This window comes from Pseudomonas sp. CCC4.1 (assembly GCF_035019225.1).
Classification (GTDB): Bacteria; Pseudomonadota; Gammaproteobacteria; order Pseudomonadales; family Pseudomonadaceae; genus Aquipseudomonas; species Aquipseudomonas bubulae.
Map to the genome: position 1 here is coordinate 1 of NZ_JASJWL010000023.1, position 57,671 is coordinate 57,671.

General features: G+C 61.1%; 44 protein-coding genes and 2 pseudogenes (1 of these 46 running past the window's edge). 31 read left to right on the top strand and 15 right to left on the bottom strand.

The features are described 5' to 3' along the window. The first annotated feature begins 63 nt into the window (after positions 1 to 63). The 4 genes and pseudogenes from QN377_RS11560 to QN377_RS11575 all read left to right on the top strand — a co-directional run bounded on the left by QN377_RS11560 (position 64) and on the right by QN377_RS11575 (position 7,619). Positions 64 to 1,062: an HAD family hydrolase gene (locus tag QN377_RS11560; protein WP_323567629.1), complete on the top strand. Its 999-nt coding sequence runs from the start codon at positions 64 to 66 to the stop codon at positions 1,060 to 1,062. 51 nt (positions 1,063 to 1,113) lie between these two features. Beyond that, the gene (locus QN377_RS11565; RefSeq protein WP_095000495.1) at positions 1,114 to 2,700 is read left to right on the top strand and encodes an arylsulfatase; all 1,587 of its coding nucleotides are present in this window, start codon (positions 1,114 to 1,116) and stop codon (positions 2,698 to 2,700) included. Between the two features lie 85 nt (positions 2,701 to 2,785). Next, positions 2,786 to 5,272 (top strand): annotated as a pseudogene (locus tag QN377_RS11570) (fused MFS/spermidine synthase). A gap of 24 nt (positions 5,273 to 5,296) precedes the next feature. Next, positions 5,297 to 7,619 (top strand): annotated as a pseudogene (locus QN377_RS11575) (tetratricopeptide repeat protein). Positions 7,620 to 7,625: 6 nt separating this feature from the next. On the opposite strand, the gene QN377_RS11580 reads toward QN377_RS11575, so the two are convergent. Then, positions 7,626 to 8,336, bottom strand: a complete 711-nt coding sequence (locus QN377_RS11580; protein ID WP_095018091.1) for a FadR/GntR family transcriptional regulator — start codon at positions 8,334 to 8,336, stop codon at positions 7,626 to 7,628. 321 nt (positions 8,337 to 8,657) lie between these two features. Between QN377_RS11580 and QN377_RS11585 the strand changes: the two genes are divergently transcribed. Both QN377_RS11585 and gudD read left to right on the top strand, forming a co-directional pair. Then, positions 8,658 to 9,998: an MFS transporter gene (locus QN377_RS11585; RefSeq protein ID WP_095020979.1), complete on the top strand. Its 1,341-nt coding sequence runs from the start codon at positions 8,658 to 8,660 to the stop codon at positions 9,996 to 9,998. Between the two features lie 13 nt (positions 9,999 to 10,011). Further along, the gene (gene gudD / locus QN377_RS11590) at positions 10,012 to 11,361 is read left to right on the top strand and encodes a glucarate dehydratase (protein ID WP_095020980.1); all 1,350 of its coding nucleotides are present in this window, start codon (positions 10,012 to 10,014) and stop codon (positions 11,359 to 11,361) included. 557 nt (positions 11,362 to 11,918) lie between these two features. Here the strand turns inward: gudD and QN377_RS11595 are convergent. The 7 genes from QN377_RS11595 to QN377_RS11625 form a co-directional block, all read right to left on the bottom strand. Beyond that, entirely contained in the window at positions 11,919 to 12,329 is a 411-nt protein-coding gene (locus QN377_RS11595; RefSeq protein ID WP_095000501.1) for an SRPBCC family protein, read from the bottom strand. A 29-nt stretch (positions 12,330 to 12,358) separates the two neighbouring features. Next, entirely contained in the window at positions 12,359 to 12,664 is a 306-nt protein-coding gene (locus tag QN377_RS11600) for an NIPSNAP family protein (protein ID WP_095000502.1), read from the bottom strand. Between the two features lie 65 nt (positions 12,665 to 12,729). Beyond that, positions 12,730 to 13,689, bottom strand: a complete 960-nt coding sequence (locus QN377_RS11605; RefSeq protein ID WP_095000503.1) for an isoaspartyl peptidase/L-asparaginase family protein — start codon at positions 13,687 to 13,689, stop codon at positions 12,730 to 12,732. After that, positions 13,686 to 14,462 (bottom strand): amino acid ABC transporter ATP-binding protein, encoded by a 777-nt coding sequence (locus QN377_RS11610; RefSeq protein WP_323567626.1) that lies wholly within the window; start codon positions 14,460 to 14,462, stop codon positions 13,686 to 13,688. Before QN377_RS11610 ends, QN377_RS11605 begins: the two co-directional genes overlap by 4 nt. Then, complete coding sequence (locus QN377_RS11615) at positions 14,459 to 15,556, bottom strand: amino acid ABC transporter permease (RefSeq protein WP_095000505.1); 1,098 nt, start codon at positions 15,554 to 15,556, stop codon at positions 14,459 to 14,461. The genes QN377_RS11610 and QN377_RS11615 overlap by 4 nt, the downstream gene beginning before the upstream one ends. 2 nt (positions 15,557 to 15,558) lie before the next feature. Next, entirely contained in the window at positions 15,559 to 16,713 is a 1,155-nt protein-coding gene (locus QN377_RS11620; protein ID WP_095018094.1) for an amino acid ABC transporter permease, read from the bottom strand. Between the two features lie 13 nt (positions 16,714 to 16,726). Further along, the gene (locus QN377_RS11625; RefSeq protein ID WP_322213040.1) at positions 16,727 to 17,764 is read right to left on the bottom strand and encodes an amino acid ABC transporter substrate-binding protein; all 1,038 of its coding nucleotides are present in this window, start codon (positions 17,762 to 17,764) and stop codon (positions 16,727 to 16,729) included. A gap of 154 nt (positions 17,765 to 17,918) precedes the next feature. Here QN377_RS11625 and QN377_RS11630 point away from each other — a divergent pair, with 154 nt between their 5' ends. Beyond that, positions 17,919 to 18,788 (top strand): LysR family transcriptional regulator, encoded by an 870-nt coding sequence (locus QN377_RS11630; RefSeq protein ID WP_095000508.1) that lies wholly within the window; start codon positions 17,919 to 17,921, stop codon positions 18,786 to 18,788. A gap of 326 nt (positions 18,789 to 19,114) precedes the next feature. Here the strand turns inward: QN377_RS11630 and QN377_RS11635 are convergent, their stop codons facing one another. Further along, the gene (locus tag QN377_RS11635; protein ID WP_095000509.1) at positions 19,115 to 19,894 is read right to left on the bottom strand and encodes a DNA-binding transcriptional regulator; all 780 of its coding nucleotides are present in this window, start codon (positions 19,892 to 19,894) and stop codon (positions 19,115 to 19,117) included. A 140-nt stretch (positions 19,895 to 20,034) separates the two neighbouring features. Between QN377_RS11635 and QN377_RS11640 the strand changes: the two genes are divergently transcribed. The 12 genes from QN377_RS11640 (at position 20,035) to QN377_RS11695 (ending at position 35,301) form a co-directional block, all read left to right on the top strand. Beyond that, on the top strand, positions 20,035 to 21,693 hold the full coding sequence (locus QN377_RS11640; RefSeq protein ID WP_322213042.1) for a bifunctional 3-(3-hydroxy-phenyl)propionate/3-hydroxycinnamic acid hydroxylase: 1,659 nt from the start codon (positions 20,035 to 20,037) through the stop codon (positions 21,691 to 21,693). 1 nt (position 21,694) lies between these two features. Then, entirely contained in the window at positions 21,695 to 22,648 is a 954-nt protein-coding gene (gene mhpB / locus QN377_RS11645; RefSeq protein WP_322213043.1) for a 3-carboxyethylcatechol 2,3-dioxygenase, read from the top strand. A gap of 17 nt (positions 22,649 to 22,665) precedes the next feature. Beyond that, positions 22,666 to 23,535: an alpha/beta fold hydrolase gene (locus tag QN377_RS11650; RefSeq protein ID WP_095018100.1), complete on the top strand. Its 870-nt coding sequence runs from the start codon at positions 22,666 to 22,668 to the stop codon at positions 23,533 to 23,535. A gap of 14 nt (positions 23,536 to 23,549) precedes the next feature. Then, complete coding sequence (mhpD, locus tag QN377_RS11655; RefSeq protein ID WP_322213044.1) at positions 23,550 to 24,356, top strand: 2-keto-4-pentenoate hydratase; 807 nt, start codon at positions 23,550 to 23,552, stop codon at positions 24,354 to 24,356. 32 nt (positions 24,357 to 24,388) lie between these two features. Then, positions 24,389 to 25,327 (top strand): acetaldehyde dehydrogenase (acetylating), encoded by a 939-nt coding sequence (locus QN377_RS11660; protein ID WP_095018102.1) that lies wholly within the window; start codon positions 24,389 to 24,391, stop codon positions 25,325 to 25,327. A gap of 10 nt (positions 25,328 to 25,337) precedes the next feature. Beyond that, positions 25,338 to 26,348: a 4-hydroxy-2-oxovalerate aldolase gene (dmpG, locus tag QN377_RS11665; protein ID WP_322213046.1), complete on the top strand. Its 1,011-nt coding sequence runs from the start codon at positions 25,338 to 25,340 to the stop codon at positions 26,346 to 26,348. A gap of 160 nt (positions 26,349 to 26,508) precedes the next feature. After that, entirely contained in the window at positions 26,509 to 27,702 is a 1,194-nt protein-coding gene (mhpT, locus tag QN377_RS11670) for a 3-(3-hydroxy-phenyl)propionate transporter MhpT (RefSeq protein ID WP_095020985.1), read from the top strand. Positions 27,703 to 27,764: 62 nt separating this feature from the next. Next, positions 27,765 to 29,036, top strand: coding sequence for an OprD family porin (locus QN377_RS11675; protein ID WP_322213047.1), 1,272 nt, complete (start codon positions 27,765 to 27,767; stop codon positions 29,034 to 29,036). Positions 29,037 to 29,129: 93 nt separating this feature from the next. Further along, positions 29,130 to 30,839 (top strand): amidase, encoded by a 1,710-nt coding sequence (locus QN377_RS11680; RefSeq protein WP_237148800.1) that lies wholly within the window; start codon positions 29,130 to 29,132, stop codon positions 30,837 to 30,839. Positions 30,840 to 31,615: 776 nt separating this feature from the next. Beyond that, positions 31,616 to 32,974 (top strand): 8-oxoguanine deaminase, encoded by a 1,359-nt coding sequence (locus QN377_RS11685; protein ID WP_235574581.1) that lies wholly within the window; start codon positions 31,616 to 31,618, stop codon positions 32,972 to 32,974. A 96-nt stretch (positions 32,975 to 33,070) separates the two neighbouring features. Then, on the top strand, positions 33,071 to 34,585 hold the full coding sequence (locus QN377_RS11690; RefSeq protein ID WP_235574580.1) for a nucleobase:cation symporter-2 family protein: 1,515 nt from the start codon (positions 33,071 to 33,073) through the stop codon (positions 34,583 to 34,585). Positions 34,586 to 34,926: 341 nt separating this feature from the next. Beyond that, positions 34,927 to 35,301, top strand: a complete 375-nt coding sequence (locus tag QN377_RS11695) for a hypothetical protein (RefSeq protein WP_235574579.1) — start codon at positions 34,927 to 34,929, stop codon at positions 35,299 to 35,301. Positions 35,302 to 35,342: 41 nt separating this feature from the next. On the opposite strand, the gene QN377_RS11700 is transcribed toward QN377_RS11695, so the two are convergent. Both QN377_RS11700 and QN377_RS11705 read right to left on the bottom strand, forming a co-directional pair. Beyond that, positions 35,343 to 36,554, bottom strand: coding sequence for a YeeE/YedE family protein (locus tag QN377_RS11700; RefSeq protein WP_237148801.1), 1,212 nt, complete (start codon positions 36,552 to 36,554; stop codon positions 35,343 to 35,345). A gap of 72 nt (positions 36,555 to 36,626) precedes the next feature. Then, positions 36,627 to 37,697, bottom strand: a complete 1,071-nt coding sequence (locus QN377_RS11705; RefSeq protein ID WP_248098511.1) for a GlxA family transcriptional regulator — start codon at positions 37,695 to 37,697, stop codon at positions 36,627 to 36,629. Positions 37,698 to 37,778: 81 nt separating this feature from the next. On the opposite strand from QN377_RS11705, the gene QN377_RS11710 reads away from it, so the two are divergent. Then, positions 37,779 to 38,900 carry an aryl-sulfate sulfotransferase gene (locus QN377_RS11710; protein ID WP_322213054.1) on the top strand — a complete coding sequence of 374 codons (1,122 nt, stop codon included), beginning with the start codon at positions 37,779 to 37,781 and terminating at the stop codon, positions 38,898 to 38,900. A gap of 96 nt (positions 38,901 to 38,996) precedes the next feature. Here the strand turns inward: QN377_RS11710 and rssC are convergent, their stop codons facing one another. From rssC to QN377_RS11725, 3 genes are all read right to left on the bottom strand, one after another. Further along, complete coding sequence (gene rssC / locus QN377_RS11715; protein WP_095037038.1) at positions 38,997 to 39,479, bottom strand: anti-sigma factor antagonist RssC; 483 nt, start codon at positions 39,477 to 39,479, stop codon at positions 38,997 to 38,999. Continuing rightward, on the bottom strand, positions 39,476 to 40,660 hold the full coding sequence (rssB, locus tag QN377_RS11720; RefSeq protein ID WP_322213056.1) for a two-component system response regulator RssB: 1,185 nt from the start codon (positions 40,658 to 40,660) through the stop codon (positions 39,476 to 39,478). The genes rssC and rssB overlap by 4 nt, the downstream gene beginning before the upstream one ends. 342 nt (positions 40,661 to 41,002) lie before the next feature. Further along, the gene (locus QN377_RS11725; protein WP_095037037.1) at positions 41,003 to 41,692 is read right to left on the bottom strand and encodes a VacJ family lipoprotein; all 690 of its coding nucleotides are present in this window, start codon (positions 41,690 to 41,692) and stop codon (positions 41,003 to 41,005) included. A 298-nt stretch (positions 41,693 to 41,990) separates the two neighbouring features. On the opposite strand from QN377_RS11725, the gene QN377_RS11730 reads away from it, so the two are divergent. After that, positions 41,991 to 42,254, top strand: a complete 264-nt coding sequence (locus QN377_RS11730; protein ID WP_095000540.1) for a DUF4404 family protein — start codon at positions 41,991 to 41,993, stop codon at positions 42,252 to 42,254. Between the two features lie 77 nt (positions 42,255 to 42,331). On the opposite strand, the gene QN377_RS11735 is transcribed toward QN377_RS11730, so the two are convergent. Continuing rightward, a complete protein-coding gene (locus tag QN377_RS11735) occupies positions 42,332 to 47,188 on the bottom strand; it encodes an NAD-glutamate dehydrogenase (RefSeq protein WP_323567627.1) in 4,857 nt (1,618 codons plus the stop codon). Between the two features lie 434 nt (positions 47,189 to 47,622). Here QN377_RS11735 and QN377_RS11740 point away from each other — a divergent pair, with 434 nt between their 5' ends. From QN377_RS11740 to QN377_RS11785, 10 genes are all read left to right on the top strand, one after another. Then, on the top strand, positions 47,623 to 47,979 hold the full coding sequence (locus QN377_RS11740) for a hypothetical protein (RefSeq protein WP_322213057.1): 357 nt from the start codon (positions 47,623 to 47,625) through the stop codon (positions 47,977 to 47,979). A gap of 150 nt (positions 47,980 to 48,129) precedes the next feature. Beyond that, complete coding sequence (locus QN377_RS11745; protein ID WP_322213058.1) at positions 48,130 to 48,876, top strand: amidohydrolase family protein; 747 nt, start codon at positions 48,130 to 48,132, stop codon at positions 48,874 to 48,876. 464 nt (positions 48,877 to 49,340) lie between these two features. Next, positions 49,341 to 50,300, top strand: a complete 960-nt coding sequence (locus QN377_RS11750; RefSeq protein ID WP_016780594.1) for an AAA family ATPase — start codon at positions 49,341 to 49,343, stop codon at positions 50,298 to 50,300. Between the two features lie 3 nt (positions 50,301 to 50,303). Beyond that, positions 50,304 to 51,248 carry a DUF58 domain-containing protein gene (locus QN377_RS11755; RefSeq protein ID WP_235574566.1) on the top strand — a complete coding sequence of 315 codons (945 nt, stop codon included), beginning with the start codon at positions 50,304 to 50,306 and terminating at the stop codon, positions 51,246 to 51,248. Then, positions 51,245 to 51,739: a DUF4381 domain-containing protein gene (locus QN377_RS11760; protein ID WP_322213060.1), complete on the top strand. Its 495-nt coding sequence runs from the start codon at positions 51,245 to 51,247 to the stop codon at positions 51,737 to 51,739. The genes QN377_RS11755 and QN377_RS11760 overlap by 4 nt, the downstream gene beginning before the upstream one ends. Then, positions 51,732 to 52,805, top strand: a complete 1,074-nt coding sequence (locus QN377_RS11765; RefSeq protein WP_237148807.1) for a vWA domain-containing protein — start codon at positions 51,732 to 51,734, stop codon at positions 52,803 to 52,805. Before QN377_RS11760 ends, QN377_RS11765 begins: the two co-directional genes overlap by 8 nt. Beyond that, the gene (locus QN377_RS11770; protein WP_322213061.1) at positions 52,802 to 54,544 is read left to right on the top strand and encodes a VWA domain-containing protein; all 1,743 of its coding nucleotides are present in this window, start codon (positions 52,802 to 52,804) and stop codon (positions 54,542 to 54,544) included. Before QN377_RS11765 ends, QN377_RS11770 begins: the two co-directional genes overlap by 4 nt. After that, positions 54,541 to 56,175 carry a BatD family protein gene (locus QN377_RS11775; RefSeq protein WP_322213062.1) on the top strand — a complete coding sequence of 545 codons (1,635 nt, stop codon included), beginning with the start codon at positions 54,541 to 54,543 and terminating at the stop codon, positions 56,173 to 56,175. Before QN377_RS11770 ends, QN377_RS11775 begins: the two co-directional genes overlap by 4 nt. Before the next feature lie 66 nt (positions 56,176 to 56,241). Beyond that, complete coding sequence (locus tag QN377_RS11780; protein WP_322213064.1) at positions 56,242 to 57,486, top strand: exonuclease SbcCD subunit D C-terminal domain-containing protein; 1,245 nt, start codon at positions 56,242 to 56,244, stop codon at positions 57,484 to 57,486. Continuing rightward, a protein-coding gene (locus tag QN377_RS11785; protein ID WP_322213066.1) for an AAA family ATPase crosses the window boundary here: on the top strand, positions 57,483 to 57,671 show its 5' end (the start). The gene runs 3,453 nt beyond the window's last position; 189 of the gene's 3,642 nt are visible here — the first part of the coding sequence; it begins with the start codon at positions 57,483 to 57,485; the stop codon falls past the right edge of the window. The genes QN377_RS11780 and QN377_RS11785 overlap by 4 nt, the downstream gene beginning before the upstream one ends.

Sequence of the window (57,671 nt, forward strand, 5' to 3'; positions counted from 1 at the left end):
AGATGTGTATAAGAGACAGCGAATGGCCTTCGCGAGCAGGCTCGCTCCCACTGGAGCAAAAGGATCTCGGCAAGAACGGCAGCGACTCTGCTATTCGCCCTGCCCCTGTTCGCCCTGGCTGCCGACCCGTTGCCCTCCTGGAACCAAGGGCCGGCGAAAAAAAGCATCATCGAATTTGTCGAGACGGTTACCACGCCAGACAGTAAGGGCTTTGTACAACCCGAAGCGCGTATCGCCGTGTTCGACAACGATGGCACCCTGTGGAGCGAGCAACCGGGTTATTTCGAGGAGCTGTTTGCCTTCGACGAAATCAAACGCATGCCCCCCCAACACCCGGAATGGAAAGACCAGCAACCGTTCAAGGCGGTGCTGGAAAACGACCACAAAGCCCTGGCCGAAAGCGGCATGGAGGGCCTGCTGAAAATTTTCATGACGACCCACGCAGGGCTCACCACCGATGAGTTCCGCGACAACGTCCAGCGCTGGCTAAGCAGCGCACGCCACCCCACCAGCGGCAAGCCCTACACCGAGATGGTCTACCAGCCGATGCTGGAAGTGCTGGCCTACCTGCGCAGCCAGGGATTCAAGCCCTACATCGTGTCCGGCGGCGATACCGGCTTTATGCGCGTATTTGCCGAAGAGGTCTATGGCATACCGCCAGAGCACGTGATCGGCTCCACGTTTGTCACCGAATACCAGGTCAAGGACGGCAAACCGTCAATCCTGCGCACCGCCAAAATTGCCCACAACGATGACGGCCCCGGCAAGCCGGTAAGTATCGACAGCGTGATTGGCCGCCGACCGATCCTCGCCTTCGGCAACTCCGACGGCGACCTGCAGATGCTCCAGTGGACCGCCGCCGGCGACGGCCCGCGCCTGATGGGGCTGGTGCATCACACCGACGCCAAACGCGAATGGGCCTATGACAAGGACTCGAAAATCGGCCGCCTGGACAAGGCGCTCGATCAGGCAAAACAGCAGGACTGGACTATCGTCGATATGGCGTCGCAATGGCGACGGATCTACCCGTTCGAGACCAGTGCCAACGAGCAACAGCAATAAGAAAAACAGCCGTCAGCAGTGCACCAACCAGGTCAACAAGGAGCAAGTTGCATGACTCGAACAGCCAAGTGGTTCCCCCGGCTAGCCCTCGTGGCGGCTTCGGTGATGGCGTTGTCCGCCACCGCCGTGGCCGCCGAAAAACCCAATATCCTGGTGATCTTTGGTGATGACATTGGCCAGTCCAATATCAGCGCCTACTCCATGGGTGTGGTGGGCTACAAAACCCCCAACATCGACCGGATTGCCAAAGAAGGCATGATGTTCACTGACTACTACGCAGAGAACAGCTGCACCGCCGGGCGCTCGTCGTTTATCACCGGGCAGACGCCGCTGCGCACAGGCCTGTCCAAAGTCGGCATACCGGGAGCACCGGTAGGCCTGCAAAAGCGCGATATCACCATCGCCCAGGCGCTCAAATCCCAGGGCTACGCCACTGCACAATTCGGTAAAAACCACCTGGGCGACCGCGACGAGTACTTGCCGACCAATCATGGTTTTGACGAGTTTTTCGGCAACCTCTACCACCTCAATGCCGAGGAAGAACCCGAACGCCCGTACTGGCCCAAGGATGACCCGGCTTTCGTCAAGGCCACCTCGCCCCGTGGCGTGATCCACAGTTTTGCCGACGGCAAGATTGAAGACACCGGAGCCCTGACCGCCAAGCGCATGGAAACCATCGACGACGAAACCACCGCGGCCGCGCAGGAGTTCATCGAAAAGCAGGCCAAGGCCGACAAGCCTTTTTTTGTGTGGATGAACACCACGCGCATGCACGTCTTTACCCACGTGCGCGACTCGATGAAGGGCCAGAGTGGTATGCCCGGCAACGAGTACGCCGATGGCATGCTTGAGCATGACGGCGACGTCGGCAAACTGCTGAAAACCCTCGATGACCTGAAAATCGCCGACAACACCATCGTGGTCTACACCACCGACAACGGGCCGAACCAGTTCTCCTGGCCGGACGCGGCCACCACGCCGTTCCGGAACGAGAAGAACTCCAACTGGGAAGGTGCCTTCCGTGTCCCGGCTATCGTGCGCTGGCCGGGGAAAATCAAGGCTGGCGAAGTGAGTAACGAGATGTTCTCGGGGCTGGACTGGTTCCCGACCCTGCTCGCGGTGGCTGGCGATGCCGATGTCAAAGACAAGTTGCTCAAGGGCTGGGCCCCGGTGGCAGGTGGCAACAACTTCAAGGTGCACCTGGACGGTTTCAACCAGCTGCCGTACCTGACCGGCGAACAACCCAAGGGCAATCGCAACGAGTTCTACTACTTCAACGATGACGGCATGCTGGTATCGATGCGTTTCGACAACTGGAAAGTGGTGTTCTGCGAGCAACGCGAACCGGGCGGTTTCAAGGTCTGGAGCGAACCTTTCGTATGCCTGCGGGTGCCGAAAATCTTCAACCTGCGCATGGACCCGTTCGAACGGGCTGACGTGGTCTCCGATCAGTATTACGACTGGAGCACGAAAAACGTCTACTTGAACGAACTGGCAATCATGAAGGCGGCCAACTTCCTGGAAACCTTCGTCGATTACCCGCCGAGCCAGAAGCCGCCAAGCTTCAGTATCGATCAGGTACGGGCAGCGGTAGACGCCAAGATTGCGGAAAAAATGAAAAATCAGCCAGCGCAGTAAACCTGCCCTGTGAGAGCGGGCTTGCCCGCTCCCACACGGGGTAACGATTCCTTCCCGAATTCCTTCTGCACAAGGCTCCCGCGCAATGCCGTCACCCTTACCGCCCAGCCGTACTGCATTGTCTGCCACTGCCTTGCTGCTATTTATTTCCGGTACTGCCGCCCTGATCTATCAGGTGCTGTGGATCAAACAACTGTCGCTGGTGATCGGTGTCGAGGTGTACGCCATCACCACCGGCATCAGCGCCTTCTTTGCCGGGCTGGCCCTTGGCGGGCTGCTGTTTGGCCGCTGCGCCGACCGCCTGGGCAAACCCTTGCTGTTATATGCGGGCCTTGAAGTGGGTGTGGCCGTGCTCGGCATCGGCGCCACGCTGGGGCTGGGTATGGCCGCGGCGCCATTTGCCTGGCTCGAACAACGGATCGGCCTGCCCGCCTGGTTACTGCCATTGCTGCTGGTGGGGCTGCCCGCCCTCTTGATGGGCGGCACGCTGCCAGTGCTGATACGCGCACTGGCATCCGAGCCGCAACATCTGGGCCAGGCCGGTGGCCGCCTGTATGCCGCCAATACCGGCGGGGCGATTGTCGGCACTCTGCTGACCGCTTTTCTCCTGATTGCCAGCCTCGGTGTTTTCGCCAGTGCCGTTGTAGCCGCCGCACTCAACCTGATTGCCGCCGCGGGTGCCCTGTGGTTGCAACGCGGGCAGCACACCATTGTCGCCGATCCGGTGGCGACCAGCGCGGCACACAAACCGGCCCGGCTGGCCATGGCCCTGTATGCCATCGCGGGCGGTGTGGCACTGGGCTACGAAGTGGTCTGGTCGCAATCGATCGTTCAGTTCATGAGCACCCGTACCTACGCCTTTGCCGTGGTGCTGGCCACTTACCTGACCGGACTGTTTATCGGCAGCAGCCTGATGGCGCGCCGGGTTGATCGGCTACGCGATCCCTGGGGAGTGTTTGCCTTGCTGATTGCCGGGGCCGGACTGGTTGCCCTGCTGGAAGTTGCCCTGCTCGGACGCTGGCTGATCCTGCTGCAAACCCAGGCAGAGACTGCGGCACTGGCCTTGGGTGGCAGTGTGTTGCTGGGCATGAGCGCCCGCTTCGCAGTGGCTGCACTGAGCATTGTGTTTATCCCTACGTTGCTGTTGGGCGCAGCGTTCCCGATAGCCCTGCGCCTGTGCGTCGGCCCCGGCCGGATCGGGCGGGATGTCGGTGCAGTCGTGGCGTTCAACACGCTGGGCGGGATCGTCGGCGTTGCCCTCTGCGGTTTTGTCCTGATCCCCTGGCTGGGGCTGGTACATACGCTCGGCATGCTGGCAGTCATCGCCGCTGCAGTAGGTTTGATCGCGGTACAGCAGGGGCACCGGGTCAAGAAAGGCCATCGCCAGGCAGTCGTTGCGTTCAGCCTGGCAGCGCTGCTGGTAGCCGTCTTAACGCCGGTTGAGCGCCTCGCCGAACTGCTGCCCGGAGCCCGTAACGGTGAGCTGGTGTTTTACCAGGAAGGTCGCGGCGGCACCGTCGCCGTCGTGGCCCAGGGCAAGGGTGAACGCAGCTTCCACCGCCTGTATATCCAGGGCGTATCCAACACCGGTGATGCCATGCCGTCGCTGCGCTACATGCGTATCTAGGCCCTGTTGCCGCTGTTGATCCACAACGGCGAACCACGCTCGGCGCTGGTGATCGGCTTTGGCACCGGGATCACTGCCGGGGCCCTGTTGAGTTACCCGGGACTGGAACAACGGGTGGTGGCCGAGTTATTGCCCTCGGTGGTCAAGGCTTCAACCCTGTTCAAAGGCAACTTCGCTGCGGCTTCCAACCCCGGCTTGCAGGTGCGTTTGCGCGACGGTCGCCAGGAACTTCTGCGCAGCGAGCAGCGCTATGACCTGATCACCCTCGAACCACCACCGCCCTCCGCCGCCGGCGTAGTCAATCTGTACTCGCGGGACTTCTATCAACTGGCTGCACAGCGCCTGCACCCGCAAGGGATAGTTGCGCAATGGCTGCCGTTGCCGACGCAGAATATCGACGACTCGCGTTCGCTGGTGCGCAGTTTTCTCGACGTGTTCCCTTACGCCACGCTATGGACCAGCGAGTTTCACGAAATGCTGCTGGTGGGTTCATTGCAGCCCATTGAACTGGATGCCGCGCGCATCAGCGCCCGTTTCGGGCAACCGGGTGTACGCAGCGCCCTGCAGGATGTGGGCGTCGCTTCGCCAGCGGCACTGCTGGCAACCTGGGTGACCGACCGTGAAGGGCTGGTGCGCTTTGCTGCAGATGCGCCGGCCGTCACGGACGACCAACCGCGTATCGAGTACGCTCCGTGGGTGCGCAGCAAAGAAATCAGCCGGGTGCTGCCGGCGCTGCTCGATCTGCGCCAACCGATACCTTTGCTCAACGCCGCCCCGGAGTTTGTCGAGCGCATGCACAGCCAACAGCAACGCCTGATGCAGTTTTACAGTTCCAGCCTGCATGCCTATGATGGCGACCGCGAGGCATGGAGCCGGGATATCCGTGAAGTAATTCGTGGCGATGGCGCCAACCCCTATTACCGCTGGTTTGTCGGTGAACGCTAGAGCCTTTTGGATACGGAAGTCGCAATGCCCAAAACTAAAACTATAAAAGCTGCAAACCCACCTGATTCGCGCCCCACCCTGATGAGCCGTTACCTGTTACCCGTAAGCGCAGCCGTGTTGCTGGTGGTGCTGGGCGGGTTATGGTTTTATCTCAGCCGCCCGGCGCCGGTGTATGAGCCCAAGGTGCTGGCCACGGCTGCGGTGGCCGAGCCCGTCGCCCCGGCGCAGATGGTCGACGAGCAACAGTGTCAGGGTTGTCACGACGCCCAGGTTAAGGACTGGCAAGGCTCTCATCATCAACTGGCCATGCAGGTGGCCGCGCCGCAGACCGTACTGGCCGACTTCAGCAATGCCACGTTCAAGGGCGAAGGCGAAAACAGCCGGTTTTTTCGCCAGGGCGACGAGTTCTGGGTCAATACGCCGGGGCTGGATGGCAAACCCGCCGACTTCAAGGTCGCTTACACCTTCGGCATTGCGCCGTTGCAGCAGTATTTGATCGAAGTTGGCGACGGCAGACTGCAAGCCCTGGGGGTGGCCTGGGATACCGAAAAACACCGCTGGTTCCATCTGTACCCAGGCCAGGGGGTGAGCTTCAAGAACCCGCTGCATTGGAGCAAACCGAACCAGAACGCCAACTTTATGTGCGTCGAATGTCACACCACCGGCTACAAACGTAACTTTGATGCCGCCAGCAACAGCTTCAACAGCCAATGGAACAGTCTCGGCGTCGGTTGCCAGGCCTGTCACGGCCCGGCGTCCAGCCATCTGCGTGCTGTCACGGAAAACAACCCGTTGCCCCACAGCGGCTTTGACGTCGACCTTAAAAGCAAGGACGCCACGGTAGAACTCGAAACCTGCGCCCGCTGCCATGCCCGCCGCGCCCCGCTGGGCGATGGCTTTACCGTGGGCAAGCGGCTGATGGACGACTACCTGCCCAGCGTACTGACCCGCGAGCTGTACGCACTGGACGGCAAGATCAAGGACGAGGTGTTCGAACACGGCTCGTTCCTGCAAAGCAAGATGTTCGACAAGGGCGTGCGTTGCAGCAACTGCCACAACCCCCACAGCACCGAACTCAAGGCAGCGGGCAATGCACTGTGCCTGCAATGCCACAACACGGCCGGCAAAGCAGCCATTGCCGGGATTGATGGCAAGGGCCTGCAAGCGAAGAACTATGACGCCATCGACCACCATCGCCATGCCGAAGGCCAACCGGGCTCGCAATGTGTGGATTGCCATATGCCCGGCAAGTTCTACATGGGCAACGACTATCGCCATGACCACAGCTTCAGCATCCCCAACCCGGTGCGGGCCAAAGCCCTGGGCACAACGGATGCCTGCCTGGGCTGCCATCAGGGCAAGGCCGGTGACAGGGTGACGGAGCAGTTCAAGCTCTGGACCGCCCACGATGCACCGCAAGCAGCCCGGTACGATGAAAGCCTGTGGCTGATCCGCGGCGGCCGGCCGGGTGCTGCGCAGGCGCTCTACGAGCAATTGCGGCGCAGCAACCTGCCAGCGATTCAACGCGCCACGTTGTTGGCTGAACTGGCCAACTACCCCAGCGAATCCGCACTGCAACTGGCCAGCAAGGACCTCAACCACCCTGCCCCGCAAGTGCGTGAAAGCGCGGTGCGGGCAGTGAGCGCTTTCTTGCCTCCGGCAGAGCGGGTCGCGTTGCTCAGCCCATTGTTGAGTGACAGCGTGCGTGCAGTGCGCATCATCGCCGCGCGCAACTTGCAGGGCGCTGCGCGCAATGGCCTGGGCACGAATCAAGTGGCGTGGGACAAGGCCATCGGTGAATACGAAAGCGTGCAGCTGAGCCTGGCCGAACGGGCCGAGTCCAACCTCAACCTGGCCATGCTGTATCAGGCCAGCGGGCGCAATGCCGAGGTCGAGGCCAGACTGCGCGCCGCCCTGCTGCGCGACCCGGACTTCTACCCGGCGCTGGTCACTCTGGCCCAATGGGTGGAGGCCAGTGGGCGCAGTGCCGAGGCCTCGACCCTGCTCAACGACGCGATCAAGGCACAACCACAGGCAGCGTTGTTGCAACACAGTCTGGGGCTGGCATTGATTCGCGGTGGCCAGCCCGAACAAGCGATGAAAGCTTTGCAGCAGGCCGTAAAACTGGAACCGGACAACAGCCAGTACCGCTATGTGCTGGCGGTGGCCCTGCACCAGAGCGGTCAGCTCGAACAGGCCTGCGCGCAAATGGAAGAACTGCTCAAGCGCCAGCCGGCGTTTCGCGATGCCCGATTGGCGTTGATCCAGTTCTACCTCGGAGCCCAAAGCGCAGGTGGTGCTGCAAGCCTGGAAACAGATCAATCCTGAGGATATGGCGTTGAAGTGACAGCCCTCACCCCCCCGCCATGCGCTCCAGGCTGTTGCTCAAATGCAGCAGCATGGCGGCGCGGGCGGCGTCGGGGTCCTGACGGCGGATCGCGCGCAAGATCGCCTCATGTTCCAGCACAGCCATTTGCCCCAACTGCTTGAGATCGGCATCACCGCGCTCTTCACTATTGATCCGGGTACGCGGAATCACCGAACGCCCCAACTGGGCAATGATATCGGTGAAATAAGCGTTGCCCGTGGCCTGAGCGATCAACTGGTGGAAACGCAGGTCCGGCTCGACGCTGCTGTCGTTGTTGGCCAGTGAGCTTTGATGGTCATCCAGCGCCTGGCGCATCTGCAGCAGTTGCTCCTCCGTGCGCCGCCTCGCGGCCAGCGCCGCAGCCTGGGTCTCCAGGCCCAGGCGCAATTCGACGATACCGCGCACGCTGGCTGCGGTATCACGGCTCAGGTGGATACCCTGGCGCGGATCGCGCTCAAGCACGAAGGTACCAATGCCGTGACGGGTTTCGACCAGCCCGGATGCCTGCAATTTTGAAATCGCTTCACGCACCACCGTGCGGCTTACACCGTGCTCGCGCACGATGGCCGACTCGGAAGGCAACTTCTCGCCGGGCGCCAGTTGGCCCAGCAAAATTCGCTGGGTCAGCTCGGCCACGATGTCGTGGGCCAGGCCCGGTGAACGCTTGCGCAGCGGCGCACTCTGGGGGTCATGCATGGGGCAAATCCATTCGTACAAGACCGCTTGATACTAGCACCCCAACATGTATGACAAGCTATATAAATCTCAGAAAACCTTGGGTTTTGAACGAGTTCTGCCCCCCAGGCAGATACGTTTCCGAACCTGACCTCTGGCTTTAAAATGCTCTAAACAGCGATAAAACCTCATAAAAGGTATCTAAAGCTGCATCTTTTATAACTTTTTCGTTTGTTTCATGGCATTGCTAGGGAAAAAACCAACTCGTATGATGTCTGGCAACTGCAGGGCCATCTGCAGCACACACAACCCGCATAAAAATAATCAGTGGGGCTTTGAATTGTGAACACTTCCAGCAATCCGTCTGCTGCGTACGCCAACGACCCCGTCCTGGCGCGTGCGATCCAAAAAGTGAAGAGGCATGTACTGCCACTTTTCGTCATCATGTTTATCGTCAACTACATCGACCGGGTAAACATCGGCTTTGTGCGCAGCCACATGGAGCACGATCTGGGCATTGGTGCCGCCGCCTATGGTTTCGGTGCCGGGCTGTTTTTCATTGGCTACGCACTGTTTGAAGTGCCGTCCAATATGCTGCTGCAAAAAGTTGGCGCCCGCATCTGGCTCACCCGAATCATGTTCACCTGGGGTATCACCGCCACCCTGATGGCCTTTATCCAGAACGAAACCCACTTCTATATCCTGCGTTTTCTGCTTGGCGTCGCCGAAGCGGGCTTCTTCCCGGGCGTGATCTATTACTTCACCCGCTGGCTGCCGGGCGCCGAACGCGGCAAGGCGATTGCCATCTTCCTCAGCGGCTCGGCACTGGCCTCGCTGATCTCGGGACCACTGAGCGGCCTGCTGCTGCAAATCACCGGCATGGGACTGCACGGCTGGCAGTGGATGTACATCATCGAAGGTATGGCCTCGGTGGTGCTATGCGTGTTTGTGTGGTTCTGGCTGGACTCAAAACCCCATGACGCCAAATGGCTCAGCCTTGCAGAGCAAGATGCGCTGGTTAACGAAATTGACCGCGAACAGCGTGAACGCGATGCCGCCAACACCGTCAAGCCGACCCTGGGCATGCTGCTCAAGGACCGCCAGATCATGCTGTTCTGCGCGATTTACTTCTGTATCCAGCTGACCATTTACGCGGCCACGTTCTGGCTACCGAGCATCATCAAAAAAATGGGTGACCTGAGCGATATCCAGGTGGGCTTCTACAACTCGATCCCGTGGCTGATTTCAATCATTGCCATGTATGCCTTTGCCTCGCTGGCCAGCAAATTCAGGTTCCAGCAGGCCTGGGTGGCGGCCGCCCTGGTGATTGCCGCCATCGGCATGTTTATGTCCACCACCGGCGGGCCGATCTTTGCGTTTATCGCCATCTGCTTTGCCGCCATCGGCTTCAAGTCGGCCTCGGCGCTGTTCTGGCCCATTCCCCAAGGCTACCTGGATGCACGTATCGCGGCGGCAGTCATTGCCTTGATCAATTCCATCGGCAACCTCGGCGGCTTCGTCGCCCCCACCACCTTCGGGTTTCTGGAACAAACCACAGGCTCGATCCAGGGCGGGCTCTATGGCCTGGCCGGCACGTCGATCATTGCGGCACTCATTGTGTTCTTTGCCAAAACCAAACCCACACCCACGGCCGTGACCCCCACCGCCCTGCAAACTGCCTGACAAGGACCAGACCATGAATGCCGACCATCAACACCACGCCAGCCAAGCTCCGATCGTGACCAGCCTGCAGGTGATCCCGGTGGCGGGCCATGACAGCATGCTGCTCAACCTGAGCGGCGCCCACGGCCCCTTCTTTACCCGCAATATCGTTATCCTCAAGGACAGCAGCGGCAATACCGGCGTGGGTGAAGTGCCCGGTGGCGAACGCATCCGCGAAACCCTGGAAGACGCCCGTAGCCTGGTGATTGGCCAGCCCATCGGCAATTACCAGGCTGTCCTCAACGCCATGCGCAGCACCTTCGCCGCACGGGATTCGGCGGGGCGCGGCCTGCAAACCTTCGACCTGCGCATCACCATCCACGCCGTGACGGCAATGGAAGCCGCCCTGCTCGACTTGCTCGGTCAATTTCTGCACGTGCCGGTAGCCGCCTTGCTCGGTGAAGGCCAGCAACGGGATTCCGTGAAGATGCTCGGCTATCTGTTCTATATTGGCGACCGTCAACACACCGATCTGGCCTACCGCAGCGAAGCGGATGGCGATGACTGGACACGCCTGCGCCATGAACAAGCCCTTACCCCACAGGCCATCGTGCGCTTGGCGGAAGCGGCACAGGCCCGTTACGGCTTCAACGACTTCAAGCTCAAGGGCGGCGTGCTGCGCGGCGGCGAAGAAATCGAAGCGGTCACTGCACTGGCCGAGCGTTTCCCCGATGCCCGCATCACTCTGGACCCTAATGGAGCCTGGTCTCTCAAGGAAGCCATCGCCCTGTGTCGCGACCAGCATCGGGTACTGGCCTATGCCGAAGACCCTTGCGGCGCCGAAAACGGCTATTCGGGGCGCGAAGTCATGGCCGAGTTCCGCCGCGCCACCGGCCTGCGCACCGCCACCAACATGATTGCCACCGACTGGCGCGAAATGGGCCATGCGATTCAATCGCAGGCCGTGGACATCCCATTGGCCGACCCGCACTTCTGGACCCTGCAGGGCTCGGTACGCGTTGCGCAGATGTGCCACGAATGGGGCCTGACCTGGGGCTCGCATTCCAACAACCACTTCGACATTTCCCTGGCCATGTTCACCCAGGTTGCGGCTGCAGCGCCGGGGGATATTACCGCCATTGATACCCACTGGATCTGGCAGGACGGCCAGCGCCTGACCCGTGAACCGCTGAAAATTGTCGACGGCCATATCAAGGTTCCGACAAAGCCTGGCTTGGGCGTGGACATCGACATGGACGCCGTGGCCAAGGCTCACGAACTGTACAAAGGCATGGGCCTGGGTGCCCGGGATGACAGCGTGGCCATGCAGTACATGATTCCCGGCTGGAAATACGACAACAAAAAACCCTGCCTGGTGCGCTGAGTCGCTTATTAGAGCGTGGCAACTGCCACAAGGCGCCAGCGATTGGCGCCTTTTTATTGCCCGAAAATTGGATCCAATATCAAATTTCAGGCAAAAAAAAGCCCAAGTAGCTGATGGAAACTTGGGGCTTAAAAATGCATAAACCGTGGTAGGTGAACGCAGGGCGATCTTACCCTATCGTAACAATCAGTAACAAGTGATTCTGCACATTTTATTTCAAGGCAATACTGACCTAAGTCATTAAATAGCCACACTTTTTAAGATTTAGTTGATTTGAAATGGCCATCACGGCACGGATAACGGGTATTTTCAACCCACTTTTGCGCTTGCATTTAATGTGGGAACTGGGCTCGAGCGATTCAGGCGACGCGGTTCAGTTGGTAGACCGCATCGATACCTTCGCGAGCAGGCTCGCTCCCACAATAATGATCAGGCAAACCTCATTTATGTGAGCACAACATGCCGTGTGGGAGCTGGCTTGCCTGCGATTCAGGCGCTGCGGTGTGCCCGTCGAACCGCGTCGATACCATCGCGGGCAAGCCCGCTCCCACAACAAATCAGCCTGCGAAATTGCCGCTCAGCGCCGCCAGCCCACCCTGATAGACCCCGGTAAACAGCTCTTCGGCAGCTTCAGTGCTTACACCTGCCGGGGTGAACTGCCCCGACCAGGTCACACGGGCGCCGTCGCCCAGCGCTTCAACGCGCAAGGTCGCCAGGTAGTCGGTCACCGGAAACGGCGCCTCGACAATGGAGTAGCTGTAGGTCTTGCCGGCATTGTCGAATGTTTGCAGGCGCTCAACGATCACCGTGCCATCCACGGTCTGCAGATGGCGCAAGCGCCCGCCTTCGCCAGCTTCGCTGACGGCAACCAGGGGCAACCAGTCCGGCAGCGAGTTGAAACCACCGATCAATTGCCAGACCTGATCGGGTGAAGCGGGAATATCAATAAATGCGGATGCAGTTGCCATAGGGGCATGCCTCTTTGAAGAAGTGGGGGTTAGTCGAAAACCGGCCTGAAAAAGCTGCGCTCGTAACTCAGGATACAGCGATTATCTTCAGCCAGTTTGAACGCGGCAATGCATTCGGCATCCGTTTTTGAGCGTTCGCGGTAGTCTTCATAGGCTGCGAGGCTGGGGAAGGTAAACATGGCCAGAGCAATGTTATTGGCACCTTCCGAGGGCAGGAAGTAACCGTGATGCTGGCCGCCAAATTTGGCTACCAGCGGGATCCAGACTTTGGCATAGGCCTCGAATTCGGCCAGTTGGTAAGGGTCAATCACGTAACGCAGGTAGCAGGTGATCATCGATGCATTCCACGGGGCGAAAGGAGATCGAGACTAATCTCCAGCCGCCCCGCGGGTCAATTCACTCAAAGTCGATGCAGGCAGTCGTCCTCGGCATAAATGGCGGTGTGCAGGCCGCCGTCAGTATCCAGCCAGGCGCGGTACATGCCCGGCGTATTAAAGCTCAGCACGGTCTCGCCGCCCGGTGTCACGGCGACCACGCCGCCGTTACCACCGAGCTCCTTGAGCTCGCCCTGTACAACTTGCTCGCAGGCGTCTGCCAGGCTCGAACCCACCAGGCGAATGCGCGATGCAATATTGTGGGCCACCACGGTGCGCATAAAGAACTCGCCGTGGCCGGTCGCCGAAATCGCCGCGCTGCGGTCATCCGCCCAGGTGCCGGAGCCAATCAGTGGCGAGTCACCCACCCGGCCGTAGCGTTTGTTGGTGATGCCCCCGGTGGAGGTGGCTGCTGCTACATGGCCGTGACGGTCCAGGGCGACAGCCCCCACAGTGCCGAATTTTTTCTCCACACCTCCCGGCTCCAGCAACACCGTCTCCGGTTGCTGCTGTTGCGCAGCCCACTGGCGACGACGCAAAGGCGTGTCGTACCAGTCATTGCTGACATGTTCGAGACCCGCCTGTTCGGACAGGAACAAGTCCGCCCCGGCACCGGCCAGCAGCACATGCTCGCTATGCTCCAGCACCGCCCGCGCACCGCATATCGGGTTGCGCACATGATGCACGCCGGCTACGGCTCCGGCTTCCAAGTTGGCCCCGTTCATGATCGCGGCGTCCAGTTCGTGGTCACCGCTGTGGGTAAACACCGCGCCTTTGCCGGCGTTGAACCAGGGGCACTCTTCAAGCTCAACCACACTGGCTTGTACCGCATCCAGACTGCTGCCGCCCTTTTCCAGGACATCGACACCCGCCTTGAGCGCCTGCAGCAGTGCTGCGTGGATCGCCTGTTCGTCTTCGCGGGTCAAAACACCGGGCATCAGCACACCGGCACCGCCATGCAAGGCCATCGCAATGGATTGGGTCATTGGGCATGCACTCCGTGATTGATGATCTGGCTCAAAAAACGTTGGGTTCGAGGTGATTCAGGGGCTGAGAAAAACCGCTCCGGGGGGGCCTCTTCAATGATTTCACCCTGATCCATAAAGACAATGCGGTCGGCTACCTTGCGTGCAAAACCCATTTCGTGGGTCACGCAGATCATGGTCATGCCTTCCTGGGCCAGGCCGGTCATGACGTCCAGCACTTCCGCGATCATTTCCGGGTCCAGGGCCGAGGTCGGCTCGTCAAACAGCATGACCTTGGGTTGCATGCACAGCGCCCGGGCTATGGCGATTCGTTGCTGCTGACCACCGGATAACTGCGACGGAAACTTGTTGGCGTGGTCGCGCATCTTGACCTTGTCCAGCAAGCCCAGCGCTCGTTCAATGGCCTCAGCCTCGGGCACGCCCAGGTTGGAAGTCTGCGGTAACGTGCAGTTTTTCAGCACCGTGAGGTGCGGGAACAGGTTGAAGTGCTGGAAGCACATGCCCACCTGGCGGCGGATGCGCTCAAGCCCCTTGAGGTCGCCGTCAAGTTCCTCGCCCAGCACGACAACCAGGCCCTGCTGGTGTTGTTCCAGCTGGTTGATGCAGCGGATCAGAGTTGACTTGCCGGAGCCCGAAGGCCCGCAGATCACTACTTTTTCCCCGGCATGGACATTCAGCGAGATGTTTTTCAGCACATGGGCATTGCCGAACCACTTGTTCAATTGTTCGATGCGTACCATTGCGGCGGCATCAGCCTTGGGTTTGCTGATCATGAGCGGCTTTGCTCCATACGTTGTTCAAGGTGTCGGGCATAGCGCGACAGTGCAAAACAGATGACGAAGAAGTAGATCGCCAGGAAGACGTAGATTTCGTGGCCGTACTCAACCCATTCCGGGGCGACGGCGGTGCTCATGGCGATACCGACGATGTCCAGTACGCCGACGATCATCACCAGCGTGGTCTCTTTGAACAGGCCGATAAACTGCGTGAGCAAGGGCGCAATGGATTGCTTGAGCACTTGCGGCAAAATGATCTGGCCCATGGTTTTCCAGTAACCAAAACCCAGCGCCATGGCCGCCTCGTATTGGCCCTTGGGCAGGTTCTGCAAACCCCCGCGCAGGGTTTCAGCCATATAGGCGGCGGTAAACAGGATCAGCACCAGTTGCACCCGCAAGAGGATGTCGAAGGCCGAATCCGGCGGCAGGAACAGCTGAATCATCAGCGAAGCCATAAACAGCAGCGAAATCACCGGCACCGAGCGCACCAGCTCGATATAGAGCACGCAAAGCATGCGCACCACCGGCAGTTTCGAACGTCGGCCCAGCGCCAGCAAAATCCCCAGCGGCAGCGCGAAAATCATCCCGGCGGTGCCCAGAAATACTGTCACCAGCATCCCGGCGAACTTGGTCGAAGACACCTCGGGCAAACCGGCACCGCCCTTGAGCAGCCACCACATCACGATCGGCAGCAACGCCAGATACGCCAGCAGCAGGCGACGGTCCAGGCGCTTGAAAAACAGCAAGACAAACGCCGCCCCTGCCAGCACCAGTGCCAGGCTTACCCGCCACTGTTCGGCTTGCGGATAGAAGCCGTACACAAACAGGTTCCAGCGTTGGGTAATCGGCAACCAGCAGGCGCCGCCGGGGTTGCAGTCTTTGGCACTGCTGCCGATGAAGGTGGCATCGAATACCAGCCAGTTCAGCGCAGCAGGAATGCACCAGCACAGCAGCGCCAGCACGCCCAGGGTCAGCAGGCTGTGGCCCACGCTGGGGAACAACTGGCTGCGGCTCCAGGCTGCGGCGCGCTGTACCCAGGGCAAGCGCGGCGGTGCCAGCGGGACTGCCAGTGCCTGATTCATTGCGGTCATGTTCAGTGCCCCCTCTGGCCGATACGGTGGTTGTAGATGTTCATCCCCAGGGAGATCACCAGGCTGATCAGGCAGTAAGTGCCCATCACCAGCGCGATGCATTCAATGGCCTGGCCGGTCTGGTTCAGGGTTGTTCCGCCGGTGGACGACACCAGTTCCATAAAACCGATGACCACCCCCAGTGAAGAGTTCTTGACGATATTCAGGTACGTGTTGGTGATCTGCGGGATCATCGGGTAGATGGCCTGGGGTACGATCAACTGGCGCATTGTGGAACCGGATTTGAAGCCGAGCGCCCTGGCCGCTTCGTACTGGCCGCGGTGTACCGACTCAATCGCGCCACGCACAATCTCGGCGATATAACTGGCGCTGTAGAACGACAAGGCCAGGCATAACGCAAGCATCTCCGGCACCAGGGTGATTCCGCCCTTGAAACCGAAACCGCGCTGCACCGGTACTTCCCATTGCACATGGGCATCACTCAAGGCATACACCAGCACGGGCAGCAGCACCGCCCCGGCCAACAGCGCGGGCCAGCGTCTGCAGGCAAAACCGCGCCACGGCCCGCGGGCTTCCTTCAAGCGGCAAAACACATAAGCCAGCAACGTGCCCAGCAGCATGAGGAAAAGCCCCCAGCCGACCACACTGCCCTGTTCGAGCCAGGGCAGTGTGAGGCCGTTGTTGTTCAGAAACACCACGCCAAACAGCGAGGCCGAGTGCTTGACCCCCGGCAGCGCCAGCACCAGGCCGTACCACCAGACCAGATGCACCACCAGCGGCACATTGCGCAAAAATTCGATGCAGGTGCCGCTCAGGCGCTTGATCAGCCAGTTGTCCGAGACGCGCGCCATGCCCAGCGCACCTCCCAGCAGGGTCGCCAGCACAATGCTCAGCACCGACACCAGCAGCGTGTTGAGCAAGCCCACCAGATAGGCGCGGGCATAGGTCGCATCCGGGGTGTAATCAATCAGCGAGAAGCTGATGTCATAGCCTGCGCGCTGGGATAGAAAACCGAATCCCGAGGCGATATTGAGGTTCTTCAAGTTCAGCGCGGCGTTGCTGGAGAGCAGATAAAACACCGCGGCAACCAGAGCCAGTACCAGCCCCTGCTGCAGCACGCTCGACAGGCGCAGATTGGGCGAACGATGGGTCGACATCACAGAAATCCCCTCAGCGAATCGGCGGCGCGTACATCAGGCCATGGTCTTTCCAGCTGCGGTTGAGGCCGCGCGGGATGTTCAATGCCGTCTGCTGGCCGAGGTTACGGTCGTAGATTTGTGCGTAGTTGCCGACTTGCTTGAGGGCGCGATAGGCCCAGTCACTGTCCAGGCCAAAGGACTTGCCGATGGTGCCTTCGGTGCCCAGCAAACGGGCGATATCGGTGGATGCGCTCTTGTTGCCACGCAACTCGTCGACGTTATCCGAGGTCACGCCCAGTTCTTCGCCGGTCATCAGGGCATAGGCGGTCCAGGTCACAATATTGCGCCAGACCGTATCACCCTGTGCGACAAAGGCCCCCAACGGCTCCTTGGAAATCACCTCGGGCAGCAACGCATAGTCCTTGGGGTTGTTCATCAGCGCCAAACGCGCCGCCAGCCCCGAAGAGTCATTGGAAATGGCGTTACAGCGCCCGCGCTGGAAGGCAGCGTAGAGTTCGGGGCTTTTTTCGATGACCACGGTTTTGTAAGTCAGGCCACGGCGGCCAAAATAGTCCTCCAGGTTTTGCTCGGAGGTGGTGCCCGGTGACAGGCAGAAAGTGGCACCGTCCAGGTCGGTGAGTTTCTCGATGCCGTCGGCTGCGTGGGTCATAAAGCCCTGGCCGTCGTAGAACCAGACCGTGGTGAAGTCCACGCCCAGGTTGGCTATGCGTTCAGCGGTCCAGGAAGCGGCACGGGACAGAATATCGATCTCCCCGGAAGCCAGGGCAGTAAAGCGGTTTTTGGCGGTGGTGGTCAGGTACTCGACCTTGTCCGCATCCCCCAGCACCGCAGCGGCCACAGCGCGGCACAGGTCTACGTCCATACCGGTCCAGCGGCCCTTGTCATCGATCAGCGAAAACCCCGGTTTGTCACCTGCGACCCCGCAGCGCACGCTGCCATGGGCCTTGACCTTGTCCAGCACACCTGCCTGGGCAGCCTGGGCACCGGTCAACAGCAGGGACAACAGCGGAGCCCCCAGCAAAAGCTTGGCCCTATTCAATTTGTGCATATCATTGCCCTTTTAAAATTCTTCTTGTTATGTCTGTCAACCACAATCCAACGGCAGGTGGCGGTTTAGGTGCACAATAAAGACGGCGGCATGGCGCGGATAGCGGCAATTGATCCACTATGCTGGACGGGCTATCGAATATTGGAATAAGTCTATGAACATTGACTGGTACGAAGATTTTCTCGCCCTGGCCGATACCGGCAAGTTCACGGCCGCGGCCAGCATGCGCAACTCATCGCAATCGGCGCTGAGCCGACGCATTCAATTGCTGGAAGCCCACCTGGGCGCGACCCTGATCGACCGCGAGCGCAACCCGGTGCGCCTGACCGCTGCTGGCGAAGCGCTGCTGCCCAATGCCGTTGAGCTGGTACGCATGGCCCGCGACTGCGAGCAAAGCGTCAAGGTGCTCAACCGGCCGCTGACCTTTGCCTCGCTGCATACTCTGGCGTGCAACTTTTTCCCGGGCTGGATCAGCCAGTTGAACAGCCCGCAGGCGCCGCTGTTCACCCGTATCGACACGGGCTATCGGAGCACCGACGACTACTACATGGCGCTGATGTCCGGGCGCTGCGACTTCATCCTGTTCTATCGCGACACCAAGACCGCACCCTACTCGCGCCAGAGCGAGTTCGAGGTCAAGTCCCTGGGTCATGACGAGCTGTACTGGGTGGCCACTCCGCAACTGGCGGCGCATTGCACCCAGACCGACGAACCGATCCCGCTGCTCAGCTATTCGCGCAGTGCGCAATTGCATGAACTGTCGCGTACCCAGATCAACCGTCACCCCCAGCCTCAGCGTTTGCTGCAGGTATTCGAGGCCACGGTGTCCGAGGCACTCAAACCGATGGTCGCCAGTGGCCAGGGGGTGGCGTGCATGCCCCACAGCATGGTGGCGCCGCTGATTGAGCGCGGTGAACTGGTGCGCGTGTACCCGGACATGGAGTCCGACCATCTGGAAGTGATCCTGGTGCGCTGGCGGGACAACCGCAACCCCCAGGCAGAAGCGCTCTGGCAGCGCCTTTAGCCACACGCACCCCCTTTGTGGGAGCGGGCTTGCTCGCGATGGCAGCACCGCAGTTTACCTGCCGCACCGAGGCGTCTGCATCGCAGGCAAGCCAGCTCCCACAGGTTTGGCACTGTTCACACTCCCAGAGCCTTCACGCTGTTGGCGCAACAACCGTGAGCCAGGAGCAAGCCCCTTTGTGGGAGCGGGCTTGCTCGCGATGGCAGCACCGCAGTTTGCCTGCCGCACCGTGCGTCTGCATCGAAGGCAAACCTGCTCTCACAGGTTTGGCACTGTTCACATGGCCTGTGCCTTAACCCCGTGAAAATCATATGAGCCTGAGAAGGCTATTGAACCAACCCGACCTGAATCTTTTCCACCACCTCCTGCATCGCCGGTAAGAACCGCCGTGCAGCTTCCTCGACCGGCATGGCCTTGGCGATATACACCAGGTTCAGGCAACCCATCACCCGCTCCTCATGCATCACCGGGATCGCAATCGCCGCGATCTTGCGCTCTTCTCCCCAGTGCGCGTTGTTTTCGCCATAGCCCTTGCTGCGTGTGTGCTCCACCAGTCGCTCGACGAATCGGCGATCCGCCGCCAACGCCGACTGCGAGTCGTCCCGACTGATCATCAACTCGATCAATTCTTCCCGCTCGGCCGGCGGGCAAAACGCAAAGTATGCCCGCCCGGTCGCGGTCATCAGCAAGGGTAAGCGGCGCCCCACCATCGAACGGTGAAACGACAGGCGACTGAAACGGTGAGTGGTTTCGCGAATCACCATCGCGTCGCCATCCAGGGTGCACAGGTCGGTGGGCCAGGCCACTTGCTGGAGCAATTGACCCAGCAAGGGCGCAGCAATCGAAGAAATCCACTGTTCATCGCGAAAGCCTTCGCTCAGCTCACGCACCTTCAGGGTCAACCGGTAGCTGTCATCCGATTCACTGCGGCGCACGTAGCCTTCGGCCTGCAATGTCTCCAGTAAACGACGCACGGTAGTACGGTGCAAACCGCTCTGCTCGGCCAACTGAGCCGTACTGGCGCCCCCGTCAAAACGGTTGAGACCGTTGATCAGTAACAACCCGCGCATTAGGCCCCGCACGGCCTTGTATTCGGTTTCGCTCATGTGTTTCCCATTATTTTTATCGGTAAATCAACGATGTGCACTGAGTGCACCCTAGCAAGGGTTCTCGTTGTTCACCAGCTTCGCGATTTCCATACTGCGCCCAACAAGAAATCCAAAAAAAGCGCTGTACGGAGATACCCATGAGTTCTGCACCCACTGCTTCCACCTTGGACCTGAGCACCGATATCGCCATTGTCGGAGCGGGTCCTGTCGGGCTGATGATCGCCAATTACCTGGGCCAATGTGGTGTAAACGTCACCTTGGTGGAAAAGCTCGACAGCCTGATCGACTACCCGCGCGCCATTGGCCTGGACGACGAAAGCCTGCGCACATTCCAGGCCGTCGGCCTTGCCGATAACGTGCTGCCGCACACCACGCCCTGGCATGCGATGCGCTTCATGACGCCCAAAGGTCGCTGCTTTGCAGACATCCAGCCCAAGACCGATGAGTTTGGCTGGTCCCGCCGTAACGCCTTTATTCAGCCGCTGGCTGATCGCGTGCTGTTCGAAGGCCTGCAACGCTTTGACAACGTCAAGGTACTGTTCGGTCGCGAACTCGAAGGCTTCGAGCAAAGCGACAGCGGTGTGCAACTCACACTGAAAAACGCCGAGGGTCGCAGCGAACGCCTGCAGGCCAAGTACCTGATTGGCTGCGATGGCGGCAACAGCCTGGTGCGGCGCAGCCTTGGCATCAGTTTTGAAGGCAAGACTGCGCCCAATCAGTGGATCGTCGTGGATATCGCCAACGACCCCCTGAGCACACCCCATGTGTACCTGTGCTGCGACCCGGTGCGCCCCTACGTGTCCGCCGCCCTGCCCCACGGGGTGCGTCGCTTTGAGTTTATGGTAATGCCCGGTGAGACCGAGGCCGAGCTGAGCAAGCCCGAAAACATGCGCAAGCTGCTGGCCAAAGTGCTGCCGGACCCGGATCGCATCGAGCTGATTCGCAGCCGCGTCTATACCCACAACGCCCGCCTCGCAGGCCGCTTCCGTCAGGGCCGGGTACTGCTGGCCGGGGATGCCGCGCATATCATGCCAGTCTGGCAGGGCCAGGGTTACAACAGCGGCATGCGCGATGCCTCCAACCTGGCCTGGAAACTGTCACTGGTGATCAAGGGCCTGGCCAATGACCGCCTGCTCGACAGCTATGAGCTGGAGCGCCGGGATCACGCCAAGGCCATGATCGACCTCTCGGTACTGGCCGGCCACGTACTGGCCCCCCCCAAGCGCTGGCAGGGCACCCTGCGCGATGGCGTGTCGTGGCTGCTCAACTATGTGCCGCCGGTCAAACGCTATTTCGTCGAGATGCGCTTCAAGCCCATGCCGCAATACAGCCGTGGCGCTCTGATCGTGCCGAGCGAAAAAGGCTCGCCGGTGGGCAAGATGTTCATTCAGCCCAAGGTACTGACCGACGCCGGTGCGACCGTGCTCCTCGATGAAGTGATCGGCGAGAATTTCGCCTTTATCGCCTGGGGCTGCGACCCGACCTGGGGCCTTACGACGGCGCAGATTGCTCAATGGAAAACCCTGGGCACGCGGTTTATTCAAGTGCTGCCGGATGTCCAGCTCAGGGCCCCGAGCGACGCCGGCAACGACGTGATTCGGGTCGGCGACAGCACTGGCCGCCTGCGCGAGTGGTTCGCCCGCGGCTCATCGTCCATTGCCCTGCTGCGCCCTGATCGCTTCCTCGCCGGGCTGGCCACACCGCAAACCCTAGGCAAGGCCTGCAATGAACTGGCCCAGGTGCTCAACGCGCAACCACACATTCAGGTGACACCAGCCGTCAGCAAGGTGGCTTGAGATGAGCGCCTATTTGCACTGTTTGTCACACACGCCGCTGGTGGGCTACGTCGACCCGGCCCCCGAAGTGCTGGCCGAAGTGGACTGCATGATCCGCAATGCCCGCGAACGCATCGCCCGCTTCAATCCGCAACTGATCGTGCTCCTGGGGCCCGATCACTACAACGGCTTTTTCTACGACGTCATGCCGCCTTTTTGCATTGGCATGGCCGCCGATGCCATCGGCGATTTCGACACCACAGCCGGCCCCCTCGACGTACCCAAAGCCCTGGCCGAAGCCTGCGCCCAAGCCGTCATGGAGGCTGGTATCGACACCGCCGTGTCCTACCGAATGCAAGTCGATCATGCCTTTGCCCAACCCCTGGAACTGTTGCTGGGCGGGTTGCGCACCTGCCCGGTGATTCCGGTCTTCATCAATTCGGTAGCCGTGCCCCTGCCCGGTTTCAAGCGGGCACGACTGCTGGGCGAGGCCATCGGCCAGTGGGCCAGATCACTGGACCTGCGCGTGCTGTTCCTGGCGTCCGGAGGCCTGTCCCATCAGCCTCCGGTGCCAGAACTGGCCAAGGTCGATGCCCGCATGGCCGACCGCTTGATGGGCAGCGGCCGCCAGTTGCCCGCCGATGAACGCGCCGCACGCCAGCAGCGGGTCATCCAGGCCGCCCGGCACTTCGTCGAGGACCAGAACAGCCTGCACCCGCTCAACCCGGTCTGGGACCAGCAGTTTCTCGACACGCTGGAGCAGGGCCGCTTGAGCGACCTCGATGCACTGGGCAATGACGCGCTGTCGGCGCTCGCCGGTAAATCGACCCACGAGGTGAAAACCTGGGTCGCCGCATTCGCCGCATTATCCGCCTTTGGCCCCTACCAAACCGAAGGCCGCTACTACCGCCCGATTCCCGAATGGATTGCAGGCTTCGGCGCCCTTGGCGCGCAGCCGCTGACCCACCCCCTTTGAATTCAAGGATCACTGCCATGACTGCCACTGCCAGCGTATTCACTGAAGCCTCGACCAGCCGCTTTGCCCGTATCAAGGAAGGCGACCTGGACCTGCAATTGCACTACAACGACGTCGGCCAGGGTGCCGAGACCGTGGTCATGCTCCACGGCTCCGGGCCCGGCGCCAGCGGCTGGGCCAACTTCAACCGCAACATCGAACCGCTGGTGACTGCCGGTTACCGGGTGATCCTGCTCGATTGCCCGGGCTGGAGCAAAAGCGACCCGGTGGTGAGCGAAGGCTCACGCTCCAACCTCAATGCGTCGGCGCTCAAGGGTCTGCTCGATGTGCTGGACCTTGACCGCGTGCACATCATCGGCAACTCGATGGGCGCCCACAGCACCGTGGCCTTCGCTCTGGAAAACCCCGGGCGCATCGGCAAACTGATCCTCATGGGCGGCGGCACCGGCGGCCCGAGCGCATTTGTGCCCCAGCCCACCGAAGGCATCAAGCTGATCGGTGCGCTGTACCGCGAGCCGACCATCGAGAACCTGAAAAAGATGATGAGCGTCTTCGTTTTCGACACCAGCAGCCTGACCGAAGAACTGTTCCAGACCCGTCTGGATAACCTTCTGGCGCGCCGCGACCACCTGGAAAACTTCGTAAAAAGCAGCACCATCAATCCCAAACAGTTTCCCGACTTCAGCCATCGCCTGCACGAAATCAGCGCCGAAACCCTGCTGGTCTGGGGGCGCGAAGACCGCTTTGTGCCGATGGATACCGGCTTGCGCCTGCTGGCAGGGCTGCCCAACGCGCAGCTGCACGTGTTCAACCGCTGCGGCCACTGGGCGCAATGGGAACACGCCGACACCTTCAACCGCATGGTGCTGGACTTCCTGACCCACTGATAACCGAGACCGCCATGAACCCGACTCTCGAAACACTGGCCCAACTGGCCGCCGACCTGCGCCACGCCGAAACCCACAGCAGTGCCATCGCCCCCCTGCGCGAGCTGATCGGTGAGGACAACGCGACAGCCGCCTACACCATCCAGCAGATCAATGTCGCCCACGGCGTCGCCAATGGACGCCGGGTGGTGGGCCGAAAAATCGGCCTGACCAACCCCAAGGTGCAAGCGCAGCTGGGCGTGGACCAACCGGACTTCGGCACTCTGTTCGCCGACATGTGCTACGGCGACAACCAGACCGTACCCATCGATCGCGTGTTGCAGCCCAAGATCGAGGCTGAAATCGCCTTGATCCTCAAACATGACCTGCCCCACTCCGACACCACCTTCGACGAGGTCATGGCCGCCACCGGCTGGGTGATGCCGGCTCTGGAAATCGTCGGCAGCCGCGTGCAGCAGTGGAACATCCGCTTTGTCGACACGGTGGCCGATAACGCCTCCAGCGGCTGCTACGTACTCGGCGGCCCGGCCCGCAGCCTTGATGGGCTGGACTTGCGCAATGCGGGCATGTGCATGACCCGCAATGGTGAAGAAGTTTCCAGTGGCAGCGGCGCGCAATGCCTGGGCCATCCGCTCAATGCGGCCGTATGGCTGGCTTGCACCATGGCGCGCCTGGGCAATCCGCTGCAAGCGGGCGACATCATCCTGACCGGCGCACTGGGGCCGATGGTGGCCGTGGCCGCCGGTGATCGTTTCGACGCGCATATCGAAGGCATCGGCAGTGTCGGTGTGGACTTCTCGCAACACGGCAGCGCCGAGTAATCGGCGACTTGCGTGCAACTGAGGCAACAATAATGAACAAGAAACTCAAGGTCGCCATCATCGGCTCCGGCAATATCGGCACCGACCTGATGATTAAAATCCTGCGCAATGCCCGGCACCTGGAAATGGGCGCAATGGTTGGCATCGACCCGGCCTCCGACGGTCTGGCCCGTGCTGCGCGCATGGGTGTTGCAATCACCCACGAAGGCGTTGAAGGCCTTACGCGCATGGACGTGTTCAAGGACATCGACTTCGTGTTCGATGCCACATCGGCCGGTGCCCATGTCAAGAACGACGCTTTTCTGCGCGCGATCAAACCCGGCATCCGCCTGATTGACCTCACCCCGGCGGCCATCGGCCCGTACTGTGTACCGGTGGTCAATCTGGAGCAGAACCTGGACCAGTTGAACGTCAACATGGTGACCTGCGGCGGCCAGGCAACCATTCCGATGGTCGCCGCCGTGTCCCGTGTGGCCAAGGTTCATTACGCCGAAATCGTCGCTTCGATTGCCAGTAAATCTGCCGGCCCCGGCACCCGCGCCAATATCGACGAGTTCACCGAAACCACCTCCAGGGCCATCGAAGTGATTGGCGGTGCAACCAAGGGCAAGGCGATCATCGTGATGAACCCTGCCGAGCCGCCGCTGATCATGCGCGACACCGTTTTTGTACTCAGCGAAGCCGCAGACCAGGCACTGGTCGAGGCGTCTGTCGTCGAAATGGCGGCAGCCGTACAAGCCTATGTGCCGGGCTATCGCCTCAAGCAACGCGTGCAGTTTGACGTAATCCCTGAAGACAGGCCGCTGACCATTCCCGGACTGGGCAGATATTCCGGGCTCAAGACTTCGGTGTTTCTGGAAGTCGAAGGCGCCGCCCACTACCTGCCGGCCTACGCCGGAAATCTCGACATCATGACCTCTGCAGCCTTGGCCACCGCTGAGCGCATGGCGCTGTCGATGCTCAACGTCTGAGGGGAAAACCATGAACGATAAAAAGATCTATATCAGCGACGTCACCCTGCGTGACGGCAGCCATGCCGTGCGCCACCAGTACTCGTTGCAGAACGTGCAGGATATCGCCCGCGCCCTGGACAAGGCCCGCGTCGACGCCATCGAGGTGGCCCACGGCGATGGTCTGCAAGGTTCGAGTTTTAACTACGGTTTCGCCTCCCATACCGATCTGGAATGGATCGAAGCGGCGGCGGACGTGATCAGCCACGCAAAAATCACCACCCTGCTGTTGCCCGGCATCGGCACGGTGCATGACCTCAAGGCTGCGTACAACGCCGGGGCCCGGGTCGTGCGCATCGCCACGCACTGCACCGAAGCCGATGTGTCGAAACAGCACATCGAGTACGCCCGGGAACTGGGCATGGACACTGTCGGCTTTTTGATGATGAGCCACATGATCCCTGCCGATCAGTTGGCGGCCCAGGCCAAACTGATGGAGAGCTACGGCGCGACCTGCGTGTACATGGCCGACTCGGGCGGAGCGATGAACATGCAGGACATTCGTGATCGCTTCCGTGCGTTCAAGGCCGTGCTCAAGCCTGAAACCGAAACCGGCATGCATGCCCACCACAACCTGTCGCTGGGCGTAGCCAACTCGATTACGGCGGTTGAAGAAGGCTGCGACCGGATCGATGCCAGCCTCGCGGGCATGGGGGCCGGGGCCGGCAATGCCCCGCTGGAAGTGTTTATCGCCGCCGCCGAGCGTCTGGGCTGGAACCACGGCACAGACCTTTACACGCTGATGGATGCCGCGGATGACATTGTCCGACCGTTGCAGGATCGCCCGGTGCGGGTCGACCGCGAGACCTTGGCGCTGGGTTATGCCGGGGTGTATTCGAGCTTCTTGCGCCACGCCGAAATCGCTGCGGCCAAGTACGGCCTCAAGACCCTTGACATCCTGGTCGAACTGGGCAAGCGGCGGATGGTGGGCGGCCAGGGAGACATGATCGTCGACGTGGCGCTGGACCTGCTCAAACGCTAAGGCCTTCCTTACCCCCCCTTATAGGAGCGGGCTTGCTCGCGATGCAGGCAACGCGGTTTACCTGACGAACCGCATTGATCCAATCGCGAGCAAGCCTGCTCCCACAGAAACAGGGGTTAACGCTGCTTCATCCATAACAACAATAAAACGGGTACAGCCCATGACTTCACTCAATCTGCAAATGGCCCGCACCATCGGCCTGTGTTTTCTCGTTGCCCTCATGGAAGGCCTCGATCTACAGGCCGCAGGGATCGCTGCTCAAGGCATGGCTGCCGCGTTCGAACTGGATAAATTACATATGAGCTGGGTGTTCAGCGCCGGAATTTTCGGCCTGTTGCCCGGTGCGTTCGCCGGTGGGTGGCTGGCTGACCGCATTGGCCGCAAACGGGTGCTGATGGCCTCGGTGGGGCTGTTCGGGGTGTTCTCCCTTGCCACCGCATTGGCCTGGGACATTAACAGCCTGCTGGTCGCACGCTGCCTCACCGGCGTTGGCCTCGGTGCCGCCCTGCCCAACCTGATCGCCCTCACCAGCGAAGTGGCTGGCCCGCGCCTGCGCGGCACGGCGGTAAGCCTCATGTATTGCGGCGTGCCTTTGGGCGCCGCGCTGGCCGCCCTGATCGGCATCGCCGACCTGGCCGGTGGCTGGCAAGTGGTGTTCTACGTCGGTGGCGTGGTGCCGCTGTTGATCGTGCCACTGCTGGGGCTCTACCTTCCCGAGTCGCAGCAGTTTCGCAACGTTCAGGGCGAGGCGCCCATCGGTGTGGTTCAGGGTTTATTTCGCGAGGGCGCGGCACTGCCGACTACGCTTATCTGGGTTAGCTATTTCTTTACCCTGATGGTGGTCTACATCCTGATCAACTGGCTGCCCAGCCTGGTGATCGGCCAGGGGTTCACCGGGCGCCAGGCCAGCTGGGTGATGCTTGCCCTGCAAATTGGCGCAGCAGCCGGCACCCTGTTTCTGGGCTGGGTCATGGACCGCCTGCCCGCCTGGGCGCTGTCGGCACTGATCTATGTGGGCATCCTGGTGTCACTGACCGCCCTTGGGTTGGCGAGCCATCTGCCGGGCATGCTGGCGGCGGGCTTTATTGCCGGTTTTTTTGCCACCGGAGGTCAATGCGTGCTCTACGCCCTGGCACCGCATTTCTATCGCCCCTCGATACGCGCCACGGGCGTGGGCAGCGCAGTGGCCATCGGTCGCCTCGGTGCCATGAGCGGCCCCTTGGTGGCCGGCAAGATGCTCGCGCTGGGCACCGGCACCGCCGGGGTGATGCTGGCGTCGGCGCCAGGCATCGTGATTGCGGCCGTGGCCATGTTTTACCTATCGGTGCGGCGCAACGCAGCATCACCCGACTGACTACCTGCGCGCCGAAAGGCGCGCAGTGCTCCACCCCCCATAACAATAAAAGTGAACCTGCCATGCTCAAGACTGTTCTTCGGGCGCTCAGCGCCTGCACCTGGGTTTTATCCATGACCACGGCTGTGGCCAGCGGTTTTGTCGATGACAGCCACGCTGACCTGGTGATGCGCAACTATTACTTCGATCGTAACTACGTCAATGCAACCCCGCAGGCTGCGGCCCGAGAGTGGGCACAGGGTTTTATCCTCAACCTGCGTTCGGGCTACACCGAAGGGCCGGTGGGCTTTGGCCTGGACGCGCAAGGCTTGCTCGGTGTGCGCCTGGATTCCTCACGCGCCCGCACCGGCACCGGCCTGCTGCCGTATGACGCCAACACCCGCGAGCCTGCCGATGAGTACTCGGAACTGGGGCTGACCGCCAAGGTTCGCGCCTCGCAAACCGAGCTGCAAGTGGGCACCATCAGCACCTTTTTGCCGATCGCATTCGCCAGCCCTACCCGCCTGCTGCCGCAAACGTTTCGCGGCGCGTATCTGAAGTCCCAGGAAATTGATCAACTCACGCTGCACGTCGGCTGGCTGGACCGCATCAACCTGCGTGACTCAACCGACTACCAGAAAATGTCGGTCGGCTCGCCCAATGGCCGCTTTAATGGTACGGCCGAGTCCAACCGCTTTATGTTTATCGGCGGTGACTATGCCTGGTCAGCGCAACTGACTCTCAAGTACTACCACGCCGAACTCGCGCAGCTGTACCGCAAGGACTTTTACGGCTTTGTCGATAATCGCAAGCTGGGCCCCGGCAGCCTGAAAAGCGATTTTCGCCTGTTTGTCACCGACGAAGACGGTGCGGCCAAAGCCGGGACGGTGGACAACCGCAATGCCGCACTGATGCTGACCTACAGCCTGGGCGCCCATAAATTCGGTGCCGGTTATATGCAACTGACTGGCAAGACTGGCATGCCGTATCTGTTTGGCACCGAACCGCTGGTGATCACTGAAGGCACCCTCAGTTCCGAGTTCCTCAACCCCAAGGAACGCAGCTGGCAGGTGCGCTATGACTACAACTTTGCCGGGATGGGCGCGCCGGGCCTCAACGGCATGCTGCGCTACGTGAGTGGCGACAATATCGAGCTGGCCAGGTTTGGCGGCTCGAACCTGAGTGAGAGCGAAAAAGACATCGAGCTCTGGTATGTCCTGCAAAGCGGCCCGCTCAAGGATCTGTCGTTGCGCCTGCGCAACGCCTGGTACCGCAACGACTTCACCGCCCAGGCCAGCCACCGCGATGACAACGAGCTGCGGCTCAATATCGATTACACCTGGAAATGGTGGTGACTATTTGCGACCACAGATGCGACATGGGCTGGCTGTACAGGCAGGAGTTTCGCTAAGCTCTGCGGTTTCCCATTGTCCTCAAGCGGTAAGCCCATGATTGAAGTCACCGAGGTGTCCATAGCCCAACTGCGCGCCGCGCTCGAATCCGGCCAGACCACGGCGGTAGAACTGGTACAGGCTTATCTGGCGCGGATCGACGCCTACGACACGGCTGACACCCCCACCGCCCTCAATGCCGTGGTGGTGCGCAACCCCCAGGTGCTGAGCGAGGCGCAGGCCTCCGACGAGCGCCGGGCCAAGGGCCAGACCCTCGGCCCGCTGGACGGCATCCCCTATACCGCCAAGGACAGTTACCTGGTCAAGGGCCTGACCGCCGCGTCGGGCAGCCCGGCCTTCAAGGACCTGGTGGCGTACCGCGATGCGTTCACCATTGAACGCCTGCGCGGTGCCGGTGCCATCTGCCTGGGCAAGACCAACATGCCACCCATGGCCAACGGCGGCATGCAGCGCGGGGTCTATGGCCGCGCCGAAAGCCCGTACAACGCTGACTACCTCACGGCCCCCTTCGCTTCCGGCTCGTCCAACGGCGCAGGCACGGCCACGGCGGCCAGCTTCTCGGCCTTCGGCCTGGCGGAAGAAACCTGGTCGAGCGGGCGCGGCCCGGCTTCAAACAATGGTTTGTGTGCCTACACCCCTTCACGGGGTGTGATCTCGGTGCGCGGCAACTGGCCGCTGACGCCGACCATGGACGTGGTGGTGCCCTTTGCCCGCACCATGGCCGACCTGCTCGAAGTGCTCGATGTGGTAGTCGCGCAAGATACTGATACCCGTGGAGACCTGTGGCGCCTGCAGCCCTGGGTACCGATCCCGAGCGTGGCTTCGGTGCGTCCGGCCTCCTATGCACAACTCAATGCCGGCAGCGAAGCGCTGGCCGGCAAACGCTTTGGCGTACCGCGCATGTATATCAATGCCGACCCCGAGGCCGGCACATCCGAAGCACCGGGCATCGGCGGCCCGACCGGGCAGCGCATCATCACCCGCGCCTCGGTGATCGACCTGTGGCAAGCCGCGCGCAAGGCCATCGAAGCCCAGGGCGGCGAAGTGATTGAAGTGGACTTCCCGCTGGTCTCCAACTGCGAAGGCGATCGCCCCGGCGCGCCAACCGTGTTTACCCGCGGACTGGTGTCCAAAGCGTTTATGCATGACGAGCTTTGGGAGTTGTCCGCATGGGCGTTCGATGATTTTCTGCGCGCCAACGGTGACCCGAAACTCAACCGGTTGGCCGACGTTGATGGACCGCTGATTTTTCCTCACGACCCGGGCACCCTGCCCAACCGTGAAGACGAACTGGCGGCAGGCATGGATGAATACGTGCGCATGGCCCAGCGCGGCATTACCCCGTGGGATCAGATCAGTACCGTGCCCGACGGTCTGCGCGGCCTTGAAAAAACCCGGCGCATCGACCTGGAAGACTGGATGGACCGCCTGGGCCTGGATGCCGTGCTGTTCCCGACCGTGGCCGATGTGGCCCCGGCAGATGCGGATGTGAACCCGGCGTCGGCAGATATCGCCTGGAGCAATGGCGTGTGGGTGGCTAACGGCAATCTCGCCATCCGCCATCTGGGCGTACCTACCGTGACCGTGCCCATGGGCGTGATGGCCGATATCGGCATGCCGGTGGGGCTGACATTTGCTGGTCGCGCCTATGACGATTCGGCGTTGCTGCGCTTTGCTTCGGCATTTGAGGCAACCGGCAGCAAACGCATGATCCCGCCGCGCACACCGCCATTGTCGGGTCGTTAACAGGAGGATCTCGTCAGCGGTCGTAAATCCGCTACACGCGCTATGCCTGATAAACCGTGGAAGCTGATTTTACGACTGCTTCGCAGCCGATCGCAGCCTCGCAAGGCTCGTCAGCTGCTACGGACTTCGTCACCCATCCCGGGTGTACCGCGTGTAGCCGTTGACGAGTAGAACGAGGCTACGATCGAGATGGTGCGCCACTGCGACGAAGCGGTCGCAAAACCGGTACACGCGGTAAGCCTGATTAACCGTGGAAGCTGATCTTACGGCTGCTACGCAGCCGATCGCAGCCTCGCACGGCTCGTCAGCGGCTACGGATTTCGTCACCCATCCCGAGCGTACCGCGTGGATTGCAGGCTCGCTCCCACATAACCCGCCCTGTACACACCTGTAACCACCCGCTCCTGCTCGACTCTCCAGACTCCAGCAAATCCTCACCCTGACCAGACCCCGGTCACAATCGACAACATCACTGCATTTTTAGTTGTATACAATAATAACCAATTCTGGTTACATCATTGCGCGCCTACGACACCGGCAATCGCCGCTGCGTATTGCCACGGTCAACCACCATGCAGCTTGCACAGCCGCTTCAATCCACCGCGCCTTACCGGCGCATGTCATCGCACATTCACTGCGCCCATGGGTGTGCCAGTGAACCGAGCACCCCTGCCCGGCCATGCTGCATCCGGCTGCCAGGGCTTGGCTCAAGCCGAAAACCTATGCCTGCAACCGCATTACGTTGAAAGCAAACTCCAAACGGAAGAGGAATACCCATGGCAAAGACTTTACTGGTCAAAAACGCCGAACTTCTGGTCACAATGGATGGTGAACGCAGGGAAATCAGGCGCGGTGGCCTGTTTATCGAAGACAACCTGATCAAGCAGGTCGGCCCCAGCGAATCCCTGCCGCAACAGGCCGACGTGATTCTGGACATGACCGGCAAGGTGGTTATCCCGGGCCTGGTCAACACCCACCACCATATGTACCAGAGCCTCACCCGCGTTGTGCCGGCAGCCCAGGACGGCGAGCTGTTCAACTGGCTCAACAATTTGTATCCAATCTGGGCACGACTGACGCCGGAAATGATCGCGGTTTCGACCCAAACAGCGATGGCCGAGCTGATTCTTTCCGGCTGCACAACCTCCAGCGACCATCTGTATATCTACCCCAACGGCTGCAAGCTGGACGACAGCATCCATGCCGCTGCAGAGATCGGCATGCGCTTTCACGCCGCACGCGGCAGCATGAGTGTGGGCCGTAGCCAGGGCGGTTTGCCGCCCGACTCGGTGGTTGAGAAAGAAAGCCATATTCTCAAAGAGTCCCAGCGTCTGATCGAGGACTACCACGACCCCCGCCATGGCTCGATGCTGCGCATGGTCGTGGCGCCCTGCTCACCCTTCTCGGTCAGCCGCGACCTGATGCGCGAAGCCGCAGTGCTCGCCCGCCAGTACGGGGTATCGCTGCACACCCACCTGGCCGAGAACGTCAGTGACATCGCCTACAGCCGCGAGAAGTTCGGCATGACCCCTGCCGAGTACGCCGAAGACCTGGGCTGGGTCGGCCCCGATGTCTGGCACGCCCATTGCGTACAACTCGATCAGCACGGCATCGAGCTGTTCGCCCGCACCGGCACCGGGGTTGCCCACTGCCCGTGTTCGAACATGCGCCTGGCTTCGGGAATCGCGCCGATTCGCAGGATGCGCGACCACGGCGTGCCGGTGGGGCTGGGGGTAGACGGTTCGGCGTCCAACGATGGCGCCAGCATGATCGGAGAAGTACGCCAGGCCCTGCTGTTGCAGCGGGTCGGGTTTGGCCCCGATGCGATGTCCGCTCGCGAGGCACTGGAAATTGCCACATTAGGGGGCGCCAAAGTGCTTAACCGCAATGACATTGGTGCACTGGCACCTGGCATGGTGGCGGATTTTGTCGCTTTCGATCTGGGCCATCTGGCCTATGCCGGGGCCCATCACGATCCGCTGGCAGCCCTGGTGTTCTGTACCCCGACCCAGGTCCATACCAGCGTAATCAATGGTCGCGTGGTGGTCAAAGATGGCCAGCTCACCACCGTCGACCTGCCACGGGTGCTGGAACGCCACAACCGCCTGGCCCACCAGTTGGTCAGCGGCGAATAACCCCTTCAGGCCGTTGAGCTCACAACCGGGCTCAACGGATGCAACTGAGAACGTGCTGTTAGACGCATCTAAAATAACAAAAGCGAGCGACTCACCATGACTTCTTCCGCTTCCCCTCGTCCAGAAGACGAAAACCTCGGTATTGGCGCCAACCTGGCTTACGGCCTGCAGCATGTGCTGACGATGTACGGGGGCATCATTGCGGTGCCCCTGATCATCGGTCAGGCGGCCGGCCTTTCCTCTGCCGACGTTGGCCTGTTGATCGCCGCTTCACTGTTCGCCGGTGGCCTGGCCACACTGCTGCAAACACTGGGCATTCCGTTTTTCGGCTGTCGCCTGCCATTGGTGCAGGGGGTGTCCTTCGCCGGTGTCTCCACCATGGTCGCCATCATTGGCGGCGACGGCAGTGGCGGCCTGCCGGTGGTGTTCGGGGCGGTGATCGTGGCTTCGGTGATCGGCCTGTTGATTACGCCGCTGTTTTCCAGCATCACCAAGTACTTTCCACCACTGGTGACGGGCATCGTCATCACCACCATCGGTCTGACCCTGATGCCGGTCACGGCACGCTGGGCCATGGGCGGCAACAGTCAGTCAGCGGACTTCGGCAGCATGGCCAATATTGGCCTGGCGGCAGTCACCCTGGTGCTGGTGTTGCTGCTCAGCAAACTGGGCAGCGCCAGTATCTCGCGCCTGTCGATTCTGCTGGCAATCGTTTTCGGCACACTGGTGGCCACCGCCGTTGGCATGACCGACTTCTCCCGGGTGCTTGAAGGCCCGCTGGTCGCACTGCCCGAAGTGCTGCACTTCGGCATGCCCGAGTTCCGCCTCGCGGCCATTCTGTCGATGCTGATCGTGATTATCGTGACCATGGTCGAAACCTCCGCCGACATCCTGGCCGTGGGCGAGATCATCGAAACCAAGGTCGACGCCAAACGCCTTGGCAACGGCCTGCGCGCCGACATGATTTCCAGTGCCCTGGCGCCGCTGTTTGGCTCCTTCACCCAGAGTGCCTTTGCACAGAACGTCGGCCTGGTCGCCGTAACCGGTATCAAGAGTCGCTATGTAGTGGCCACCGGCGGCCTGATCCTGGTAACCCTGGGGCTGCTGCCAGTGATGGGCCGCCTGGTCGCCGCCGTGCCCACTGCCGTACTTGGCGGGGCTGGCCTGGTGCTGTTTGGCACCGTCGCAGCCAGCGGCATCCGCACCCTGGCCCAGGTGGATTATCGCAACAACATGAACCTGATCATCGTCGCCACCTCGATCGGTTTCGGCATGATCCCCATTGCAGCGCCCAACTTCTACCAGCACTTCCCGACCTGGTTCGAGACCATCTTCCACTCCGGCATCAGCTCGGCCGCAATCATGGCCATCCTGCTTAACCTGCTGTTCAACCATCTGCGGGCCGGCAACTCCGACCAGCAGTCGGTATTCGTCGCCGCCAGCGACCGCATCCTGCGCTCGCGGGATATCAGCTGCCTCAACGATGGTGATGTGTTTCGCGACGGCAAGCTGTTCGACTGCAATGGCAAGGAAGTGCCGGTAGTGGAGTCCGACGAGCACCCTGAACAGGCTCCGGTCTTGCGCAAAAAGAGCTTCGAGCAAGAGCACTAAACCGCCATAAATCCCGCAATGTTGTTCACTTAAGGGATTTCTAACGCTGTGGGAGCGGGCTTGCTCGCGATGGTCGTAAACGATGACGCGTATTTACTGAGTAAATGCGTCGCTCTGAAGACCATCGCGAGCAAGCCCGCTCCCACAATTGAGTAGCGTTGCTCTTAAGTGAACAGCATTGCGATACATGCCGACGGCTGGATGCAAGCAACCGGCCATCGAACTTTTCCCTGATTATCTGTCTATGTGAATACGCCAATCTGCCCGACAAGCGCGAGCCTCCAGGCATTGCGCTGCAGATAGCTACACATTCGAATGATATTCAGAGGTTATCTTCGCTCATGAAATTCCACGCCCCACGGATGGTGCTTTTGAGCCTGTTCGCGTTTGCGGCAATGGGCTCGGCATCTGCCACACCGATAAAGACCTCGCCCGCGGTTTTTGCCACTCAACCTGCAACCGTTGAGGCAACGGCGCCCATGGCAGCCAACCCCTGGCCAACGTTGGCCGGCCAACCACCAGCGGCCCTGCTTGCCCGTGACGATCACAAGCGGTATGACAACCGCTGGCATGCCCGCAGAGACGATCGACACAGAGAAAACTGGCGTCGCGATCAATGGCGCCGCGAGCAAGCCCGCCGCGAAGCCGAGCGCCGTCGCCATGACAGGGCCATGCACCAGCGCTACGACAACCATCACCGCGACTATCGTCGCTGATCAAAAGGGGCTGCTGCACACAGCAGCCCCTGTATGGGAATTCAGCAGCCGCTCAATGCCACCTGTGGCCGCTCGCCGGTAAAGAACAGCGGTCGCAGGCGCACGCCCACAGTGTTGCCGATAAACGCCGCCACCAGCCATACCCAGCCATGCAGGCTGCCCGAGGCAATACCGCTGAAATACGCGCCAATATTGCAGCCGTAGGCCAGACGCGAACCATAACCCAGCAGCAGGCCACCGATCACGGCCGCCAGCAGGGAGCGTGGCGGAATTTTCAGGCTGGGAGCAAAACGTCCGGCCAGGCCTGCTGCCAACAGCGCACCGAGAACGATGCCAATATCCATGACGCTGGTTATGTCTTCCCACACCGGCGCAGCCAAGGCCTTGGCGTTGCCCGGCATCTGCCAGAAGGCCCAACTGCCGACATCAACCCCCAGCCCGCTTGCCGCCTTGGCGCCCCACAGTGCGAACGCCGAAGTAATGCCCCACGGTCGCCCGGCCAGGGCCAGCGTGGCGTAGTTGAGCAGCGCCAGAGCAATCGCCCCCCACACCAGTGGCCACGGCCCGCGCAAGAAGCGACGCAGGCCCTGATGTTCACTGGTCACGCCAGCTTCGAGGGTACCGTGGCGGGACTTTTCCAGGCGCACGGTCAGTGCGGCGATCAGCGCGAACACCGCCAGGCTCAGCAGCAAGGCGGGAACCACGCCGAAGCTTTTGACGATGGAGGTCGCCGGGAACGCAGGCAAAGCAAACCACCAGTCAACATGCTGGGTGGCGATCAATGATCCGCAGATAAAGAACAACAGGGTCACCAGCATGCGCGCATTGCCGCCGCCGACGGTAAACAGCGTACCCGATGCACAGCCACCGCCCAGTTGCATGCCGATGCCGAAAATAAACGCACCGAACAGCACCGACACGCCGATTGGCGCCACCAAGCCGACCACTGGCTGGCCAAACAGGCTGCCGGCTCCCAGCGCGGGGAAAAACAGCACCACGGCCACGGCCAGCATCACCATTTGCGCGCGCAAGCCGGCGCCACGACGATCCTTGATAAACACCCGCCAGGCCGAGGTAAAGCCGAATGCGGCGTGATAAAGGGTCAGGCCCAGCGCCGCGCCGACGATCAGCAACAGCACCTGACGCGCACCGACATTGTTTTGCAGGAAAACAGCGCCCTGCAGCAACAAGATAAAGGCCAACAGCGGCGCAAGCGGCTTGCGCGCAGGGGTTAAGGAAACAGAACTGCTCATGGAAATCCCGATACGTAAGATTTAGCTCGACTGCGAGTGGGACGAGTATACCGCCGGGCGGCGCTGGAGCGTTCAGCCTTGCCGCACAGCACCTGTGCTCTGGTTTCGGTAATCGTGCGGGCTGATGCCCAATTGCTTGTGAAACGCTCGTCGCATGCGCTCTTCCCGACCGAAACCTGCGGTTTCGGCAATCCGTTTGATCGGCTCGCAGGTGGTTTTCAGCAACTGGCAGGCGGCATCAAGGCGCAATAGCTCCACCGCCTGGGCAGGCGTCTGGCCGGTAGTCGCTACATAGGCGCGGGCAAAATGGCGCGGGCTCATGCCAAATTGTTCCGCCAGTCTCTCCACACGCAGATCGCTTTGCAGGTTGGCCGCAATCCACCCATGCAGGCGCACCAGACGCACGTCCGGGTCAGTACCCAGGGCTCGGGACTGGGCATTGAGCGAAGCACTGAGCTGGGGTTGCCTGGCCGAGCGCCAGAGGAACACGGTGAAATATCGCGCCAGCTCAAGCGCGGCATGGGGGCCGAGATCCTGTTCGACCAGGCCCAGCGCCAGGTCGATACCGGCAGCGGCACCCGCGCACGTCCAGAGATTGCCATCGTGCAAATACAGCCCTTCGGTCTGGCACTGCAGCGCCGGGTAGCGGGCTTGCAGTTGCTCGGCAAATTTCCAGTGGGTCACCACCTTGCGACCCTCGAGCAGCCCGGCTGCGGCCAGGGCGAATGTACCTGTACCTATGGAGCACAGCCTGCGTATAGACGCGGCGCGACTGCGTAACCAGCCGCAGACATGGGCGCTGGCTTCGAGGGCTGACACCCCCGGCCCGCCAGCCACTATCAGGGTGTCGATAACCGGCGCCTGCCGGTCGAGTTGTTCAAGGGACAGCGTATTGACGCTGATCCCGGAAACCGAGGTGATCTGGCCTCCTGCCGGTGATACGAGCACCAGCCGATAAGGCGGATGGCTGGCAAAATTGCCACCTAACAGCCGGGGTATGGCGGCGAACACCTCCAGCGGCCCCGCCGCGTTGAGCAGCAATAGCTCATCGAATGCCAGTACCACCACCGTGCGCAACCGGGTGTCCGGTATGGCAGCAAAAGAGGGGTGTTTGGCATGGAGCGCCACGGGTTGCCTCGACATACTCGATTCCACGCAGACGGGGAGCACGACAATGCTCCCCTGTTGCGCACAATGCCAGTGGAACCTTGATGGAATCTGACCATGTCAAAACTGCACAGCACTACCCTGAAGCGCCACAAGACCGGCCTGGTCGGTGTCGATCATGCCCGCAGCGCCGGTGGCTACACGCTGTTCGCTCCGCAAACGGCAGATGGCAATGTATTCCTGATCGACCTGGACGGCGAAATCGTCCACCGCTGGAAGCTGCCTCAACGCCCCGGCCGCGACGCCGTGATACTGCGCAACGGCAACCTGGGTTACAACGGCAACCACCCCGACTCGCCGGACCTGTTTGCGGGCTGGTCGGTCTGGCATGGCGGTGCTTTCAGCGAGGTCACCGCTGAAGGAGAAGTGGTGTGGGAACACACTGACCTGATGCACCATCACGATGCCCAATGGCTGGACAACGGCCATCTGCTCTACACCACCGTTGAACCGTTGAGCCCGCAGCTGGCCAGGCGCGTGGTGGGGGGTATTCCAGGCAGCGAGGCACCCGGCGGGGTGATCTATGCCGATGTGGTCAAGGAAGTCGACCGCCAGGGCCATGTTGTGTGGGAGTGGCGCAGCTGGGAGCACCTGCGCCCTGAAGACTACCCGCTGCATGCTGCGTTTGAGCGCTACCACTGGCCCATGACCAACCCCGTATCGCCGGGCCGCGACGGCAAGATTATCCTCAGCCTGCGCAGCGTCTCGGCGGTGATAGCCATTTCGCGCAGTAGCAGCAAGGTGCTGTGGCGCCTGGGCCATGATCTGGTTGCGCAACAGCACTGCCCGAGCGAACTGGAAAACGGCAACGTGCTGGTATTCGACAACGGTATCTTTCGTCCGCATACCAGCATGCCGCACTCGCGCATCCTGGAAATAGAGCCACTGAGCCAGCAGATCGTGTGGCAGTACGCCGATACCCCGGGTTATGCCTTTTTCACCCCGTTCATGGGCGGCGCGCAACGGCTGCACAACGGCAATACCCTGGTGACCGAGGCCAATTTTGGCCGCTTGTTTGAAGTCACCCCGACGGGAGAAGTGGTCTGGGAATATATCAACCCTTACTTCGCCCCGTATCCGGATGCAGCATCCAGAGCCTATCTGCCGGGTGAAAACAACGCGATCTTCCGCGCGCACCGTTATCAGCGCCGGGAAATACCAGGGTTGGTTGCAAGATAAAAAGCGAAAAGCCCCTCACCACGTCTCTCCCTCCGGGAGAGGCGTGGTGAGGGGCTTTTGATCTTTGACATCCATGCGGGACAAGCCCGCTGGAAATCAGTGCCGCTCGAGTGCATTCACCAGATCATGGAAAGCTTCACGGTTGGAGTCGTTGAGCCCCATCAGAATCTTGTGCGCTTCCAGCACTTTTACCCGCACCACCTCTTCGGTCTGATCCTGCGAAGGCAGGTCAGTCAGACAATCCGGGCACGGGATCGGCTTGCCGATGATGTTGAATACCTGATCGAAGCCCATCGACTCAAGCAGACGGGTAATGTCTTCATGGGTGGTAACCACGGTCGGCAACAGGCCTGTTTTTTGCCGCGACAGGATCGACAGCTTCGCCAGCAAACCCAGGGTGGTGCTGTCGATGCTGCGGGTTTCGGTGAGGTCAATCACGATGGCGTTGAAATTCAGCGCCGTGAAAATCCTCTCGATCGTCGCATCCAGGGCCGAACACAACGTCAGACGCACTTCACCCACAAACTTCAGGACAAAAGTGCCATCCTGTTCGGCGAACTGAATTCTACCGGTACTCATTTAAGATTCCTGCTCAACACCAACAAGGCGATATCATCCGGCATCTCCCCTAGCGTAGCTAATCCAAACACTTTGCGCAGACCATCCAGGCTGCCGCCTGCTGCTTTAACCAGTTGCGGTAAAGCAGCTTCCTTCTCTTTGAGCGTCGGCTCGGTCAAAAGATCCAGGATGCCGTCCGACATCAGGGTAAGGCTGAAGGCTTCAGGCAATTTCAAAACCTGGTCTTCATAGGTGGCTTCGTTGAACAGGCCAACGGGCAAACCCCGCCCTTCCAGATAACGGACACTGTCTGGAGTGTAGAGCACCGGCAGTGGCAAGTGCCCGCCAATGCTGTAGGTCAGCTCTCCGGTTTCTTCATTGATCACACCGCCCACCATGGTGACGTGCTTGCCCAGCTTGCAGTTGATCAGGCCGCGGTTGATGTGCCCAAGCACTTCGGAAGGCTTGAACTCCGGCAAGGTACCATTGCGCCGGGACTCGAACAGCAGGCGCGTGGTCATGAACTTGAGCAGCACCGTGACAAAAGCCGAAGAGGCACCGTGCCCGGAAACATCGGCCAGATAGAACGTTACCCGACGCTCGTCAACCCGGAAGTAGTCGACAAAATCGCCGGACAAGTACAGGGACGGGATGATTTTGTGGGCAAAATTGAACTCATCAGTGGTCCAGGGGCTGACCGGCAGCATGTTCATCTGCACCTGCCGGCCGGCGTTCTGGTCTTCCTGCAACAAATGCAGGCTGGCTTCCAGTTCCCGGTTGGCCGACTCCAGCCTGTCCCTGTAGCGCTGGTTCTCAAGCTGCAGCCGCGCACGGTCCAGGGCACGGTGAACCGAATGCTCCAGCACAGCAAGGTCTTCCAGCGGCTTGATCAGGTAGTCGGCAGCGCCAAGACGCAAGGCCTCGACCACATCACTCATCACCCCGGCACCCGAAATGACGATCACCGGCGTTTGCGCCGACCGCTGGGCGACCTGGCGAATCAGCTCCAGACCACTCATTTGCGGCATGCGCAGGTCACAGATGATCAGATCTGGCTGCTCTTGCTCGAATATCTGAAGGCCTTGCAGGGCACTATTGGCCTGAAGGACGCTGAAGCCGCTGTCTTCCAGGTAGGCCGCCAGACTTGCGCGTACTACTTGGTCGTCATCAATGATCAGCAGCGTGGCACTGGTTTTTTGCATGTGGGCAAACGGCGCCAGAATTAGGTTGTCGTTGAAGCTCGCAAACGTCGGGCTCAACAACTGAAATGGCTTGTGAGCATCCCTGATAAAAATCGACCCTATTGTTCGATCCTGCAAAGGTGCCCGTGTAAGGCGCAGACGGTACTCCCATCCGCGGGGGGTTTCAAGCTCAGGCCGATGGCGGCTTGAGGCGTTCGTCACGTTAAATTACCGGGGGTTATAAGAACCACGTTTACGGCAACTAAAACCTAGGTAATAAAGCCCGCAAAGCCGATTGATTCTCATCTGCAGGCAAGCAAAAAACGGCCATCAGGGCCGTTTTTTGCGCATCAGTCAGACGACTTAGAAATCGTCCACAACCTGCCCGTCTTTGACCTTGAATTCACGGCTTTGCAGATACGCATTGCGGATAAAGATGTATTTATCCCCCGTGATCAGTTTTTCGGCCGACAGCAGATTGGCGCGGGCATCGATGATTTTCATCCCGGCAACGGTATTGCGTGCCGAGACGTCATGCATGTAACGGTAAGGTTCGGCATAGGAGTCCGGGTAGATGCCCAGGGCGTCTCGCACGGTGCTTGGCCCCAACAGCGGCAATACCAGGTAAGGACCGCTGCTCAGCCCCCAGTAGCCAAGGGTCTGGCCAAAGTCTTCGTCATTGCGCTGCAGGCCCATCTTGGTGCCCACATCAAAGAAGCCGCCAACACCGACAATGGTGTTCATCAACAAACGCGCAGTATCCACACCCGCAGCGTGTGGCTTGACCTGCAGCACGTTGTTGGCGAGGTTGCGCACGTCACCGACGTTTCGATACATGTTGTGGATGCCATCCTCCAGAAACTGCGGAGTGATGAACTGATAGCCCTGGGCTATCGGTTTCAAGGCATAGGTATCGAGGGTGTCGTTGAATTTGAACACAACCCGGTTAAACCCTTCCCACGGGTCATCTTCGGTGGCGGCATTGGCCGCCAAAGGCATCATGGCCACACCGGCACAGACAAACAATGGAGCGAGACGAACAGTCCAGCGCATAGCAAAACTCCCTGAAGTTACTCAACACTTGGGCGCTATGCCCTGAGTCAGAACACCAGTATAACGGCAAATGTCTTTTAGGCAGCCCCCAAGCAATCGCCTAAACAGACTTGTATAAAAGATAGACGTTCCCACCGCTGCCGATTCTTTTAAAACCACCCGCCCCCACGACAAAAAACACGCACCGGGGATTTTGATAGAGATCATGCACTTCGCCCGCGAGTGGATTAATCTAGAGACAGATCTTTTGCTCACTTCGAAGGTCTACACCAGAGCCTATCAATAAAGGATGAATGCTATGCCTGCCCGCGATCTGCAAGAACAACTCAATACCTTGCGCGAGCAACTGGAACAGAACCCGCCGCTCACCCAGGAAGAGCGTGAACATTTGAACCAGCTCGCCACACAAATCCAGGCTCAGATCGACATCGAAAAAGCGACCAACGATTCCAGCCTTGCCGACAGCGTCAACCTCGCTGTAGAGCGCTTTGAGGTCGATCATCCCACTCTCGCCGTCACCCTGCGCAGCATTGTGCAAACCTTGGGCAATATCGGCATCTGATTTGCGGTAACCCCCAGAAACAAAAAAGCCCCGACTCATTGCACATGAGCCGGGGCTTTGTTTTGCAACTCAGGCTGTCAGAGCCCTGATTGACCGCTCAACGCCAGGTCCAGCAGTTCGCGGTTGGCCACCGCGTACATCGCATAGTCGTTGCCGGTGGCGGCACGCAGGTCCACCAGCATCGCGCGCCAGCGCTCAACCATGGTGTGGTTCTGCTCAAGCCACAGCGCCAGCCGTGCCTCGATACTCTCCCCGGCATCGGTCATCTGCAGCACCGAAATGGTAATTGCCCGCTGCTGCCAGTCGATATCGTCACGGAACGCTTCGCGGGCCAGGGCCTGCCAGTTGTTCTCCACCGGCAGGTTGCTGATCTGCTGCAAGTACCAGGTCAGGTCCAGTGCGCTGCCTACGGCAAAGTACGTCTTGGCCACGTCCGCAGCATTTTGCCCGGTAACATCCGAAGCCTCGATAATCGGCAACAGGGTATACAGGTGCGTGGTACCCGCCACCATGCGCGCCAGCAACTCCGGCACGCCAGCCTCGACGTAAGCCTGATAGCGGGTCTGCCAGCCTTCGCGGGTCGGCCCTTCCAGCAGTTCATCGAGTTTGAGCCCCAACGCCGCCAGATGCGGGCCGAAATGGGCCACATCCCGTGCAGCATCCAGCTCGTTACGACGGCTGCGCAGGAACCAGCGCGTCGCACGGCGACCCAGACGCATCAGCTCATCCATCAGCGCCAGCTGGACTTCAGCCGCCACCTGATAATCCAGCGCCTCGATCTGCCGGAACCAGTGCGGCAGGTGGAAAATATCACGCACGATGACATAGGCACCCGCCACGTTGGCAGCGCTCATACCCGTCGACTCTTTCAGACGTTCGACAAAGGTGATGCCCATATGGTTGACCAGATCATTGGCAATCTGGGTGCTGACGATTTCACGCTTCAGACGGTGGCGACGCATGGCTTCGGCAAACTTGCTGACCAGCATCGGCGGGAACGCAGTTTCCATGTCACGGGTCAGATAGTCGTCATCCGGTACCCGGGAGTTGAGCAGGGCTTCCTTGAGATCGATCTTGCTGTACGAGATCAACACCGACAGCTCGGCACGGGTCAGGCCGTGACCGGCCGCCACGCGCTCGTTGAGCTGCTCTTCGGACGGCAGGAACTCGATGGCTCGGTCCAGCTTGCCACGGGCTTCCAGATCGTTCATCAGGCGCTTGTATTCGGCAATCCGCTCATACGCCTTGCGTGCCGCCAGGGAAATGGCCTGGGTCTGCTTGTAGTTGTTGCCCAGCACCAGACCGCCCACTTCGTCGGTCATGCTGCCCAGCAACTGGTTGCGCTGCTTCTCGGTCATATCGCCGGCCTGCACCACTTCATTGAGCAGGATCTTGATATTCACTTCGTGGTCAGAGCAGTCCACGCCGCCGGCATTATCGATAAAGTCGGTGTTGGAGCCGCCGCCATTGAGGTTGAACTCGACACGGCCCAGCTGGGTCATGCCCAGGTTGCCGCCCTCGCCCACCACCTTGCAGCGCAGCTCATTGCCGTTGACACGCAATGCATCGTTGGCCTTGTCGCCGACATCGGCGTGGCTTTCGCTGCTGGCCTTGACGTAGGTACCGATACCGCCGTTCCACAGCAAGTCCACCGGTGCCTTGAGCAAGGCATTAAGCAGTTCGGTGGGGGTCAGCCTGTCAGCGTTAATCGCGAAGCGTTCTTTCATCTGCGGGGAGATGGCGATGCTTTTCGCGCTGCGCGAGAAGATCCCGCCGCCCGCCGACATGATGCCGGTGTCGTAGTCCGACCAGGCCGAACGCGGCAGGTCAAACAGGCGCTGACGCTCGGCGAAGCTATTGGCAGGCTCCGGATTCGGGTCGATAAAGATATGCAGGTGGTTGAACGCCGCGACCAGCTGCAGCTTGTCGGACATCAACAGGCCGTTGCCGAACACATCACCGGCCATATCACCGATGCCGACCACACTGATGCTGTCCTGCTGGACGTTGATTCCGCGTTCCTTGAAGTGGCGCTGCACGCCAACCCAGGCACCCTTGGCGGTAATGCCCATCTTTTTATGGTCATAACCGGCCGAGCCGCCCGAGGCAAACGCATCGCCCAGCCAGAAGCCGTAATCAATGGCAATACCGTTGGCAATATCGGAGAAGGTTGCGGTGCCCTTGTCGGCAGCCACCACCAGGTAGGGGTCATCCTCATCGTGACGGACCACGTTCAACGGCGGTACCAGCGCGCCGTCCTTGAGGTTGTCGGTGATGTCCAGCAAGCCGGAAATAAAGATCCGGTAGCAGGCAATCGCCTCGGCCTGGATCTCGTCACGACCGCCGCCCAATGGCAGGCGACGCGGCACGAAACCGCCCTTGGCACCCACCGGCACAATGACCGAGTTTTTCACTTGCTGGGCTTTTACCAGGCCCAGCACTTCGGTGCGGAAGTCTTCTTCACGGTCCGACCAGCGCAAGCCGCCACGGGCCACGTTGCCGAAGCGCAAGTGCACGCCTTCAACCCGAGGCGAGTAGACGAAGATTTCAAACTTCGGCACCGGCCTTGGCAGCTCGGGAATCAGGTGCGGGTTGAACTTGAAGCTGAAGTACGAACGGTTGTGACCGTTGCCATCAGGCTGATAGAAGTTGGTGCGCAACGTGGCTTTGATTAAGTCCAGGTAACGACGCAGGATACGGTCTTCGTTGAGCACCTGAACATCGTCCAGGGCCGTCAGGATCGCCTGTTCCAGACGCAGTTGCTTGTCTTCGAGGTCTTCCGCCGTCAGCTTGCGCGCCAGATAGAAGCGGGTCTTGAACAGCCGGGTCAACTCACGGGCGATGTCGGTGTGGTTGTTCAGGGTGCTGGCGATATAACCCAGGTCAAAACCCAGGCGAATCTGCTTCAGATAACGCGCGTAGGCACGCAGCAGCGCCACGTCGCGCCATGGCAGGCCGGCAGTCAGTACCAGGCGGTTGAAGGCATCGTTCTCGGCATCGCCGCGCACGATATGCACGAACGCATCCTGCAGCGTGTCGTTGAGTTGCTGGATATCCAGGTTCAAGCCTTCGCCAGCGGTAAAGGCGAAATCATGGATCCAGAATTCGCGACCGTTGGCGTGCCGCAAACGGTACGGGAACTCGCCCAGCACACGCAGGCCGAGGTTTTCCAGAATCGGCAGCACGTCGGACAGGGCCAGCGGCGTGTCGGCGTGGTACAGCTTGCAATGCAGTTCCTGACCGGCGCTTTGCCCCAGCGGCTGGTAGAAGCTCATTACCAGCGGGTTTTTTTCGCTCAGGCTCATCAAATGCTGCATGTCGACCACGGCCGAGTGCGCAGCAAAGCGCTCGCGGTAACCTGCCGGGAAGCCTTTCGGGAAGTCGGCCAGCACCTTGGTGCCGTTGGCCTCACCGAAGCTCTCGACCACCAGGCTGGCGTAGTCGTCCTGCCAGCTGCGGCAAGCCTGGATGACTTCTTTTTCCAGCAGCAACGGGTCGATATCGATGCGGTTTTTTGGATCAACCCGCAAAATCAGCTGCACACGGGCCAGCACCGATTCCGAGAAGAAGGTCCAGAATTCGCAATCCGAAGCCTGCAGGCGCTCCATCAGCACCTGCTGGATTTTCTGCCGCACTTCGGTGGAGTAGATATCACGCGGCACATAAGCCAGGCAGTAGCAGAAGCGGCCATACGGGTCTTTGCGCAGGAACACGCGAATCTTGTTGCGCTCCTGGATCTGCACAATCGACATCACGGTGGTGAACAGCTCATCCACCGGGGTCTGGAACAGGTCGTCACGGGGCAGCACTTCCACCACCTGGGCCAATTCCTTGCCCAGGTGCGCCTTGGCCTGGAAGCCCGAGCGACGCTCGATCTCCGCCACCTTGCGGCGGATATACGGGATCACTCGCACGCTCTCGCCATACACCGAAGAGGTGTACAGCCCCATAAAGCGGCATTCCTTGATGACCTTGCCATCGGCATCGATCTGGCGGATCGACACATAGTCCGGGTAAGCCGGGCGATGCACGCGGCTCGGGTGTGCGGCCTTGGCGAACGACAACAGGGTCGGCATGCGCAGGTAGCTGACGGCGTAATCTTCGATACGCAGATCTTCGGCAGTCAGGCCCGCTCGCAACAGTTTGGTCAGACCGAGGAAGGAGTCGGCGTCATATTCAATATGCCCGCCATCCGCCTCATCACGTACCACAAATTCTTCGTAGCCCAGGAAGGTGAAGTGGTTACCCACCAGCCATTCCAGGAAGCTTTTGACTTCGGCTTTCTCATCGGCATCGACGGCGTACTGGCAGTGGTCGGCACTGGCCAGCAGCTCCTGCACCTTGGCCTTCATCGGCTCAAAGTCAGCCACGGCGACCCGCACTTCACCCAGAACCTGCTCCAGCTCCTTGCTCAGCACATTCAATTCGGCGGCGTGGGCGCAGCGATCGATTTCCAGGTACATCAGCGACTCTTGCGAGACGCCTTCCCCCGTGCTGCCCTTGGGCAGGATTTCCAGCAGCTCGCCTTTGGCGCCGCGACGCACGCTCAACACTGTGGTTTGCAGGGTATGGATGCTGTAACCACGACGGTTCAGCTCGGTACGCACCGAGTCCACCAGAAACGGCAGGTCGTGGTGCAGTACTTCAACCGCGGTGTGGGTGGACTGCCAGCCGTGGCGTTCGTAGTCGGGGTTGAACACCCGCACTTGCGGCTGGGCCGGGTCGAAGCGCTCCAGCAGGCGCCATGCCGACAGCGTGCAGCCCGCGAGGTCGGACATGCGCCGCTGTGTAAGTTCATCCAGAGAAATGATGCCGAAGAATTGCTCAGCGAACAGCGCCACTTGTGGCAGTGCCTGTTCACTGATGTGCTGCGCCAGTGCTGCTTGCAGTTGATGCTGGAAGTCGGCTTTGCTGGCTGCGGTGAAGAACGCCATCTGTGGTACTCCGCTTGGGCTTGTTATTGAGAGAAGCGTCGCGTGTTATTCCCGCGTGAGGAGGTGAAGCTGGCCGTGACCCACGGGTCACATTCACCTGCAAGGATGGTGATCTACAAAAACGACTGCCGGCTGAACAGGCTGTGTCTTTAGAGATAACAATCACCGCGCAGCTTAACGATTGAGCTGCACGGCCTGCTTACGGTGCGGAGACATATTCGGTCATCGGGACGCAACAGCAAGCGCGACCTCTGAACAACCCTAGCATCGGGGGAACGAAAAACCTTCATAAAAGCGCCTTAGTTTCTATAGCCAGTAGCAGAAATGACTGACCATTTACCCTGTTGTTCCATTCAAACCTGCACAAATCGGTTCAGGCTGGCAAAATTGGCCTCTGATCGACCTAGCCGCGCCCAGAGCGCCAGGAATTACCCATGCGAATGACCACCGACCACCTGCTCGCCAACCCGTGCGACGACGAAGAAGACAACATGGCGATGCTGTGTTGCCACACCAATGGGGGCGAGATGTTTCTGATGACCCGCTACCCTGACGAAGACGAGCTGGAAATCACCCTCGAGGACGAACCATCGACCCTGGACGGGGTAAAAGTCACCCTGAGCCCTACCCGCCTGCTGATCGAAATCGGCGCAGGGGATACTGATGTGCTCAAGGGCGATGACCATCTGGAAATCCTTCACAGCACCGCCGCCGCTGACCTGGCTGAAGTTGAACTGACCCTGCAGAACATCCTCAAGGGCACCGGCACCTATATCAGCGAGCTGAATTAATCCTCCATGAGGAAGGGAATCTTGCAGGGCACATTGTGGGAGCGAGCCTGCTCGCGATGCAGGCGATGCGATCTGTCTGGCCCAGCGCACTGATACCATCGCGAGCAGGCTCGCGCCCACAGTCATGCATTTCCACTGGAGCTCACCACCATGCCCCCGATCTTCGATGCCCACTGCCATATCATCGACAGTACTTACCCGCTGATTGCCAACGAGGGTTATGTACCCGATTTTTTCAGTGTCGATGATTACCTGGCCCGGGCCACACCCCTGGGTATCGTGGGCGGCGCGGTGGTATCGGGTTCCTTCCAGGGCTATGACCAGAGCTACCTGATCGCGGCACTCAAACGCCTGGGGCCGGAGTTTGTAGGCGTGACCCAGTTGCCCGCCAGTGTCACCGATGCCGAACTGGCAAGCCTGCATGGCCACGGCGTGCGCGGTCTGCGGTTTAACCTCAAGCGCGGTGGTTGCGAGCAACTTGACCAGCTCGAATCACTGGCCATGCGCGTGCATGAGCAAGTGGGCTGGCATTCGGAGCTGTATATCGACTCACGGGAGCTGGCAGGGCTGGAGGACCGTTTGCGGCGCCTGCCCGCGCTGAGCATCGACCATCTTGGGTTAAGCCATGAAGGCCTGCCCAGCCTGCTGCGCCTGGCAGAGCACGGTGTACGGATCAAGGCCTGCGGCTTTGGCCGGGTTGATTTTGCCGTAGCCCCCGTGCTGCAGCAGATTCACAGCAGCAACCCCGATGTACTGATGTTTGGCAGCGACCTGCCCTCGACTCGCGCCCCCCGTGGATTCGAGGCCAGCGACATTACCCTGCTGGCAGATGCCCTGGGCGAAGACGGCGCGCACAAAGCCCTATGGCACAACGCCCGCAGTTTTTATGGTCTGTAACCTTATACTCTATTGCCGGTCAACCCTCCCTGCTCGCGAACGACCTTCGCGAGCAGGCTCGCTCCCACAGTTGCAGTTTTTCCTGTAGCCGCTGAGGAGCGTAGCGAGGCTGCGTCCGGCTGTGCAGCAGCCGTAAAGTCAGCATCTGCGGTTATTCAGGTATACCGCGTGTTGCGGATTTGCGACCGCTACGTCGCAGTGGCGCACCATCTCGATCGCAGCCTCGTTCTACTCGTAAGCGGCTACATGCGGATGGGTAGCGAAATCTGTAGTTGCTTCGCTCCTCAGCGACTACAAGAACTCCGCACAGATGAGCACCATTCTCAACAACCCGCACATTTAAGATTTTTCCTACAAAAATCCCAACCGCCATTAGTCCGCAAGGCCTCCAATGGATTAAAGTAACGCCCCCAACCCCGGCGTAATTCTTACGTCTCCGGTGTCCTTTTCAGGAACAGTCATCGATGGAACATCGTGAAGCGCTATTGGCGCTGCGAACCTTTCTTTCAACCCAGATCCTCGGTCAGGAAAAGTTGATCGACCGCCTGCTGATCGCGCTGCTCGCTGACGGCCATATGTTGGTCGAAGGCGCACCCGGCCTGGCCAAGACCAAGGCTATCAAGGAGCTGGCAGAAGGCATCGAAGCGCAGTTCCATCGCATCCAGTTCACCCCCGACCTGTTGCCTGCCGACATCACCGGCACCGAGATCTATCGCCCCGAAACCGGCAGTTTCGTGTTTCAACAAGGGCCGATCTTCCACAACCTGGTGCTGGCCGATGAAATCAACCGCGCCCCGGCCAAGGTGCAATCGGCGCTGCTCGAAGCCATGGCCGAACGCCAGGTCAGTGTCGGGCGCAGTACCTATGAGCTGTCACCGCTGTTTCTGGTGATGGCCACGCAAAACCCCATCGAGCAGGAAGGCACCTACCCGCTGCCCGAGGCCCAGCTCGACCGTTTTCTGATGCACGTTAAAATCGGCTTCCCGGACGCCGCCGTCGAACGCCGCATCCTCCAGCAGGCCCGCGGCGAGGCGCTCAACGGCGAGACCAAGCCCGAACGCCGGGTCAGCCAGCAAGCCATCTTCGCCGCGCGCAAGGAAATCCTCGGCCTGTATATGGCTGATGCCGTGGAGGAATACCTGGTGCAGTTGGTGATGGCCACCCGCACCCCGGGCAAATTCGATCCGGAAATGGCCGAGTGGATCGCCTACGGCGCCAGCCCCCGCGGCTCGATTGCCCTGGACCGCTGCGCACGGGCCCACGCCTGGCTGGCCGGGCGCGATTTTGTCAGCCCCGAAGATATCCAGGCCGTGCTGTTCGACGTGCTGCGCCATCGCATCATCCTGTCCTTTGAAGCCGAGGCTGCCGGAATCGACCAGGACCGCGTGGTCCAGCGTATCCTCGACGTCGTGGCCGTTGCCTGACCGATGAACACCCCCCTGCCCGCCGAACCCGGCATCCGCGTCACCCTTGCGCAACTGATCGAGATGCGCCACCGGGTGCGCGAGGTGCAGCTGTTCTCCTCGCCCAGCCAGCGCAGCCCGCTGGTGGGTTTGCATCATTCGAAACTGCGCGGGCGCGGGGTCGATTTCGATCAGGTGCGGGTCTATCAGGCCGGTGACGATGTGCGCACCATCGACTGGCGCGTCACCGCACGCACCCAGGAACCTCACACCAAGATGTTCCATGAGGAACGGGAGCGGCCGATCTTTATCCTCGCCGAACAAAGCCGGCGGCTGTTTTTCGGCTCGGGGCTGATGTTCAAATCGGTGCTCGCCGCCCAGGCCGCCAGCCTGATCGGCTGGGCTGCACTGGGCCATAACGATCGCGTTGGCGGGCTGGTATTTGGCGACCATGAACACTATGAAATCAAACCACGGCGCAGCAAGCAGAGCCTGTTGCAGTTGCTTAACCGCCTGGTGCGGGTCAACCAGTCGCTGCACACCGAGGTACAATCGGACCGCGACGCGCTGGGCATGGCCCTGATCCGCGCCCGTGAAGTGCTGCGCCCCGGCAGCCTGGTGATCGTGATCTGCGATGAGCGCGGCCTCACCGACGCCGCCGAGCAGCAATTGAGCCTGTTGTCACGCCACTGTGACCTGATGCTGCTGCCCCTGTCCGACCCGCTGGACCACGCCCTGCCCGCGGCCGGGCTGCTGCGCTTTGCCGAGGGCGGTGCGCAGCTGGAACTGGATACGCTCAATTATGATTTGCGTCAGGCCTACCGCGCCCAGGGCGAAGCCCGCATCGCCCGCTGGGAACTGCTGGCGCAAAAGCTGCGGGTTGTGTTGATGCCGCTCAGCACCCAAAGTGAAATGGTCGAACAACTGCGTGAATACCTCAACGCCAAACGCCCCGGCAAAGCCTCATGAAACAACTTGAGCAACTGCAACCCTTGATCACACCGCCCGAAATCGGTATCTGGCCGCCGGCACCGGGCTGGTGGCTGCTGCTGATTGTGCTGCCCGCGCTGGGTTGGGGCCTGTGGTGGCTGCGCCGCTACCTGCCGGCCAAACGCCTGCCAAGCCGCGTCGAACAACCCCTCGACCCGGTGCGCCTGGCCGCCCTAGAAGAGCTGGCACGGTTCCCCAAACCCTACGACGGCGCACCGGCCGGCGCCTGGTTGCAACAGCTCAACGGCCTGCTCAAGCGCCTGTGCCGCAACCACTACCCCTACAACCAGAGCCACACCCTCAATGGTCGCAAGTGGCTGGCGTTTCTCGACAACCGCTGCCCGGCTGCCGGTTTGACCCGCTGGATGGTGTTGGTTGAAGGCGCCTACAAACCCGAGTGCAAGCTCGACGACAAAGCCATTGCCGGGCTCAATCAAGCGGTTGAAACCTGGATTCGCAAACATGTTTGAATTTGCCTGGCCGTGGATCTTCGTCCTGCTGCCCCTGCCCTGGTTGATGCGCCTGGTGCTGCCGCCTGCCGACAGCGGCGAGGCGGCGCTGCAGGTCAGTTTCTTGAGTGACCTTGAGCAACTGACCCGACGCAAGGCCCGCGCCAACCTGCCTTCCTGGCGCCAGCAAATCCCTCATATCGTGCTCTGGTTGCTGTTGCTGACGGCGGCTGCCCGCCCGCAATGGCTGGGCGAGCCGCTGCCTATTGCTGCCAGCGGCCGTGATTTGCTGGTGGCGGTGGATGTCTCGGGGTCGATGGATTACCCCGACATGCAATGGCAGGGTGAAGACGTAACCCGCCTGGACCTGGTCAAAAACCTGCTCGGCGAGTTTCTGGAAAACCGTGAAGGCGACCGCGTTGGCCTGATCCTGTTCGGCAGCCAGGCTTACCTGCAAGCGCCGCTGACTTTTGACCGTCACACCGTGCGCACCTGGCTCGACGAAGCACGCATCGGCATCGCCGGTAAAAACACCGCCATCGGCGACGCCATCGGCCTGGCCCTCAAGCGCCTGCGCCAACGCCCGGCTCAAAGCCGGGTGCTGATCCTGATTACCGATGGCGCCAACAATGGCGGGCAGATCGACCCGCTGACCGCCGCCCGCCTGGCGGCCGAAGAAGGGGTCAAAATCTACCCCATCGGCATCGGCGCCGACCCCGACGACAGCAGCAAGGGCATGTTCACCATCAACCCCGGGGTCGACCTAGATGAACCGGCGCTCGAAGAGATCGCCAAAGTCACCGGTGGCCGCTACTTCCGCGCCCGCAACGGCGGTGAACTGGCGGCCATCAAGGACACCCTCGACCAGTTGGAGCCCGTGGCCCAGCAACCGACCCAGGCGCGCCCGGCCCAGGCACTCTACAACTGGCCGCTGGCCGTGGCCCTGTTGCTCAGCGTGCTGCTGGTGATCCGCGAACTGTGGCCCAACAACCCGCTGCAACGCTGGCTGAGCAAGAAGCATTTTCTGCAGCAACATCCTGACTGGCGGGCGCGCCTCACGCGCCTGCGTTTGCGGAGGCGCCGATGAGCACGCTCTGGCCGCACTGGTTGCGCCCCGAATGGCTGCTGATCCTGCCGCTGCTCGGCTGGTTGCTCTGGCAGCGCTGGCACCGGGAAAAACGCGCCGGGCGCTGGCAGAAAATCCTGCCGCCCGCTTTTCATCGGGTGCTGCTCAGCGGCGGCACCGGCCGCAGCAGCAAATTGCCGTGGATCGCCCTGGGGCTCGGCTGGCTGCTGGCCCTGCTGGCCCTGCTCGGGCCCAGCTGGCAGCGCGTCGAGCAGCCCTCGCAAAAACCCGAAGACCCGCTGGTAGTGATGCTCGAACTGACCCCCGAAATGCTCGCCACCGACAGTTCGCCCAACCGCCTGGAGCAGGCGCGGCGCAAGATCTACGACCTGCTGCAAAACCGTAACGACGCGCAAACCGCCGTGATCGTTTACGCGGGCAGTGCCCATACCCTGGTGCCGCTGTCCGATGACATGGCCACCAGCCGCAACCTGCTCGAAGCCCTCAAGCCGTCGATCATGCCGCAGCCGGGGCATCGCGCCGACCTGGCGATTGGCAAAGCCCTTGAACTGCTGGATCAGAGCGCTCTGGGCCAGGGCCGTCTGCTGCTGATCACCTCATCGCTCAGCGAACCGGAGCGCAACGGCATCCGCCAGGCCTTGAGCGGCCATACACCGCCACTGCTGATACTGGGCATTGGCAGTCGCGAGGGCGCGCCCGTGGTGGATGAAAGCGGGCAGTTTCTCAAGGACGATCAGGGCGCCATTCTCTTGCCGCGTCTCGATAGCCCGAGCCTGCGCGCCTTTGCCCTCGATGTGGGCGGCCGCTATCGCCAGGCGCGTCTGGATGACAACGACCTGCGCGGCCTGGGCCTGCTCGACGGCCCGCGCAACCTGCGCAATGACGGCCAGACCCTGCAACTGGATACCTGGGCCGACCAGGGTTATTGGCTGTTGCTGCCCCTTCTGCTGCTGGTGGCCTGCGCAGGCCGGCGCGGCTGGCTGTTCTGCCTGCCCCTGCTGTTTATGCTGCAACCGCAGCCGGCGCAGGCCATGAGCTTTACCGACCTGTGGCTGCGCCCCGACCAACAGGGCCTGCGCCTGTTGCAGCAAAACAAGCCGCTGCTGGCCGTGGAGCACTTCAGCGACCCGCTCTGGCAGGGCGTGGCCCTGTACCGGGCTGGCGACTATGCTGGCGCCGCCCGACGTTTTGCCGAAGTCAACAGCGCAAGCGCGCACTATAATCGCGGCAATGCCCTGGCCATGAACGGTGAGCTGGAAGCGGCCATCGATGCCTGGGAACAGGCGCTGGAACTGCAACCCGAGCTGGAGGCCGCCGCGCAGAACAAAGCCCTGGTCGAGCAACTGCTTGAGCAGCAGCGCGCTGCAGCCGCCGCCGAAGCCGAAACCGAACAGCCCCCCGAGCCGCCTGCGCCAGCCGAGTCTGAAACCCCGCTGAGCAGCAGCGCCCAGGGTGCCTCCAGCAGCACACTGCACAATGAAGACAACAGCTCGGCCACCAACCCCAGCACCGAGCCGGCGCCCCACGAGCAGCTCGACCCCGACGCTGCCCCGCGCGCCGACGGCGAACCTGGCGACGAACCCACCACCCGTGCGCCCGCGCCGACCGCCAACCAGACCGCAGAAGAACAGCGCCAGGCCCTTGAACAATGGCTCAGACAGATCCCCGACAACCCCGGCGAATTGTTGCGCCGCAAATTCTGGTACGAACAGCAGCTCCATCAGGACTCGCCCAAATGAACCGCCTCTGCGTTTTGCTTCTTCTGCTGTGTTGCTGGACCTTGCCGGCATACGCCCTGGGCCTGGTCGCCAGCGTTGACCGCGACCAGCTCAACTCCGGTGAAACCGTCGAACTGACCCTGGAATCCGACGACGTTACCCAGTTCGGCAAGCCCGACCTGACCCCGCTGGACGGCCTGTTCGAAGTACGGGGTACCCGCCAGGTCAACCAGCTCAACAGCCTCAGCGACGACAACAAGGGCACCACCCGCTGGATGATCACCCTGCAACCCAAGCAGACCGGCACGGTGATCATCCCGGCGCTGCAAGTCGGTGACTACCACAGCCAGCCGATCACCCTCACCGTCACCCAGAGCGCGGCCAGCGAAAACCAGCTGGCCCCGGTGTTTATCGAAGCCAGCCTCGACCAGCCCGGCGTCTATGTACAGGCCCAGGCACTGCTGACCGTGCGCATTTACCATTCGGTGGCGCTGTACGATGACAGCAGCCTGACCGCCCTGCACCTGGACGACGCCATCGTCGAGCAGCTGGGCGAGTCGCGCACCTATGAAAAAATGATCAACGGCGTACGCCACGGTGTGATCGAGCGCCGCTACGGCATCTATCCGCAGCGCAGCGGCGAGCTGATCATCCCGGCGCAAACCTTCAGCGCCACCCAGGTCGACAGCCAGCAAGCCACAGCCCCTGCCCCGCTGGGGCCAAAGCCCGGCAAAATGGTGCACGTGACCTCGGCCGAAATCCCGCTGAACGTGCTGCCCAAGCCCGACATCTGGCCGGCCAATGCCCCCTGGTTACCCGCGCGCAGCCTGAGCATGAGTGAAACCTGGAACCCCGAGCCTGACCATGCGCTGGTCGGTGACTCGCTGACCCGAACCCTCACGCTCAAGGCCGAAGGCCTGTCCAGCGCCCAACTGCCGCCCCTGCCCGCCACCGACGTCAACGGCCTGCGGCGCTACCCCGACCTGGCGCAACTGAGCAACCAGATCACCGAAAACGGCCTGATCGGCAGCCGCGAAGAGCGCGAAGCACTGGTCCCGACCCGAGTTGGCCAGATTGAATTGCCCGCCGTCGAAGTGGTGTGGTGGAACACCCATGAAGATCATCTGGAGCGCACGTACCTGCCCGCCCGTACCCTGCTCGCAGCTGCCAACCCCAATCTGGCTGTGGACACACCGGTCAGTGGCACCACAACGGCGCAGAACGAAGCGCCCTCACTCTGGATCTGGCAGCTCAGCACCCTGTTTCTGGCACTCACCACCCTGGCCAGTCTGGGCCTGTGGTGGCGTGCCCGCTGGCAACCGGCAATCCTGCGCGCTGCGCAAACCGGACCAAGCCCGCGCACCCTGCTGGACGACCTGAAGCGCGCCTGTCTGGCCAACGACCCCCAGGCCACCCGCCAGGCCCTGGATGCCTGGGCCCGGCAGCAACCCGAAACCCTGGCCGACATGGCCGCACGCTTTGTGTTGCTGTCCGACGCCCTCGACGGCCTCAATGGTACGCTCTACAGCGAAACCGGCCAGCACTGGCAAGGCGAGGAACTGTGGAAGGCCATCCGCAGCATTCCTGCCGCCGAGCGCGAGCAGCAAGACAGCGCCGAGCCGAGCAGCCTGCCACCGCTGTACCCCAAATAATTTAAGGGCAACCCGTGTACCGCCTGAGCGAGCGGGTTGCCTGCCCCTTTGAAAACGGATTCTGTTATGCGCCTGTTTCACACCTCCGACTGGCACCTGGGGCAAAACCTCCACGGCCAGGACCGCGACTTCGAACATGCCTGTTTTCTATCCTGGCTTCTGGCCCGGCTGGCGGAGCACACACCCGACGTACTGCTGATAGCCGGGGACATCTTCGACACCGTCAACCCGCCGGTCAAAGCCCAGGAACGGCTTTACGACTTTATCGTCAGTGCCCACGAGCAACAGCCCAGGCTGACCATTGTGATGATTGCCGGCAACCACGACTCCGGCTCGCGCATCGAACTGCCGGCCCCCTTGATGCGCCGCTTGCGCACCCATGCCCTGGGCCGGGTGCTGTGGCTCGACGATGGCCAGCTCGACGCCGAGCGCCTGCTGATCCCCTTGCCCGATGCCAAGGGCAAGACAGTAGCCTGGTGCCTGGCGCTGCCCTTTTTGCGCCCCGCCGAAGTCACCGGCGCGCACCTGGGGGACGACTACCTGCGCGGTATCGGCCAGGTCCATGAATGGCTGATCAAGGCCGCCAATGCCAAGCGCAAGAAGGGCCAGGCGCTGATTGCCATCAGCCACGCGCACATGGCCGGCGGGTCGGTCTCCGAAGACTCCGAGCGCAGCCTGATCATCGGCAATGCCGAAGCCCTGCCCGCCAGCCTGTTCGGCCCCGATATCAGCTATGTGGCCCTGGGCCATTTGCACAAACCGCAGCGGGTCAACAGCGAAGATCGCATCCGTTACTGCGGCTCGCCGATCCCCCTGTCCTTCTCGGAAATCGGCTACCAGCACCAGATTCTCGACGTCACCCTCAAAGGCGAAACCCTGGTCAGCGTTGAGCCGTTGCTGATCCCCCGGGCGGTCAACCTGCAACGGATCGGCCCGCTGCCGCTGGCTGACATCCTCGCCCAGCTTGCGGACCTGGCGGATATCGACCTGCTCGCCGATACCCAGCGCCAGCCCTGGCTGGAAGTACGGGTCACACTCGACGAACCGCAGCCCGATTTGCGCCAGCAGATCGAAACGGCGCTGCAGGGCAAGGCCGTGCGCCTGGTGCGCATCGCCGCCGAATATGCCGGCAGCGGCAGCCGCCACGGCGATGACGACGCCACGCGGCTGATCGAACTCGACCAGCTCACCCCCCTGGAACTGTTTAGCCGTGCCTGGCAGGAAAGCTACGGCAGCGAAGCCGACGAACAGACCCTCAAGGACTTTGCCGTATTGCTGCAGGAAGTTCAGCTGGAAGGTGAACAACCATGAAAATTCTCGCCATTCGCCTGAAAAACCTCGCCTCCCTGGCCGGCCCCTTTGAGCTGGACTTTACCGCCGAGCCCTTGGCCAGCGCCGGGCTTTTCGCCATTACCGGGCCCACCGGCGCCGGCAAAAGCACCCTGCTCGACGCCCTGTGCCTGGCCCTGTTTGGCGCCGTGCCACGGCTGAACAAC

Coding starts and splice junctions, on each gene's coding strand:
- QN377_RS11565 (WP_095000495.1), top strand. CDS start 1,114: ATGACTCGAACAGCCAAGTGGTTCCCCCGGCTAGCCCTCGTGGCGGCT.
- QN377_RS11710 (WP_322213054.1), top strand. CDS start 37,779: ATGTCAAAACTGCACAGCACTACCCTGAAGCGCCACAAGACCGGCCTG.
- QN377_RS11700 (WP_237148801.1), bottom strand. CDS start 36,554: ATGAGCAGTTCTGTTTCCTTAACCCCTGCGCGCAAGCCGCTTGCGCCG.
- QN377_RS11750 (WP_016780594.1), top strand. CDS start 49,341: ATGGAACATCGTGAAGCGCTATTGGCGCTGCGAACCTTTCTTTCAACC.
- QN377_RS11690 (WP_235574580.1), top strand. CDS start 33,071: ATGACTTCTTCCGCTTCCCCTCGTCCAGAAGACGAAAACCTCGGTATT.
- QN377_RS11695 (WP_235574579.1), top strand. CDS start 34,927: ATGAAATTCCACGCCCCACGGATGGTGCTTTTGAGCCTGTTCGCGTTT.
- QN377_RS11680 (WP_237148800.1), top strand. CDS start 29,130: ATGATTGAAGTCACCGAGGTGTCCATAGCCCAACTGCGCGCCGCGCTC.
- QN377_RS11605 (WP_095000503.1), bottom strand. CDS start 13,689: ATGACCCAATCCATTGCGATGGCCTTGCATGGCGGTGCCGGTGTGCTG.
- QN377_RS11765 (WP_237148807.1), top strand. CDS start 51,732: ATGTTTGAATTTGCCTGGCCGTGGATCTTCGTCCTGCTGCCCCTGCCC.
- QN377_RS11660 (WP_095018102.1), top strand. CDS start 24,389: ATGAACAAGAAACTCAAGGTCGCCATCATCGGCTCCGGCAATATCGGC.
- QN377_RS11595 (WP_095000501.1), bottom strand. CDS start 12,329: ATGGCAACTGCATCCGCATTTATTGATATTCCCGCTTCACCCGATCAG.
- QN377_RS11580 (WP_095018091.1), bottom strand. CDS start 8,336: ATGCATGACCCCCAGAGTGCGCCGCTGCGCAAGCGTTCACCGGGCCTG.
- QN377_RS11735 (WP_323567627.1), bottom strand. CDS start 47,188: ATGGCGTTCTTCACCGCAGCCAGCAAAGCCGACTTCCAGCATCAACTG.
- rssC (WP_095037038.1), bottom strand. CDS start 39,479: ATGAGTACCGGTAGAATTCAGTTCGCCGAACAGGATGGCACTTTTGTC.
- QN377_RS11615 (WP_095000505.1), bottom strand. CDS start 15,556: ATGACCGCAATGAATCAGGCACTGGCAGTCCCGCTGGCACCGCCGCGC.
- QN377_RS11740 (WP_322213057.1), top strand. CDS start 47,623: ATGCGAATGACCACCGACCACCTGCTCGCCAACCCGTGCGACGACGAA.
- QN377_RS11640 (WP_322213042.1), top strand. CDS start 20,035: ATGAGTTCTGCACCCACTGCTTCCACCTTGGACCTGAGCACCGATATC.
- QN377_RS11610 (WP_323567626.1), bottom strand. CDS start 14,462: ATGATCAGCAAACCCAAGGCTGATGCCGCCGCAATGGTACGCATCGAA.
- QN377_RS11780 (WP_322213064.1), top strand. CDS start 56,242: ATGCGCCTGTTTCACACCTCCGACTGGCACCTGGGGCAAAACCTCCAC.
- QN377_RS11685 (WP_235574581.1), top strand. CDS start 31,616: ATGGCAAAGACTTTACTGGTCAAAAACGCCGAACTTCTGGTCACAATG.
- QN377_RS11770 (WP_322213061.1), top strand. CDS start 52,802: ATGAGCACGCTCTGGCCGCACTGGTTGCGCCCCGAATGGCTGCTGATC.
- QN377_RS11620 (WP_095018094.1), bottom strand. CDS start 16,713: ATGTCGACCCATCGTTCGCCCAATCTGCGCCTGTCGAGCGTGCTGCAG.
- QN377_RS11630 (WP_095000508.1), top strand. CDS start 17,919: ATGAACATTGACTGGTACGAAGATTTTCTCGCCCTGGCCGATACCGGC.
- mhpT (WP_095020985.1), top strand. CDS start 26,509: ATGACTTCACTCAATCTGCAAATGGCCCGCACCATCGGCCTGTGTTTT.
- mhpD (WP_322213044.1), top strand. CDS start 23,550: ATGAACCCGACTCTCGAAACACTGGCCCAACTGGCCGCCGACCTGCGC.
- mhpB (WP_322213043.1), top strand. CDS start 21,695: ATGAGCGCCTATTTGCACTGTTTGTCACACACGCCGCTGGTGGGCTAC.
- QN377_RS11730 (WP_095000540.1), top strand. CDS start 41,991: ATGCCTGCCCGCGATCTGCAAGAACAACTCAATACCTTGCGCGAGCAA.
- QN377_RS11705 (WP_248098511.1), bottom strand. CDS start 37,697: ATGTCGAGGCAACCCGTGGCGCTCCATGCCAAACACCCCTCTTTTGCT.
- QN377_RS11775 (WP_322213062.1), top strand. CDS start 54,541: ATGAACCGCCTCTGCGTTTTGCTTCTTCTGCTGTGTTGCTGGACCTTG.
- dmpG (WP_322213046.1), top strand. CDS start 25,338: ATGAACGATAAAAAGATCTATATCAGCGACGTCACCCTGCGTGACGGC.
- QN377_RS11635 (WP_095000509.1), bottom strand. CDS start 19,894: ATGAGCGAAACCGAATACAAGGCCGTGCGGGGCCTAATGCGCGGGTTG.
- gudD (WP_095020980.1), top strand. CDS start 10,012: ATGAATGCCGACCATCAACACCACGCCAGCCAAGCTCCGATCGTGACC.
- QN377_RS11600 (WP_095000502.1), bottom strand. CDS start 12,664: ATGATCACCTGCTACCTGCGTTACGTGATTGACCCTTACCAACTGGCC.
- QN377_RS11755 (WP_235574566.1), top strand. CDS start 50,304: ATGAACACCCCCCTGCCCGCCGAACCCGGCATCCGCGTCACCCTTGCG.
- rssB (WP_322213056.1), bottom strand. CDS start 40,660: ATGCAAAAAACCAGTGCCACGCTGCTGATCATTGATGACGACCAAGTA.
- QN377_RS11675 (WP_322213047.1), top strand. CDS start 27,765: ATGCTCAAGACTGTTCTTCGGGCGCTCAGCGCCTGCACCTGGGTTTTA.
- QN377_RS11650 (WP_095018100.1), top strand. CDS start 22,666: ATGACTGCCACTGCCAGCGTATTCACTGAAGCCTCGACCAGCCGCTTT.
- QN377_RS11760 (WP_322213060.1), top strand. CDS start 51,245: ATGAAACAACTTGAGCAACTGCAACCCTTGATCACACCGCCCGAAATC.
- QN377_RS11625 (WP_322213040.1), bottom strand. CDS start 17,764: ATGCACAAATTGAATAGGGCCAAGCTTTTGCTGGGGGCTCCGCTGTTG.
- QN377_RS11725 (WP_095037037.1), bottom strand. CDS start 41,692: ATGCGCTGGACTGTTCGTCTCGCTCCATTGTTTGTCTGTGCCGGTGTG.
- QN377_RS11745 (WP_322213058.1), top strand. CDS start 48,130: ATGCCCCCGATCTTCGATGCCCACTGCCATATCATCGACAGTACTTAC.